At 71.2% G+C, this 56,809-nt stretch carries 54 protein-coding genes (2 of these 54 running past the window's edge); 33 read left to right on the top strand and 21 right to left on the bottom strand.

The features are described 5' to 3' along the window. The 4 genes from lspA to AB0E78_RS01765 form a co-directional block, all read left to right on the top strand. Positions 1-106, top strand: the final stretch of a protein-coding gene (lspA, locus tag AB0E78_RS01780; protein WP_361826856.1) for a signal peptidase II. The gene continues 542 nt to the left of window position 1, outside the view; only the last 106 of its 648 coding nucleotides appear in the window; its start codon lies off the left edge, out of view; it ends in the stop codon at positions 104-106. 60 nt (positions 107-166) lie between these two features. Continuing rightward, a complete protein-coding gene (locus tag AB0E78_RS01775; protein ID WP_361826854.1) occupies positions 167-1,108 on the top strand; it encodes an RluA family pseudouridine synthase in 942 nt (313 codons plus the stop codon). Beyond that, a complete protein-coding gene (locus tag AB0E78_RS01770) occupies positions 1,105-1,575 on the top strand; it encodes a GNAT family N-acetyltransferase (protein WP_361826851.1) in 471 nt (156 codons plus the stop codon). Before AB0E78_RS01775 ends, AB0E78_RS01770 begins: the two co-directional genes overlap by 4 nt. 92 nt (positions 1,576-1,667) lie before the next feature. Further along, a complete protein-coding gene (locus AB0E78_RS01765) occupies positions 1,668-3,257 on the top strand; it encodes a Na+/H+ antiporter (protein ID WP_361826849.1) in 1,590 nt (529 codons plus the stop codon). Positions 3,258-3,287: 30 nt separating this feature from the next. Here AB0E78_RS01765 and AB0E78_RS01760 read toward each other — a convergent pair whose 3' ends face one another. Beyond that, on the bottom strand, positions 3,288-4,376 hold the full coding sequence (locus tag AB0E78_RS01760) for a mechanosensitive ion channel domain-containing protein (protein ID WP_361826847.1): 1,089 nt from the start codon (positions 4,374-4,376) through the stop codon (positions 3,288-3,290). 30 nt (positions 4,377-4,406) lie between these two features. On the opposite strand from AB0E78_RS01760, the gene AB0E78_RS01755 reads away from it, so the two are divergent. Then, a complete protein-coding gene (locus AB0E78_RS01755) occupies positions 4,407-4,976 on the top strand; it encodes a dienelactone hydrolase family protein (protein ID WP_361826845.1) in 570 nt (189 codons plus the stop codon). A gap of 60 nt (positions 4,977-5,036) precedes the next feature. On the opposite strand, the gene AB0E78_RS01750 is transcribed toward AB0E78_RS01755, so the two are convergent. The 5 genes from AB0E78_RS01750 to AB0E78_RS01730 all read right to left on the bottom strand — a co-directional run bounded on the left by AB0E78_RS01750 (position 5,037) and on the right by AB0E78_RS01730 (position 11,325). Further along, complete coding sequence (locus tag AB0E78_RS01750) at positions 5,037-6,548, bottom strand: serine/threonine-protein kinase (protein WP_361826842.1); 1,512 nt, start codon at positions 6,546-6,548, stop codon at positions 5,037-5,039. Between the two features lie 45 nt (positions 6,549-6,593). Then, positions 6,594-8,273, bottom strand: a complete 1,680-nt coding sequence (locus tag AB0E78_RS01745; protein WP_361826839.1) for an alkaline phosphatase D family protein — start codon at positions 8,271-8,273, stop codon at positions 6,594-6,596. Positions 8,274-8,377: 104 nt separating this feature from the next. Beyond that, the gene (locus tag AB0E78_RS01740; protein WP_361826837.1) at positions 8,378-9,196 is read right to left on the bottom strand and encodes a thioredoxin domain-containing protein; all 819 of its coding nucleotides are present in this window, start codon (positions 9,194-9,196) and stop codon (positions 8,378-8,380) included. 44 nt (positions 9,197-9,240) lie between these two features. Continuing rightward, positions 9,241-9,927, bottom strand: coding sequence for a hypothetical protein (locus AB0E78_RS01735; protein WP_361826835.1), 687 nt, complete (start codon positions 9,925-9,927; stop codon positions 9,241-9,243). 57 nt (positions 9,928-9,984) lie between these two features. After that, the gene (locus AB0E78_RS01730) at positions 9,985-11,325 is read right to left on the bottom strand and encodes a DUF2252 domain-containing protein (RefSeq protein ID WP_361826833.1); all 1,341 of its coding nucleotides are present in this window, start codon (positions 11,323-11,325) and stop codon (positions 9,985-9,987) included. 179 nt (positions 11,326-11,504) lie between these two features. On the opposite strand from AB0E78_RS01730, the gene dnaE reads away from it, so the two are divergent. Then, entirely contained in the window at positions 11,505-15,041 is a 3,537-nt protein-coding gene (gene dnaE, locus AB0E78_RS01725; RefSeq protein ID WP_361826830.1) for a DNA polymerase III subunit alpha, read from the top strand. A gap of 79 nt (positions 15,042-15,120) precedes the next feature. Here dnaE and AB0E78_RS01720 read toward each other — a convergent pair whose 3' ends face one another. Further along, positions 15,121-15,306 (bottom strand): hypothetical protein, encoded by a 186-nt coding sequence (locus AB0E78_RS01720; protein WP_361826828.1) that lies wholly within the window; start codon positions 15,304-15,306, stop codon positions 15,121-15,123. A gap of 236 nt (positions 15,307-15,542) precedes the next feature. On the opposite strand from AB0E78_RS01720, the gene AB0E78_RS01715 reads away from it, so the two are divergent. The 4 genes from AB0E78_RS01715 to AB0E78_RS01700 all read left to right on the top strand — a co-directional run bounded on the left by AB0E78_RS01715 (position 15,543) and on the right by AB0E78_RS01700 (position 19,519). Next, positions 15,543-16,805 (top strand): NYN domain-containing protein, encoded by a 1,263-nt coding sequence (locus tag AB0E78_RS01715; RefSeq protein WP_361826825.1) that lies wholly within the window; start codon positions 15,543-15,545, stop codon positions 16,803-16,805. A gap of 183 nt (positions 16,806-16,988) precedes the next feature. After that, complete coding sequence (locus AB0E78_RS01710; RefSeq protein WP_361826823.1) at positions 16,989-17,951, top strand: ABC transporter ATP-binding protein; 963 nt, start codon at positions 16,989-16,991, stop codon at positions 17,949-17,951. A 55-nt stretch (positions 17,952-18,006) separates the two neighbouring features. After that, complete coding sequence (locus AB0E78_RS01705) at positions 18,007-18,810, top strand: ABC transporter permease (protein WP_361828459.1); 804 nt, start codon at positions 18,007-18,009, stop codon at positions 18,808-18,810. 34 nt (positions 18,811-18,844) lie between these two features. Then, a complete protein-coding gene (locus tag AB0E78_RS01700; RefSeq protein WP_361826821.1) occupies positions 18,845-19,519 on the top strand; it encodes a DUF2567 domain-containing protein in 675 nt (224 codons plus the stop codon). A 205-nt stretch (positions 19,520-19,724) separates the two neighbouring features. Here the strand turns inward: AB0E78_RS01700 and ybaK are convergent, their stop codons facing one another. From ybaK to AB0E78_RS01680, 4 genes are all read right to left on the bottom strand, one after another. Continuing rightward, complete coding sequence (gene ybaK / locus AB0E78_RS01695) at positions 19,725-20,231, bottom strand: Cys-tRNA(Pro) deacylase (protein WP_361826819.1); 507 nt, start codon at positions 20,229-20,231, stop codon at positions 19,725-19,727. 17 nt (positions 20,232-20,248) lie between these two features. Then, positions 20,249-20,989 (bottom strand): LON peptidase substrate-binding domain-containing protein, encoded by a 741-nt coding sequence (locus tag AB0E78_RS01690; RefSeq protein ID WP_361826816.1) that lies wholly within the window; start codon positions 20,987-20,989, stop codon positions 20,249-20,251. A gap of 11 nt (positions 20,990-21,000) precedes the next feature. Further along, positions 21,001-22,008 carry a hypothetical protein gene (locus AB0E78_RS01685; protein WP_361826814.1) on the bottom strand — a complete coding sequence of 336 codons (1,008 nt, stop codon included), beginning with the start codon at positions 22,006-22,008 and terminating at the stop codon, positions 21,001-21,003. Between the two features lie 184 nt (positions 22,009-22,192). Continuing rightward, positions 22,193-23,767 (bottom strand): oxidoreductase, encoded by a 1,575-nt coding sequence (locus tag AB0E78_RS01680; RefSeq protein ID WP_361826811.1) that lies wholly within the window; start codon positions 23,765-23,767, stop codon positions 22,193-22,195. Positions 23,768-23,970: 203 nt separating this feature from the next. Here AB0E78_RS01680 and hisD point away from each other — a divergent pair, with 203 nt between their 5' ends. The 10 genes from hisD (at position 23,971) to AB0E78_RS01630 (ending at position 31,738) form a co-directional block, all read left to right on the top strand. Continuing rightward, positions 23,971-25,293 (top strand): histidinol dehydrogenase, encoded by a 1,323-nt coding sequence (gene hisD, locus AB0E78_RS01675; protein WP_361826808.1) that lies wholly within the window; start codon positions 23,971-23,973, stop codon positions 25,291-25,293. After that, a complete protein-coding gene (locus AB0E78_RS01670; protein ID WP_361826805.1) occupies positions 25,290-26,399 on the top strand; it encodes a histidinol-phosphate transaminase in 1,110 nt (369 codons plus the stop codon). Before hisD ends, AB0E78_RS01670 begins: the two co-directional genes overlap by 4 nt. Beyond that, positions 26,396-26,989 (top strand): imidazoleglycerol-phosphate dehydratase HisB, encoded by a 594-nt coding sequence (gene hisB, locus AB0E78_RS01665; RefSeq protein ID WP_361826803.1) that lies wholly within the window; start codon positions 26,396-26,398, stop codon positions 26,987-26,989. The genes AB0E78_RS01670 and hisB overlap by 4 nt, the downstream gene beginning before the upstream one ends. A gap of 4 nt (positions 26,990-26,993) precedes the next feature. Next, on the top strand, positions 26,994-27,158 hold the full coding sequence (locus AB0E78_RS01660) for a hypothetical protein (protein WP_361826800.1): 165 nt from the start codon (positions 26,994-26,996) through the stop codon (positions 27,156-27,158). Positions 27,159-27,172: 14 nt separating this feature from the next. Beyond that, positions 27,173-27,826 (top strand): imidazole glycerol phosphate synthase subunit HisH, encoded by a 654-nt coding sequence (gene hisH / locus AB0E78_RS01655; protein ID WP_361826797.1) that lies wholly within the window; start codon positions 27,173-27,175, stop codon positions 27,824-27,826. Between the two features lie 17 nt (positions 27,827-27,843). Beyond that, positions 27,844-28,572, top strand: a complete 729-nt coding sequence (gene priA / locus AB0E78_RS01650) for a bifunctional 1-(5-phosphoribosyl)-5-((5-phosphoribosylamino)methylideneamino)imidazole-4-carboxamide isomerase/phosphoribosylanthranilate isomerase PriA (protein WP_361828456.1) — start codon at positions 27,844-27,846, stop codon at positions 28,570-28,572. After that, entirely contained in the window at positions 28,569-28,979 is a 411-nt protein-coding gene (locus AB0E78_RS01645) for a RidA family protein (RefSeq protein ID WP_361826795.1), read from the top strand. Before priA ends, AB0E78_RS01645 begins: the two co-directional genes overlap by 4 nt. Beyond that, the gene (gene hisF / locus AB0E78_RS01640; protein WP_361826792.1) at positions 28,976-29,731 is read left to right on the top strand and encodes an imidazole glycerol phosphate synthase subunit HisF; all 756 of its coding nucleotides are present in this window, start codon (positions 28,976-28,978) and stop codon (positions 29,729-29,731) included. Before AB0E78_RS01645 ends, hisF begins: the two co-directional genes overlap by 4 nt. 119 nt (positions 29,732-29,850) lie before the next feature. Continuing rightward, positions 29,851-30,453: a helix-turn-helix domain-containing protein gene (locus AB0E78_RS01635; protein ID WP_361826790.1), complete on the top strand. Its 603-nt coding sequence runs from the start codon at positions 29,851-29,853 to the stop codon at positions 30,451-30,453. A 13-nt stretch (positions 30,454-30,466) separates the two neighbouring features. Further along, positions 30,467-31,738 carry an MFS transporter gene (locus AB0E78_RS01630; RefSeq protein WP_361826788.1) on the top strand — a complete coding sequence of 424 codons (1,272 nt, stop codon included), beginning with the start codon at positions 30,467-30,469 and terminating at the stop codon, positions 31,736-31,738. Positions 31,739-31,743: 5 nt separating this feature from the next. Here the strand turns inward: AB0E78_RS01630 and AB0E78_RS01625 are convergent, their stop codons facing one another. Together AB0E78_RS01625 and AB0E78_RS01620 are read right to left on the bottom strand one after the other, a co-directional pair. After that, entirely contained in the window at positions 31,744-32,145 is a 402-nt protein-coding gene (locus tag AB0E78_RS01625) for a VOC family protein (RefSeq protein WP_361826786.1), read from the bottom strand. Beyond that, positions 32,145-32,780 carry a TIGR03085 family metal-binding protein gene (locus tag AB0E78_RS01620; RefSeq protein ID WP_361826783.1) on the bottom strand — a complete coding sequence of 212 codons (636 nt, stop codon included), beginning with the start codon at positions 32,778-32,780 and terminating at the stop codon, positions 32,145-32,147. Before AB0E78_RS01620 ends, AB0E78_RS01625 begins: the two co-directional genes overlap by 1 nt. Before the next feature lie 82 nt (positions 32,781-32,862). Between AB0E78_RS01620 and hisI the strand changes: the two genes are divergently transcribed. After that, positions 32,863-33,243 carry a phosphoribosyl-AMP cyclohydrolase gene (gene hisI / locus AB0E78_RS01615; protein ID WP_361826780.1) on the top strand — a complete coding sequence of 127 codons (381 nt, stop codon included), beginning with the start codon at positions 32,863-32,865 and terminating at the stop codon, positions 33,241-33,243. Here hisI and AB0E78_RS01610 read toward each other — a convergent pair. Next, complete coding sequence (locus AB0E78_RS01610) at positions 33,224-33,691, bottom strand: hypothetical protein (protein WP_361826778.1); 468 nt, start codon at positions 33,689-33,691, stop codon at positions 33,224-33,226. The genes hisI and AB0E78_RS01610 overlap by 20 nt on opposite strands. Before the next feature lie 78 nt (positions 33,692-33,769). On the opposite strand from AB0E78_RS01610, the gene AB0E78_RS01605 reads away from it, so the two are divergent. From AB0E78_RS01605 to lgt, 9 genes are all read left to right on the top strand, one after another. Then, on the top strand, positions 33,770-35,272 hold the full coding sequence (locus tag AB0E78_RS01605; protein ID WP_361826776.1) for an anthranilate synthase component I: 1,503 nt from the start codon (positions 33,770-33,772) through the stop codon (positions 35,270-35,272). Between the two features lie 7 nt (positions 35,273-35,279). Next, positions 35,280-35,960: a TIGR02234 family membrane protein gene (locus AB0E78_RS01600; RefSeq protein WP_361826774.1), complete on the top strand. Its 681-nt coding sequence runs from the start codon at positions 35,280-35,282 to the stop codon at positions 35,958-35,960. A 103-nt stretch (positions 35,961-36,063) separates the two neighbouring features. Then, entirely contained in the window at positions 36,064-36,303 is a 240-nt protein-coding gene (locus AB0E78_RS01595) for an HGxxPAAW family protein (RefSeq protein ID WP_361826772.1), read from the top strand. A 114-nt stretch (positions 36,304-36,417) separates the two neighbouring features. After that, on the top strand, positions 36,418-36,852 hold the full coding sequence (locus AB0E78_RS01590) for a DUF2752 domain-containing protein (RefSeq protein ID WP_361826770.1): 435 nt from the start codon (positions 36,418-36,420) through the stop codon (positions 36,850-36,852). 185 nt (positions 36,853-37,037) lie between these two features. Next, positions 37,038-37,847, top strand: coding sequence for an indole-3-glycerol phosphate synthase TrpC (trpC, locus tag AB0E78_RS01585; RefSeq protein ID WP_361826768.1), 810 nt, complete (start codon positions 37,038-37,040; stop codon positions 37,845-37,847). 331 nt (positions 37,848-38,178) lie between these two features. Beyond that, on the top strand, positions 38,179-39,465 hold the full coding sequence (trpB, locus tag AB0E78_RS01580; protein ID WP_361826765.1) for a tryptophan synthase subunit beta: 1,287 nt from the start codon (positions 38,179-38,181) through the stop codon (positions 39,463-39,465). Next, positions 39,462-40,277 (top strand): tryptophan synthase subunit alpha, encoded by an 816-nt coding sequence (trpA, locus tag AB0E78_RS01575; RefSeq protein ID WP_361826762.1) that lies wholly within the window; start codon positions 39,462-39,464, stop codon positions 40,275-40,277. The genes trpB and trpA overlap by 4 nt, the downstream gene beginning before the upstream one ends. A gap of 63 nt (positions 40,278-40,340) precedes the next feature. Next, positions 40,341-41,117, top strand: a complete 777-nt coding sequence (locus tag AB0E78_RS01570; RefSeq protein ID WP_361826759.1) for a thioredoxin domain-containing protein — start codon at positions 40,341-40,343, stop codon at positions 41,115-41,117. 134 nt (positions 41,118-41,251) lie between these two features. Next, positions 41,252-42,175 carry a prolipoprotein diacylglyceryl transferase gene (lgt, locus tag AB0E78_RS01565; protein WP_361826756.1) on the top strand — a complete coding sequence of 308 codons (924 nt, stop codon included), beginning with the start codon at positions 41,252-41,254 and terminating at the stop codon, positions 42,173-42,175. A gap of 78 nt (positions 42,176-42,253) precedes the next feature. Here lgt and AB0E78_RS01560 read toward each other — a convergent pair whose 3' ends face one another. The 7 genes from AB0E78_RS01560 to AB0E78_RS01530 form a co-directional block, all read right to left on the bottom strand. Next, positions 42,254-43,087 carry a CoA ester lyase gene (locus tag AB0E78_RS01560; RefSeq protein ID WP_361826753.1) on the bottom strand — a complete coding sequence of 278 codons (834 nt, stop codon included), beginning with the start codon at positions 43,085-43,087 and terminating at the stop codon, positions 42,254-42,256. Then, positions 43,084-44,271: a CoA transferase gene (locus tag AB0E78_RS01555; RefSeq protein ID WP_361826751.1), complete on the bottom strand. Its 1,188-nt coding sequence runs from the start codon at positions 44,269-44,271 to the stop codon at positions 43,084-43,086. Before AB0E78_RS01555 ends, AB0E78_RS01560 begins: the two co-directional genes overlap by 4 nt. Further along, complete coding sequence (rbsK, locus tag AB0E78_RS01550; RefSeq protein WP_361826749.1) at positions 44,268-45,176, bottom strand: ribokinase; 909 nt, start codon at positions 45,174-45,176, stop codon at positions 44,268-44,270. The genes AB0E78_RS01555 and rbsK overlap by 4 nt, the downstream gene beginning before the upstream one ends. After that, positions 45,173-46,552: an ADP-ribosylglycohydrolase family protein gene (locus AB0E78_RS01545; protein WP_361826746.1), complete on the bottom strand. Its 1,380-nt coding sequence runs from the start codon at positions 46,550-46,552 to the stop codon at positions 45,173-45,175. Before AB0E78_RS01545 ends, rbsK begins: the two co-directional genes overlap by 4 nt. Next, on the bottom strand, positions 46,549-47,736 hold the full coding sequence (locus AB0E78_RS01540; protein ID WP_361826744.1) for an ADP-ribosylglycohydrolase family protein: 1,188 nt from the start codon (positions 47,734-47,736) through the stop codon (positions 46,549-46,551). Before AB0E78_RS01540 ends, AB0E78_RS01545 begins: the two co-directional genes overlap by 4 nt. Beyond that, positions 47,702-48,907 (bottom strand): ADP-ribosylglycohydrolase family protein, encoded by a 1,206-nt coding sequence (locus AB0E78_RS01535; protein WP_361826742.1) that lies wholly within the window; start codon positions 48,905-48,907, stop codon positions 47,702-47,704. Before AB0E78_RS01535 ends, AB0E78_RS01540 begins: the two co-directional genes overlap by 35 nt. Positions 48,908-49,023: 116 nt before the next feature. Next, positions 49,024-50,022, bottom strand: a complete 999-nt coding sequence (locus tag AB0E78_RS01530) for an ADP-ribosylglycohydrolase family protein (RefSeq protein WP_361826740.1) — start codon at positions 50,020-50,022, stop codon at positions 49,024-49,026. Positions 50,023-50,248: 226 nt separating this feature from the next. On the opposite strand from AB0E78_RS01530, the gene AB0E78_RS01525 reads away from it, so the two are divergent. The 3 genes from AB0E78_RS01525 to AB0E78_RS01515 all read left to right on the top strand — a co-directional run. After that, positions 50,249-50,980 carry a VIT1/CCC1 transporter family protein gene (locus tag AB0E78_RS01525; RefSeq protein ID WP_361826737.1) on the top strand — a complete coding sequence of 244 codons (732 nt, stop codon included), beginning with the start codon at positions 50,249-50,251 and terminating at the stop codon, positions 50,978-50,980. A gap of 333 nt (positions 50,981-51,313) precedes the next feature. Then, complete coding sequence (gene gltB, locus AB0E78_RS01520) at positions 51,314-55,885, top strand: glutamate synthase large subunit (RefSeq protein WP_361828453.1); 4,572 nt, start codon at positions 51,314-51,316, stop codon at positions 55,883-55,885. Beyond that, on the top strand, positions 55,878-56,809 hold the 5' portion of the coding sequence (locus tag AB0E78_RS01515) for a glutamate synthase subunit beta (protein WP_361826735.1). 529 nt of this gene lie beyond the right edge of the window; the window shows 932 of its 1,461 coding nt (coding positions 1-932); the start codon lies at positions 55,878-55,880; the stop codon falls past the right edge of the window. Before gltB ends, AB0E78_RS01515 begins: the two co-directional genes overlap by 8 nt.

The raw sequence follows: 56,809 nt of genomic DNA, 5'->3' as shown, positions 1-56,809 counted from the left end.
CGCGGTGTTCAACCTCGCGGACTCGGCGATCGTGTGCGGCGGCTTCCTGATCGTGATCCTTTCCTTCCGAGGCCTGGACCCGGACGGCACCGTCCACAAGGACTGACAAGCCTCTCGCAGGGGCTCGCGGTGCGGGAGTGCCGGTGCGCTCCTGCATACTCAATGGGTGAGCACGATTCCCGAGATCCGCACCCTGCCCGTGCCGGACGGTCTGGAGGGCGAGCGCGTCGACGCCGCCATCTCCCGCATGTTCGGTTTTTCCCGCACGAAGGCCGCCGAGCTGGCGGCGGCAGGCAAGGTGATGGTCGACGGCAGTGTGGTCGGCAAGTCCGAGCGTGTGCACGGCGGCGCCTGGCTGGAGGTGGAGATGCCGCAGGCGCCCGCTCCGGTGCAGGTCGTCGCCGAGCCCGTCGAGGGCATGGAGATCATCCATGACGACGACGACATCCTCGTGATCGTCAAGCCGGTCGGCGTGGCCGCGCATCCCAGCCCCGGCTGGACCGGCACCACGGTCATCGGCGGCCTCGCGGCCGCCGGGTACCGCATCTCGACCTCCGGTGCCGCCGAGCGCCAGGGCATCGTGCACCGCCTCGACGTGGGCACCTCCGGGCTGATGGCGGTCGCCAAGTCGGAGCGCGCGTACACCTCCCTGAAGCGGCAGTTCAAGGAGCGCACGGTCGACAAGCGCTACAACGCGCTCGTGCAGGGCCACCCCGACCCGATGAGCGGCACGATCGACGCCCCCATCGGACGCCACCCGAACCACGACTACAAGTGGGCGGTCACGGCCGAGGGCAAGCCCTCCGTCACGCACTACGACCTCATCGAGGCGTTCCGGGCGGCCTCGCTGCTCGACATCAAGCTGGAGACGGGGCGCACGCACCAGATCCGCGTGCACATGGCGGCCCACCGGCACCCGTGCGTGGGCGACCTGACGTACGGCGCGGACCCGACGTTCGCCAAGCGGCTCGGCCTCACGCGCCAGTGGCTGCACGCGGTGCGGCTCGGCTTCGAGCACCCCGGTGACGGGCAGTGGGTGGAGTTCGAGAGCACCTACCCCGACGACCTCCAGCAGGCTCTCGACCGGGTGCGGGCAGAGAGCGAATGAGCGCCGGGGTCAGTTGCCGGGTAGCGGTCGAGACCGACGACCTGGAGGCCTGCTTCGCGGTCCGCAAGGAAGTCTTCGTCGTGGAGCAGCAGGTCCCCGAGGACCTTGAGTACGACGCGTACGACGCCGACGCGGTGCACGTCATCGCGGTCCGCGACGACGGTCTTCCGCTGGGCACGGGCCGGCTGCTCACCGGCGCGGCGGCAGCGGCCAAGAACGGCGGCGACGCCGAGGTGGGCGCGCTCGGCCGCCTCGCGGTGACGCGGGCGGCGCGCGGACTCGGTGTGGGCGCGGCCCTGGTGCGGGCCATCGAGGACACGGCACGCGCGCGTGGCCTCACCGCCGTCGATCTGCACGCGCAGACACACGCGCTGGGCTTCTACGAACGGCTGGGGTACGAGGTGTACGGCCCCGAGTTCCCGGACGCCGGTATCCCGCACCGGGCGATGCGCAAGGCCCTGGCCTAGCGGGGTTCACGGGCGAGGCGTGGCAGGGTTGAGGTCTTGATCGTCTGAACCCCGATCTCCCTCGACCGCCTCGAACCGCCGGAGGGCGCCCCGTGGACCAACTGGCGTTGCTGCTCATTCTGCTGCTCGGTGCCGTGGTGACGGTGCCGCTGGGGGAGCGGCTCGGGCTGCCCGCGCCCGTCCTGATGACGCTGGCCGGGATCGTCCTCGCCTTCGTGAGCTGGGTCCCCAACGTCGAGGTCCCGCCGGACTTCATCCTTCCGCTGGTGCTGCCGCCCTTGCTGTACGCGGCCGTCCAGCGCACCTCCTGGCGGCAGTTCGCGGCCAACAGGCGCCCCATCTTCCTGCTCGCCGTGGCCCTCGTCTTCGTGACGACCGCCGCGGTCGCCGCGATCGCGGGCTCAGTCGTCCCCGGTCTTCCGATCGCCGCCGCCGTGGCGCTCGGGGCGCTCGTGGCACCGCCCGACCCGGTCGCCGCGACCGCCGTGGCGGGGTCGCTCGGGCTGCCGCGGCGGCTCGTGTCGATCCTGGAGGGCGAGGGACTCTTCAACGACGTCACGGCGATCGTGCTCTACCACGTGGCGATCGCGGCGGCGGTCAGCGGAACGTTCTCCTGGCCTTCGGCGGTGCGGCAGCTCGTGCTCTCCGCGGTGGTCGCCGTCGCCGTGGGGTTCGCCCTCGGCTGGCTCACCAACAAGCTCATGGGGCTGCTCGGCGAAGCCACCCTGCAGACCGGCCTGACGCTGCTCGTGCCCTTCGTGAGCTATGTGCTGGCGGAGGAACTCCTCGGCTCGGGCGTGCTCGCCGTACTGACCACCGCGCTCTACCTCGCGGAGCACGCGGCCGACGCGGACGACGTGCTGGGCCGGATCACCGGGCAGACGTTCTGGCAGATCGTCGACACTCTGGTCACGGGCGTCGCCTTCGGGCTCATCGGGCTGGAACTGCACAACGTCTTCGGCACGGCGAGCGGCCGTGAGATGCAGATGCTCGGCTGGGGCGCGGCCGTCGTCGCTGTCGTCGTCGGCGTACGCCTGATGTGGCTGCTGCCGGCGACCTGGCTCGCCAAGCGCCTGCACAAGCTGCGGGACGTCGACGAGGAGATCCCGACGACCTGGCGTGAGACCGTCGTCATGTGGTGGTCGGGGATGCGCGGCGTGGCCTCGGTGGCCCTCGCCCTCGCCATTCCGCTGAAGACGGACAGCGGGGACCCCTTCCCGGCCCGGGACGAGATCATCTTCATCGCCTTCTGCGTCATCATGGCCACGCTCGTCGTCCAGGGGCTCACCCTGCCCTGGCTGGTGAAGAAGCTCGGGGTGCGGGCGGACACCGACGCCGAGCGGGTCGCCGAGCGCGATCTCGCCATCCGGGCGGCCAAGGCGGCCAAGCGCCGCCTCAAGGAGATCGAGGAGGTCGAGGAGCTGCCGGAGGACCTCTCGGAGCGGCTGCTGCGGGGGGCCTTCGACATCGGGGCCAGGATCAGCCCCGACATCGTCGACGACGAGCGGCGCGAGCGGTACACGAAGCGTGCCGACCGTCTCAAGGCGGTCCAGCGCATCCAGCGCGACATGATGTCGGCCGCCCGCCACGAGATCCTCGCCGCACGCAGCGAACCCGGCGCCGATCCGGAGATCGTCGACCGGGTCCTGCACCAGCTCGACGTGCGCAGCCTGCGCTCCTGAGGGCTCCCGAGGGCTTGAGGCTCCTGAGGCTCAGCCTCGGCCCGTGCGGGGCACGATCGGCGGCGGCGGATGCGGATGGTCCGCCGGCGGCAGTTCGGCCCAGGCCGTGTTGACCCGCGGCAGCGCGTACGCGTGGTGCTCGCTCAGCCAGCGGACCAGGTGCTCGCGCACCGTGACCCGCACCGTCCAGATGTCGTCCGCGTCCTTGGCGGTGACCAGGGCGCGGACCTGGATCGTGTTCGGCGTCGTGTCCGTGACCGCGAGACCCCAGTCCCTGCCGTCCCAGGCGGCGCACTCGCGCAGGATGTCCTGGAGCTTCTCGCGCATCTCGGTGACGGGCGCGGTGTGGTCCAGCTGGAAGAAGACGGTGCCGGTCATCTGGGAGCCGCCGCGCGACCAGTTCTCGAAGGGCTTCGACACGAAGTAGGACACCGGCATCGTGATCCGGCGCTCGTCCCAGGTGCGCACGGCCAGGAAGGTCAGCGTGATCTCGTCGACCGTGCCCCACTCGCCGTCCACGACGACCGTGTCGCCGATCCGCACCATGTCGCCGAAGGCGATCTGCAGCCCCGCGAAGATGTTCGACAGCGTGGACTGGGCGGCGACGCCCGCGACGATGCCCAGGACGCCCGCCGACGCGAGCAGGGACGTCCCGGCCGCCTGCATGGCGGGGAAGGTCAGCAGCATCGCGCCGACGGCCACCACGCCGACGACCGCGGTGACCACCCGCTGGATGAGCGTGACCTGCGTACGCACCCTGCGGATCCGGGCGGGATCGCGGTGGGCGTTGGCATAACGGGCGTAGGTGGACTCCACGATCGCGGTCGCGATGCGGACGAGGAGCCAGGCGACCGACCCGATGAGCACCAGGGTCAGTGTCTGGCCGATGCCCGCCGAATGGTCCTCGGCGATCTTGGCCTGTTCGAAGAAGCCGCGCAACAAGGTGGCGCACATCACGAGTTGGAGCGGCAGCCTGCAGCGGCGGAGCAGGCCCCACAGTGGGTTGTCGGGGTGACGGTCGTCGGCCCGGCGCAGCAGCACATCGGCCAGCCATCCCACGGCCAGCGTGAGCACGACCGAGCCGCCGACCACGATCAACGGACGCAGTACGTTCTCCATGCCCCCGAGGGTAAGTGGCACGATGGCCCCATGAACATCATGCTTTTCCACTCGACGTACGGCCTTGTGCCCGCAGTGCACGCGGCGGCCGACCGGTTGCGCGCCGAGGGGTACGAGGTGTGGACGCCCGACCTGTTCGAAGGGCGCACCTTCGGTTCCGTCGAGGAAGGCATGGCCTTCAAGGACGAGCTCGGCAAGGACGAGCTCCTGAAGCGGGCGATCCTGGCCGCCGCGCCCTACTCCGAGCGGGGTCTCGTCTACGCCGGGTTCTCGTTCGGCGCCGCCACCGCGCAGACCCTCGCCCTCGGCGACGACAAGGCACGCGGCCTTCTGCTCCTGCACGGGACGTCCGACATCGCGGAGAACACGACGGTGGACGAGCTGCCGGTGCAGCTGCACGTCGCCGAACCGGATCCGTTCGAGACGGACGACTGGCTGAGCGCGTGGTACCTCCAGATGGGCCGCGCCGGAGCCGACGTCGAGGTCTACCGCTACGCGGGCGCGGGCCACATCTACACCGACCCCGACCTCGACGACTACGACGCCGAGGCGGCGGAGGCGACGTGGCGGACGGCGATCGGTTTCCTGGAGACCCTCTAGCAACCGGCTCCCCGGAGACCCTCTAGCGGTCCTCCGGCCGCGAGAGCGCAATGGCTCAGCTCAGGTGCGCGTGCAGCGTCCCACCGGGGCGCTCGCGGGCGGCTTGCACAGCAGGCCGAGGTCGGAGCCGCTGGAGCTGAGGTACCGCCCGGCGCACTCCTTGTCGGTGGTCCTGCCGCGTTCCTCGCAGAACCGCAGGGCGGCCCGGCCGTCCGCGAAGGGGCCGGGGGAGTAGATCACCCAGTAGCCGGGCCGCAGTGAGGCGTAGTCGTCGCTGCGCAGGTACTGCGCCTCCGGCACGTCCTCGCGTACGGCCGCGAGCCGGCGGTCGCGGGCTGCCGTGCCGGAGCCGACGGGCTCGGAGAAGAGCTGGGCGATCCAGCCTCCCGAGGCGGGCGGGGCGCCGGGGGAGGACGCACGCGGCGAGGTCGGGCTCTTGCTCCCGTCCGGGCCCTCGGACGTCTTCGTGGGCCCCGGAGAGGCCTTGGACGAAGCTCCCGCGGAGGCCGTTCCGCCGCCCTTGCCCTCATCCCCGTCGTTCCCGGACCCGCCGCGCAGGGCGACCACCAGTGCGGCACCGGCCACCAGGGCGAGCGCCACGGCAACCGCCGCGACGATGACGGGCATTCGTCCACGGGGGGCGGCGGGCGGCGGCCCCACGGCGACCACCGGCCGGTCTGAAATCCCCGGCCTGTCCGGGACCCCCGGCCGGTCGGAGATCTCCGTGGGCTGGCGGGCGATGCCGTTCGCCACCGCGGCGAGCATCGCGTCGAGGCGCTCGGCGTCGGGGCGCAGCGCCGGGTCCCGCACCAGGAGGGCGGTCAGGACCGGAGTGAGCGCCCCCGAGCGCACCGGAGGCGGCACCGCGTCGTCGAGCACGGCGGCGAGCGTGGCGAGCGTCGTGGCGCGGCGCAGCGGGCTGACGCCCTCCACGGCGACGTAGAGGACCACGCCGAGCGACCAGAGGTCGGCCGCCGGGCCCTGGTCCGTGCCGCGGATGCGCTCGGGCGCGATGTACTCCGGCGAGCCGATCAGGTCGCCGGTGGCGGTGAGCTGCGTGGAGCCCAGGAGCGAGGCGATGCCGAAGTCGGTGAGGACCACGGAGAGGTCCGTGCCGGGGGCTGCCTCCCGCAGCAGGATGTTCGCGGGCTTCACGTCCCGGTGCAGGATGCCCGCCGCGTGGGCGACGCGCAGCGCCGAGAGGAGCTGGCGGCCGATGCGCGCCGCCTCGTGCGGCGGCAACGTGCCCTGCTCCAGGAGATCCTGGAGCGTGCGCCCCGGCAGCAGCTCCATCACCAGCCAGGGGTGCGGGCCCATGTCCACGATGTGATGGATCGTCACCACATGCGGGTGGTTGAGCCGGGCCAGCGCCCTGGCCTCGCGCAGCACCCGCTCCCGCAGGACACGCGACTGCTCGTCCGTCAGCTCGTGCCCCGCGGGACGCACCTCCTTGACGGCCACCTCTCGGTGCAGCACGGTGTCGCGCGCCCGCCACACCGTGCCCATGCCTCCACTGCCGAGCCGCTCGACGAGCTCGAAACGGCCGTCCACCACGTCCCCCGGGTCACTCATGCCGTCAGAGTAGAGGGCGGCACCGGCATCAGTGCAGGTGACCTGTCAGCGCACCGGCGAGGACGCCCGCTCGACCCGCTGGGTGCCGCTGAGGGTGCGGTACGAACGGGCCCACGTGGAGGTCGCCTTCGGGTCCTTGCGGTCGGACAGGACGTAGTAGTCCATCTGCGAGCGCTCGGCGGTGACGTCGAGGACGCCGTAGCCGTGCGAGTCCATGTCCAGCCACTTCACGTGGCGGTTGGCGGCCTTCACCGCGCCCACCGCGACCAGCGAGAGGGTGTGCGGGGCGACGTGCAGCATGTCGTCCACGTTGTCGGAGGTCACGGACGTGACCACGAACTCCGTGGCCGCCGAGGGCGATCCGGGGTACGTGGCGGCCCTGACGGGTACGTCGTTCGCCCACGCCATGTGGATGTCCCCGGTGAGGAAGACCGTGTTGCGGATGGCCTTGTCGACCAGGTGGGAGATGAGCTCCTTGCGGTCGTCGGTGTAGCCGTCCCACTGGTCGGCGTTGATGGCCAGGCCTTCCTTGGGCAGCCCGAGCAGCTCCGCGATGGGTTCGAGGAGATGGGCCGGCACGGAACCGAAGGCGACCGGGGAGATCATCACCGAGGTGCCGACCAGCTTCCAGGAGGCGTCGGACGAGGCGAGGCCCGCCTTCAGCCAGTCGAGCTGGGCGCGGCCCGTGATCGTACGGTCCGGGTCGTCCACGTCACCGCTGCCGAATCCCGCCTGCTCGGAGCGGAAGGAGCGCAGGTCGAGCAGGTGCAGATCGGCCAGCTTGCCGAAGCGGATACGGCGGTAGACGGTGCCTTCGGTAGAAGGGCGCACGGGCATCCACTCGAAGTACGCCTGCTTGGCTGCCGCCATGCGCTGCGCCCAGCCGCCCTCGGTCTCCGGGGAGTGGTTCACGGCGCCGCCCGACCAGGTGTTGTCGGCGAACTCGTGGTCGTCCCAGATCGCGATCAGGGGGTGCGTGGCGTGCATCGCCTGCGCGTCCGGGTCGGTCTTGTGGATGCCGTGCCGGGTGCGGTAGTCGGCGAGGCTGACGATCTCGTGCCGCGGTTCGTGCTGACGCACGCCGTACTCGGCGGCCGGGTATTCGCCGCTCTTGTACTCGTAGATGTAGTCGCCGATGTGGAGCACCGCGTCGAGCTCGGTGCGGGCCGCGAGGTGGCGGTACGCGGAGAAGTAGCCGGCCTCCCAGTTGGCGCAGGACACCACGCCGAACCGGACGCCGGGAGCGGCCGCTTCATGCGCCGGGGTGGTGCGGGTGCGGCCCACGGGGGAGTGCACCGGGGTGCCGTCGCTCCCGGAGCCGCCCGCGGAGAAGCGGAAGTAATAGGTGGTGGCAGGGCTCAAGCCCCTTACGTCGGCCTTGACCGTGTGGTCGGCCGTGGCCCGCGCGGTCGTGCTGCCGTGGCCGACGACCTGGGTGAAGCCCTTGTCCTTGGCTATCTCCCAGCTCACGGTGGTGTCCGGCCCCTTGCCGGAGCCCGGCGTGGCCTCCGGTACCGGCGTCACGCGGGTCCACAGCAGGACGCCGTCGGGGAGCGGGTCGCCCGAGGCGACGCCGTGGTGGAACGCGGGTCCTTCGGCGGCGTGGGCGAGGGGAGCCGCGGCGAGCGGGGCGAGGGCCGCGGTGGCGGCGGCGGCCTTGACGACCGTACGGCGGCGCGGGGCCGCGGAGTTGAGCGATCTCTGAGCGCTGATTCGACTGGTCACGGGCGATCACCTTACTGATCAGTAATCGCCAAGAGCGGGCGAACCGTGAAACGTTCGCCCGCTCTTTCGTCATACGCCGTTCAGAGAGCGGCTTTTCCGTCTGTTCAGCCCTTGAGCGCCGCGTCGATGGCCTTCTTGTAGTCCTCGACCGTCGAGGGCGCGTTCTTCTTGTCGGGGCCGGTCAGCTTCTTGCCGTCCATGACGAAGGAGGGCGTGCCGTCGACGCCGTCCTTGTTGTCGTCGAACTTCTTGGCCATCTCCAGGGCCCAGCGGTCGTACGTGCCGCCCTTGACGTCCTTCGCGAAGGTCTTGCTCTTCTTGAGCTCAGGAACCTCGTTCGCGATCTTGGTCAGGTACGCGTCGTCCTTGAACTTGTCCTCGGTCTCGGAGGGGTGGTTCTCCTTGGAGAACATCGCCTTCTTGTAGTCGAGGAAGGCCTGGTCGCTCACGTTCAGGGCGGCACCCAGCGCGCTGAGCGCGTTCTTGGAGCCCTCGCCGGTGAGGTTGCGGTCCAGGAACGTCGCGCCGACGAACTGGATCTTGTACTTGCCGTCCTTCAGGTCCTTCTCGACCGTCGGGCCGACCGTCTGCTCGAAGCTGGCACAGACCGGGCAGCGCGGGTCCTCGTAGACCTTGAGGGTCTTCTTGGCGCTGTCCTTGCCGAGGACGACGGTCGTGCCGTCGGCGCCCGTGGAGTTCGCCGGCTTGACGAGCTTCTCGTCCTTGGCGGCTTCCCAGTGGCCGGGCTTGTTGGACTGCATGACGGCATAGCCGACGCCGCCCGCGATCGCCAGGACCGCGACGACGGAGACGCCGACGATGATCGACCGCTTCCGCTTCTCCCGCTTGCGCTCGGCTTCCTGCTGGGCGCGGATCCGCTCGCGGGCCGCCGACTTGGCCGCCTGGCTGTTGCGCTTGCTCATGATGGTGTTCTCCGTAGGGGTGACATGCGTGGGGACGGTGGTGCTCAGGCGAAGACGGCCGAGCACGGCGGTCCACGCCGTCCCACGAAATGCACGAGAAGCCGCGAACGCGCGGTCCCTACCCGGCGCGCGGGGCGCGGCAGGCGGCGCAGGGGCCTCGGGCGGGTGCTCACCGCGGCGACGGCGATGAGCAGCGGCCGGAACGTGGCGGCGGCCATCGCGCGCAGGACCTGGGCCAGGGCGCGTTCGCCGCGCCGCAGCCAGGCCGCCGCGAGCAGGCCGACCGTGATGTGCGCGCCGAGCAGCAGCCAGGCGGCCCCCGGATCGGCGTCGGCGAGCAGCGCCGTGGCGCCGTGCGCCTCGCCGCCCGTCATCCGGGCCAGCGGGGTGCCGACGCTCGCGCCGCCGCACAGCACGTCGAAGCCGACGGAGCGCAGCGGGCCCGCGACGGGCCCGCCCGCCTGGCCGTAACAGACGTGCTGTCCCGTGGTGAACACCGTGTCGGCGGCCAGTTCCAGCGGGATCAGCAGGGCGGCGATGCGGCCGTAGCCGCGCTCGCGCCCCGCCAGTGCGTACGCGATGACGAAGACCGCGGCGGCGATCATGCCGACGGTGGTCAGCGGCAGCGGGGCGCGGGACAGCAACACGTGCGACGCGGCGGAGAGCGTCACGACGAGCGCCGTGAAGAGCGCCGCGCGCACGGTTCTGAGCTGGGTCCCGGTGATGTCCATCGCGCAAGCGAGTGTGCCATGCGCGCCCATAAGGCAGCCCTAAAGGGTGCCTATGAGTTACCCGGCGGCCCGCAGCCCCGGAATCCGGCCGTTGCGGAACAGGTCGACGAAGATCTGGTGGTCCTTGCGGGCGCGCGCGCCGTACTCGTGCGCGAAGTCCACGAGGAGGTCCCCGAAGCCCTCCTCGTCCGCCGCGATGGCGGCATCGATCGCACGCTCCGTGGAGAACGGCACCAGGTCCGAGTGACCGCTCTCGTCGTCCGCGGCGGAGTGCATCGTGGCGGTGGCACGGCCCAGGTCGGCGATGACCGCGGCGATCTCGTCCAGGTCGTCGATGTCAGACCAGTCCAGGTCCACGGCGTACGGAGAGACCTCGGCGACCAGCTGCCCGGAGCCGTCCAGCTCGGTCCAGCCCAGCCACGGGTCGGCGTGCGCCTGGAGCGCGCGCTGCGAGATGACCGTGCGGTGGCCCTCGTGCTGGAAGTAGTCACGGACCGCGCCGTCGGTGATGTGCCGCGAGACGGCCGGGGTCTGCGCCTGCTTGAGGTAGATCACGACGTCGTTCTCCAGCGCGTCGCTGTTGCCCTCCAGAAGGATGTTGTACGAGGGCAGTCCCGCCGAGCCGATGCCGATGCCGCGGCGTCCGACGACGTCCTTCACGCGGTACGAGTCGGGGCGGGTCAGCGAGGACTCGGGGAGGGTCTCCAGATAGCCGTCGAAGGCCGCGAGCACCTTGTACCGGGTGGCCGCGTCGAGCTCGATGGAGCCGCCGCCGGAGGCGAAGCGGCGCTCGAAGTCGCGGATCTCCGTCATGGAGTCAAGCAGGCCGAAGCGGGTCAGCGAGCGCGCGTCGCGCAGCGCGTCCAGGAGCGGGCCCTGGGCGGTGTCCAGAGTGAAGGGCGGCACCTCGTCGCTCTTGGCGCCGGTCGCCAGGTCGTGGATCCGCTCGCGGTACGCCGCGGCGTAGACCCGCACCAGGTCGGTGATCTGCTCGTCGCTGAGCGCCTTCGTGTACCCGATCAGGGCCACGGAGGCAGCGAAGCGCTTCAGGTCCCAGGTGAAGGGGCCGACGTACGCCTCGTCGAAGTCGTTCACGTTGAAGATCAGACGACCCTGGGCGTCCATGTACGTGCCGAAGTTCTCCGCGTGCAGGTCGCCGTGGATCCACACCCGGCCCGTGCGCTCGTCCAGGTACGGACCGCCGTGCTGCTCGCGCTCCAGGTCCCCGTAGAAGAGGCAGGCCGTGCCGCGGTAGAACGCGAAGGCGGAGGCGGCCATCTTCCGGAACTTCACCCGGAACGCGGCGGGGTCCGCTGCGAGCAGCTCACCGAACGCGGTGTCGAAGACGGAGAGGATCTGCTCGCCGCGCTGCTCAGCGGTGGGCTGCGGGTCCGACATCGCGGGGTGCCTCCAGGTAACGGGTGGTGCCAGGTGGTGCATGACATTTGGGACAGGCGTTCCGACCTGTCCAACGCACGACGGTACCCCCGAGTGCCCGTCGGTTGTCAGTGTCGCGGATTAGACTTCCACGCTGTCCCCCCAGACTGTTGCCGACTGTTCCCCGGAGGCCTCCCGCCGTGACCAAGCCGCCCTTTACGCACCTCCACGTCCACACCCAGTACTCGCTGCTGGACGGTGCCGCGCGGCTCAAGGACATGTTCGACGCGTGTAATGAGATGGGCATGACGCATGTCGCCATGTCCGACCACGGCAACCTCCACGGGGCGTACGACTTCTTCCACTCGGCGCAGAAGGCGGGTGTGACGCCGATCATCGGGATCGAGGCGTATGTGGCGCCGGAGTCCCGCCGCAACAAGCGGAAGATCAAGTGGGGCCAGCCGCATCAGAAGCGTGACGACGTGTCCGGTTCGGGTGGTTACACGCACAAGACGATCTGGGCGTCGAACAGCACGGGCCTGCACAACCTCTTCCGGCTGTCCTCGGACGCGTATGCCGAGGGCTGGCTGCAGAAGTGGCCGCGCATGGACAAGGAGACGATCTCCCAGTGGTCGGAGGGCCTGATCGCCTCCACCGGGTGCCCGTCCGGGGAGCTGCAGACCCGGCTGCGGCTCGGGCAGTTCGACGAGGCGGTGAAGGCGGCCGCCGAGTACCAGGACATCTTCGGCAAGGACCGGTACTTCCTGGAGCTGATGGACCACGGCATCGACATCGAGCGCCGGGTCCGTGACGACCTGCTCCGGGTCGGCAAGAAGCTGGGCATCCCGCCGCTGGTCACGAACGACTCGCACTACACGTACGCGCACGAGTCCGTCGCGCACGACGCCCTGCTCTGCATCCAGACCGGCAAGAACCTCTCGGACCCCGACCGTTTCCGCTTCGACGGCACCGGCTACTACCTGAAGTCCACGGACGAGATGTACGCCATCGACTCCTCGGACGCCTGGCAGGAAGGCTGCGCCAACACGCTCCTGGTCGCCGAGCAGATCGACACCACCGGGATGTTCGAGAAGCGCGACCTCATGCCCAAGTTTGAGATCCCGGACGGCTTCACCGAAGTCACCTGGTTCCAGGAGGAGGTCCGGGTCGGCATGGCCCGCCGCTACCCGGGCGGTGTCCCCGAAGACCGGCAGAAGCAGGCCGAGTACGAGATGGACATCATCATCCAGATGGGGTTCCCGGGGTACTTCCTCGTGGTCGCCGACTTCATCATGTGGGCCAAGAACAACGGCATCGCGGTGGGCCCGGGCCGTGGCTCCGCGGCCGGCTCGATCGTCGCGTACGCCATGGGCATCACCGACCTCGACCCCATCACGCACGGTCTGATCTTCGAGCGGTTCCTCAACCCCGAGCGCGTCTCCATGCCCGATGTCGACATCGACTTCGACGAGCGCAGGCGCGTCGAAGTGATCCGGTACGTGACCGAGAAGTACGGCGCCGACAAGGTCGCCATGATCGGCACGTACGGAAAGATCAAGGCGAAGAACGCCATCAAGGACTCCGCGCGCGTGCTCGGATATCCGTACGCGATGGGCGACCGCCTCACCAAGGCGATGCCCGCCGACGTCCTCGGCAAGGGCATCGACCTCTCCGGCATCACGGACCCCAAGCACCCGCGCTACAGCGAGGCGGGCGAGATCCGGGGGATGTACGAGAACGAACCGGACGTCAAGAAGGTCATCGACACCGCCAAGGGCGTCGAGGGCCTGGTCCGGCAGATGGGCGTGCACGCGGCCGGCGTCATCATGTCCAGCGAGCCGATCGTGGACCACGCCCCGCTCTGGACCCGGCACACGGACGGCGTGACGATCACGCAGTGGGACTACCCCCAGTGCGAGTCGCTCGGCCTGCTCAAGATGGACTTCCTGGGCCTTCGAAACCTCACCATCATGGACGACGCCGTCAAGATGGTGCGGAACGACAAGGGCATCGACCTGGAGATGCTCTCCCTCCCGCTGGACGACAAGAAGACCTTCGAACTGCTCTGCCGCGGTGACACGCTCGGCGTCTTCCAGTTCGACGGCGGTCCGATGCGCTCCCTGCTCCGCCAGATGCAGCCCGACAACTTCGAGGACATTTCCGCCGTCTCGGCCCTCTACCGGCCGGGCCCGATGGGCATGAACTCGCACATCAACTACGCGGAGCGCAAGAACGGCCGCCAGGAGATCACGCCGATCCACCCGGAGCTCGAAGAGCCCCTGAAGGAGACGCTCGGCCTGACCTACGGCCTCATCGTGTACCAGGAGCAGGTGCAGAAGGCCGCGCAGATCATCGCCGGCTACTCGCTGGGCGAAGCCGACATCCTGCGCCGCGTGATGGGCAAGAAGAAGCCCGACGAGCTGGCGAAGAACTTCGTCCTCTTCCAGGAGGGAGCGAAGAAGAACGGCTACTCGGACGCCGCGATCCAGGCCCTGTGGGACGTCCTGGTCCCCTTCGCCGGATACGCGTTCAACAAGGCGCACTCCTCCGCGTACGGCCTCGTCACGTACTGGACCGCCTACCTCAAGGCGAACTACCCCGCCGAGTACATGGCCGCGCTGCTCACCTCGGTGAAGGACGACAAGGACAAGTCGGCCATCTACCTGAACGAGTGCCGGCGCATGGGCATCAAGGTACTGCCGCCCAACGTGAACGAGTCCGTGCACAACTTCGCCGCCCAGGGCGACGACGTGATCCTCTTTGGCCTGGAGGCGGTCCGTAACGTCGGCACGAACGTCGTCGAGTCGATCGTCCGCTCGCGCAAGGCCAAGGGGAAGTTCGCCTCCTTCCCCGACTACCTCGACAAGGTCGAGGCCGCCGCCTGCAACAAGCGGACCACGGAGTCGCTCATCAAGGCGGGCGCCTTCGACACCATGGGGCACACCCGCAAGGGCCTGACCGCCCAGTACGAGCCCATGATCGACAACGTGGTGCAGGTCAAGCGCAAGGAAGCGGAAGGGCAGTTCGACCTCTTCGGAGGCGGCGAGGAGACCGGCGGCGAGCCGGGCTTCGGCCTCGACGTGGAGTTCTCCACCGACGAGTGGGAGAAGACGTATCTGCTCGCCCAGGAGCGGGAGATGCTCGGCCTGTACGTCTCCGACCACCCGCTGTTCGGCCTGGAGCACGTCCTGTCCGACAAGGCCGACGCGGGCATCGGGCAACTCACCGGCGGTGACTACTCGGACGGCTCGATCGTCACCATCGGCGGCATCATCTCCGGCCTCCAGCGCAAGATGACCAAGCAGGGCAACGCCTGGGCGATCGCGACCGTCGAGGACCTCGCGGGCTCCATCGAGTGCATGTTCTTCCCGGCGACGTATCAGCTCGTCTCGACCCAACTCGTCGAGGACGCCGTGGTGTTCGTCAAGGGCCGCCTCGACAAGCGCGAGGACGTGCCGCGTCTGGTCGCGATGGAGCTCCAGGTCCCCGACCTGTCGAACGCGGGCACCAACGCGCCCGTCCTGATCACCATCCCGACGGTGAAGGTGACCCCGCCGATGGTCAGCCGCCTCGGAGAGATCCTCAGCCACCACCGCGGCAACAGCGAGGTGCGGATCAAGCTCCAGGGGGCCCAGAAGACGACGGTGCTGCGGCTCGACCGCCACCGCGTACAACCGGATCCCGCCCTTTTCGGTGACCTGAAGGTGCTGCTCGGCCCGTCCTGTCTGGCCGGGTAGAAACACCGCCATAACCCAGTGAAGGGGCGCACCCGGAAGTCCGGGTGCGCCCCTTCACGCATATACGCCTGTGTGGGCGTCAGTTGTGGCCGAATCGACGCTGATGCTTGCGCGCGACCTCGGCCGGGCTGCCCTGCGACTGAACGGCGGACTGCACCCGCTGCTCGGCCTGCTCCGCGGACGACTTGGCCTGCTCCTGGGCCTGCTCCGCGGCCGATGCGCGGTTGTGGTCGTCGCCCTGCTTGCGGTTCTTGTTCTTGGCCATGGTGATCTTCCTCCTGAAGGGGATCTGGGGGCCAGGATGCGACCAGATTCACATATGGCGACAAGCTGCGCATTTCAGAGAATTACCGTGCGTAATAAGCCCTGTCGGAGAGTGAAGACGGGATACGCCACGCCGAAGATCGAGTTCCGGCCGTTAACCTCCGCCGGGTCGGGCAGACTCGAAGGAAACCCGAACCATTACTTCCAGGGAATCTCCAGGGAAAGAGGGTGGATCGCGTGGACCGCTGCATCGTCCTGGTGGACGCCGGGTATCTGCTGGGTGCCGCCGCGAGTCTCCTCGCGGGCGAGCCCTCGCGGTCCCGGATCACCGTCGATCACACCGCCCTGATCCAGGGCATCCGTGAGCGCGCGGAATCCGACACCGAGCGCCCCCTGCTCCGGATCTACTGGTTCGACGGAGCCCCCGACCGCGTACCGCAGCCCGAGCACCGCAGGCTGCGCGTCATGCCGCGCGTGACGGTCCGGCTCGGCGCGCTGACCCGGAGCGACGGCCGGTGGGCCCAGAAGGGCGTCGACGCCGCCATGCACGCCGAGCTGACGGAGCTGGCCCGTAACCGCGCCTGCTCGGACATCGTGCTCATCACCGGCGACGGGGACCTGCTGCCCGGCATGATGGCCGCCAAGGAGCACGGCGTCGCCGTCCACCTGTGGGCCGTCCAGGCCGCCGACGGGGACTACAACCAGTCCGAGGACCTCGTGGCCGAGGCCGACGAGCGCCGCGTCCTGGACCGCGCCTGGATCACCAAGGCCGTACGCCCCAAGGAGCTCACCGGCGTCTGCGCGCCCTCTCCGATCCCGCGCCCCGAGATCGCCGCGATCCTCTCCGCGCCCCTGCCGGAGTCCGCCCTCGCGGCCAGCGCCCAGCGGGCCGCCGACGAGGCCGCGGGGGTCCAGCACGGGCAGCACGTACAGCACGCCGAGGCCGGGACCAACGGCGACAGCGGCGGCGCCCACCACATGCCCCCGGGCAAGGGCGTGCCCACCCCCAAGGACCTGGCCGCCCTGCGCGGCCCCGGCACCACCCAGGCCGCCCAGCACCCCACGAACGCCACGCTGCGCTGGTCCTCCGACAAGGGCTGGGTCGAGCGCCCCGGTGGCGCCGCGGAGAGCCCGGAGGCCGCCGCCCTGCCCACGCTCGCCCAGCTCACGACGGCCGAGCAGCGCTGGGCGGACCGCGAGGAGGACATCACCACCGTCGGCGGTGACCCCTTCGAGGTCGGGCAGGTGTTCGCGCGCCGCTGGATGGCCCGCCTGCCGGAACAGCACAACCTGCAGAAGCTCTCGACGATGTACCCGCGCATCCCGCACCGCGTCGACGGCGAGCTCCTGCGGTACGCGGCCCGCTTCGGCCTGCTCGCCCACAAGGACGACCAGATCGACGAACACGACCGGTACGCGATCCGGGCGGGCTTCTGGCGCGAGATCGACGTCCACACGGCCGTGGAGCACGCACCGGTGGGCGACCGCTCCGGCGAGTGACAGGACAGGCGCGCGAACGAGTGACGGAACACGACCACGGATGACCGATACGGGGCGTACGGGGCGCCCCGGGCGTCGTACCGGGTGCGGGACCCCGTACCCTCGTCCTTCGTGAGTACGCGCTCGGCACAGGCAGTCCGACAGGGGCTCCGACAGGGTCACGGCAGTGATGCCGTCTGCGCGGTGCGCGACCTCGTCAAGACCTATCCCGCCGCCCGCGGCAGGCGCGGCACGCCCGCGACGCCCGAGGTGCGCGCGACCGACGGCATCAGCCTGGAGGTCAGGCGCGGCGAGATCTTCGGTCTCCTCGGACCCAACGGCGCCGGCAAGTCCACCCTCGTACGCCAGCTGACCGGCCTGATGCGGCCCGACAGCGGGAGCGTCGAGATCCTCGGCCACGACATCCTGCGCCACCCCGAGCGGGCCGCGCGGATCCTCGCGTACCTGGGGCAGGAGTCCACCGCGCTCGACGAGCTGACCGTCTCGCTCGCCGTCGAGACGACCGCGCGCCTGCGCGGCCTCGACGTGCGGGCCGCGCGGGCCGAGCGGGACGGCGTACTGGAAGAGCTCGCGCTCACCAAGCTCGCCTCGCGGCCGCTGAAGAAGCTCTCCGGCGGACAGCGCAGGCTCGCCTGCTTCGCCACCGCCCTGGTGGGGGAGCGGCCGCTGCTCGTCCTCGACGAGCCGACGACCGGCATGGACCCCATCGCGCGGCGGGCCGTCTGGGGCGCCGTCGACCGGCGCAGGGCCGAGCAGGGCACCACGGTGCTGCTTGTCACCCACAACGTCATCGAGGCGGAGACGGTCCTGGACCGCGTCGCCGTGCTCGACCACGGCAAGGTCATCGCCTGCGACAGTCCCCTGGGGCTGAAGGAGCAGGTCGCGGGCGAGGTGCGCGTCGAGCTCGTCTGGCGGGAGCGGGCGCCGCTGGACGTCCCCGAGGTCGCCGCGCTGCGCTCCTCCGCCGTGGAGTCCGGCCGCAAGTGGTCCCTGCGGCTCGCACCGGACGAGGCACGGGCCGCCGTCGCGGCGGTCACCGGCGGAGCCGCGTTCTCCGCCCTCGACGACTTCACCCTGGCCACACCGAGCTTGGAGGACGTGTATCTCGCCCTGGGCGGGAACGGGGAAGGGCTGGTGAAGGCGTGACCTTCGCCGGGCGCAAGAACAGCAAGAGGAGGGCCGTTCGGTGAGTGCCGTTCCCCTGGAAGCGGCCGTACGGGCCGACGACCGTGAGTGGCAGGCCGACGCCGCCGAGCCCCTGGGGCCCCGTGCGCGGCTGTTTCCCGCGCTCGCGGCGGTCTACCGGGCGCAGCTGTCCCGGGCGCGGGTCGCGCGCATTCCGCTGCTCTTCGTGGCGACCTTCCAGTCCGTCGGGATCATGATCCTGATGCGGGGCGTCGTGGACGGGGGCGGTGAGGCGCGTGCCGTCGTCGCCGGGTCCTCCGTGCTCGTCGTCGCGTTCGTCGCGCTCAACCTGCTCGCGCAGTACTTCGGGCAGCTCCGCGCCGACGGAGGCCTCGACCACTACGCCACGCTGCCCGTGCCGCCCGCGTCGGTGGTCCTCGGCGCCGCGGCGGCCTACGCCTCGTTCACCGTGCCGGGCACGCTGGTCACGGCGGTCGTCGGATGCGGCCTCTTCGGGCTCCCGATGGCGAACCTGTGGGTGCTCGCCGCGGTGATCCCACTGGCCGGTGCCGCCCTCGCCGGCCTTGGCGCCGCCCTCGGGCTGCTCGCCCCGCGGCCCGAACTGGCCACGCTGCTCGGGCAGTTGGGCATGTCGGCGGCGCTGCTCCTCGGGGTGCTCCCGGCCGAGCGGATGCCGGAGTTCTTGCAGTACGCGCGTGATCTGCTGCCCTCGACGTACGGGGTCGAGGCGTTCGCCCGTACCTTCGGGCCGCATCCGGACTGGGCGACCGTGGCCCTCGACCTCGCCGTCTGCGCGGGGGTCGGCGTCGCCTCGCTCGCCATCGCCACCTGGGCCTACCGCCGTGCGGCTGTGCGGTGAAGCGGTACTCAGGTAGTACTGGCACCATGTGTGGGTGACTGCACCGCTGACGCCCTCCCAGCCGCCCCGCGACCAGCCCCCGCACGACCCCTGGCAGCAAGCCGCTCAGTCGTCCGGAGCCGTTCCCATGCCGGCGCACGAGGAGGACGGTCCCGGGATGAAGACCGAAGTGCGACAGGCCGCGGTGATCGCGGTCGTGGTGGCCGTCTGTGGCGTCCTGCTCGGCCTGCTGTGGCTGTGGCTCGCGCCGCGCGTGCCGTTGATCGCGGACAACGAGGCGGTGTACCTCAAGGACACCGAGGGGGAACAGGCGATCGGGGTCGACGGAACGTTCGCCCTGCTCTCGCTCGCGTTCGGCGCGGTGACCGGCGCCGTGGTGTTCCTGCTGCGCAGGCGGGGCGGTATTCCGCTGGTCGTCGGGCTGACGGCCGGGAGTCTGCTGGGGGCCGTGCTCGCCTGGCGTCTTGGGATCTTCCTCGGGCCCGAGACGGACGTCGCCGCCCATGCGGAGTCCGTGGGCAAGGGCGTCGCCTTCGACGCCCCCATGGAGCTCAAGGCCAAGGGCGCGCTGCTGGCCTGGCCCGTGGCCGCGCTGCTCCTGCACCTGGGCCTCACCGGGCTCTTCGGACCGAGGGACCCCGAGCCCTACCCCCTGCCCTACGGGGACCCCGGGCGGGCAGAGGGCAGCTCGGACGCCGCAGGGGCCTGAGAACGCCCCTGGCGGGCGTCAGGGGGCGTCCCGGCGGGCGTGCGAGCGCACCCCGTCGGGCGTGAGGACGCCCCCCCCGTCCTGCCGGCGTCAGGCGGGGCGCCTCCCGTGGTTCGCCTTGCCCTTGCGCACCCGCCACTTCCTCTTGCGCGTCTTCTTCGACATGAGGGTGGTACTAGTCGAGCCCGCGACCGCCGTCGAGGGCCTATTCACGCCCGATCGGGGCCAGTACGGCGGCCGTGAGGCGGGCCAGGTCATCGGGTGCCAGTTCCACTTCCAGGCCCCGGCGGCCCGCCGAGACGCAGATCGTGGCGTGCGACGACGCCGAGTCGTCCACGACGGTACGGAGCTTCTTGCGCTGGCCCAGGGGCGAGATGCCGCCCCGTACGTACCCCGTGGTGCGCTCGGCGGCCACCGGGTCCGCCATCACCGCGCGCTTGCCGGAGACGGCCGTGGCCAGGGCCTTGAGGTTCAGGTTGCCCGCCACCGGGACCACGGCCACCGTCAGCTCGCCGTCGACCTCCGCGACCAGGGTCTTGAAGACCCGGTCGGGGGAGACGCCCATGGCCTGGGCCGCCTCTTCGCCGTACGAGGGGTGCGCGGGGTCGTGTTCGTAGGCGTGGACCGTGTAGTCGGCGCCCGCCGCGGTGAGGGCCACCGTCGCCGGGGTGCCGCCGGCGCCCGCCTGCTGCTTCTTCTGCTTCTTCGCCAAAGCGCTCGCGCCTTACGTCAGTTGAGGCTCGTGGTGCCGCGCGTGAGGTCCGTCGCGGGCAACGACGGCAGATTACGGATGATGGCGGTCTCGGCGCGAAGGACTTTCAGCTCCTCGTGCAGGCGCGACGCGGTGTCCGGCGCCTCCAGGAGCCGCTGCTTCGTGGGGGTGTCGAGGACGGCGGCCGCCGCCACCAGATACGACACCACGGACGGGTCGTCCGGCAGTTCGGCGCCCGTGGACAGGGACCGCTCACGCGCCCCGGCCAGCCGCTTCTGGTAGGCGCGGAAGGCCCGCAGGACGCCCTCGGCCAGCGCGCCCGCCTCCTCGCCGGGTTCCTCGGGCAGCTCCTCGACCTCCGCGGTCAGGAAGGCGCCCGACGCGTCCACGGAGTGCAGCCGCACGCGGGAGGTGCCCGTGGCGAGCACCTCGAAGCCGCCGTCGGCGCGCTCCCTGATCGTCGCCGCGTCGGCGATGCAGCCCACCGCGTGGAAGGCCTTGAGCGGGTCGTCGCCGAAGCCGGCCGTCGGGCCCTGCTCGGGCTGCGCGGTGGGATCAGGGAGGCCCGGAGCGCTCGGCGCGACCTCCAGGCCGTCGCGGATGGCGACGACCGCGAAGAGGCGCTGCTCCTCGTCGGGAGTCTTGAGCAGATCGCGCATCATGGCGCGATAACGCTCCTCGAACACGTTCAGCGGGAGCACGAGCCCCGGGAACAGCACCGAGTTGAGCGGGAAGAGCGGAAGCCGGACGGTGGTCACGAGCCTCAAGCCTAATGGTCGCCGGAGCCCGGACGTCCGCCACCGGTGCGCAGCGGGGTCCCGGCGGCCACTTCGATGCGTATGCCGTCCCGCAGTTCCAGGAACTGACCGAGCGGATCGTCTGCCATGCGGTCCCAGGGGAAGGACGTCGCATAGGGCCCGATGAGGCGCAGTTGTTCGAGGGCGTCGCTCCATCGCTCCAGGCGTACGAGGACGAAGGTGAGGACGTTGCGGACCTCCGCGGGCCAGGGATCCCCGGCCTCGTACTCCTGGGACACGGCGATCCCGAGGTCGGCGGCGGCGTCCAGGCGCTCGCGCGGCACGCTCCCCGAGGCGCTGGTGAGATACGCGAACGCGGCCCGCGCGGGCAGCGCCTGGATCAGCGATCCCGGCAGCGCGTCCCGGGCGGCGCGCTCGGCGAAGTCGAAGCACTGGCGGTGCGAGCCGTACCAGGCCGCCGACAGGTACTGGAGCGCCGAGGCGTGGCAGCCGTAGTGGTGCGAGGAGCGGTGCACCGCCTCGGCCCGGATCGCGTCGAAGACCGAGTGCGGGGCATGGGTGCCGCGCGCGTGGTCCAGGGCGATCCGCCATGGCACGGGGTCGCGCGGGTCGGCCTCGGCCGCCGCGGTGATCAGGGGCGCCGTCTCGCGGAGCAGCTCGGCGCGGGCCGGCGACTCCCAGCCGCGGACGACCGCGAGCTCGGCCTTGACGAGCAGCGCGTCGGGGTCGTGCGGAGCGGCGGCGAGCCAGTCGTCGAACCACTCGGAGCGGGAGCGGGCGAAGGTGGCCAGACGCGTCGTGTAGCGGTCGCGGTTCTCCCACTCGTTGCCCTCGCGGGTCATGGCGAGCAGTTTCGCGGCGGGGCCGTGGTCGCCCCGGCCCGCGGCGACGAGCGCGGGGCCGAGCCGGTCGTCGGGTGCGTCGAGGAGCACCTCGTCGTCGGGGGTCAGACCGGCGGAGAGGAGGGGGGTGTTCCTGACCATGCGTGCGGTGCGGATCAGGGCGCGCAGGAATGCCATCGTGCGGTTATTGAAAGCCGCAGGTCGGGGCAGTGCCAGGGGATGGCGGGTGAAGCTTTCGCATCGATCGTCCGGTTGCCTGACACATGGTCAAGTAAAGGTAAAATCTCTGCTCCCGGCGGGCTCCGAGGCTCTTCTCGGTCACTCCTCCCGATCCTCTCCCCGGCTCTCCTCCGGCTCCTCCTCAGTTCCTCCGCAGCAGCCTCGTCGCCCCCGCCGCGACCGTCGTCGCGAGGACCCAGCCGAGCAGGATGAGGATCGCCGCGAACCACTGCCAGCCGCCGCGCAACTGCCAGTAGCTGTCCTGGCCCAGGTCGATGACCGGGAGCAGCAGGTCGAGGGAGAACAGGGCCGGGTTCCAGTTCGGGTGCTCGCCCGGTTTGATCGCCGGGTGGTCGGCGCGCGCGAAGGCCACCGCGCTCACCGCCCAGAGCACCGCCATCCACAGGGCGGCCCGGCCCGGACGGTAGCCGTAGGCCACTGTCCAGTCCTGGGCGAAGCCCCAGAGCTTCGCCGCGATCGGCAGGGTCTCGCGGCGTCGGCGCTGCTTGGCGAGCAGCACCTCGCGGGCGTCGGCGTCCTCGCCGCCGTTGCGCAGGACGGCGGCCAGCTTCTCGTAGGGCTCGGGGTTGTACTCGGCGGTCGCGGCCGCCACCCACGCCAGCCGCCGGGCGAGCGGGAAGGGGCCCTGCGGGACGAGGTTCTCGTAACTGAAGCCGCCCATCTGGAGGCCGCCGGGGCCCGGCCAGCTGGTCGACTTGTCGATGAGGGTGACGACCTTGGCGCCGGACAGGATGATCTTGCCGCGCTGCGGGGCCTCACCGAGGAAGCGCAGCTCGGGGGTCTGCACGCGGCGCAGCGACACCTCCTGGTCGTTCTCCAGGGTGAAGCGCGCCTGGGCCAGGTCGACGGCGTCCCCGAAGCGCCCGTCGTCCAGCCGGACGCCGCCCTGGCACTCGAAGCGCTGGACGCGGGTGCCGCGCGGGGGTGTCATGCCGCTGGTCATGGGGGGATCGCCGAGCGCGGCGGGCGTCATGTAGAGCGTGCGTTCCACGGTCATCTGCGGGGCGTTGAGCGCCCGCTGGCCATACGGATTGGCGAGCTTGCTGCCGCGCAGGCTGAAGGAGACGCCGACCTTCGCGCCGCGCAGGCTGAGCTGGCCGTGCGACTCCATCATCTCGGCCTGCAGGTCCTGCCCGACCGAGAGCCCGTCGCCCATGATCGAGTTGCCGCGCCGGTCGCGGTAGATCACCGCCTGGTTGATCAGCAGGTCGGTGCCGATCTGGGCGTCCGTGAGCCGCATGCCGTTGTGGATCCGGCAGCGCGGCAGATGCAGGTCGCCCTCCGTGTGGACGCGGGCCGCCTCCACGCGCGGGATCGAGCAGTTGACGAGGCGCAGGGTGGTGAACTTGGCCTCGGGGACGAGTACTTCCTTCTCGAAGCGGCAGTGCTTCAGTTCGGCGTAGGGAACGACCTCGCCGCCCGCCAGATCCAGTACGTCCGTGATCTGGAGGCCCGAGAGCTTCAGTGACGAGACCCGGCCCGAGAGCGCGGGCGGACCCTCCAGGAGCAGCCAGCACACGATGCGCGCGCGCACGCTGCGTTCCGGGCCCCAGGGGTGGCCGCCGTGGGGATCGTCCTCCATCGCGTCCCCCGACCGGAGGTCATAGACGCTGCCGTTGCGGAAGGCCTGCCACATCCCGATCTCGGCGGCGGTCAGTCCGTCCGGCGGGTCCCCGATGCCGGTGTCGTCGACCACTGCTGTTGTCCTCCCCGTACTGCCGTCCCGCACCGCGATCCGGTGCCGCGTTGCCGTGCCGCTGTGCGCTTGTGTCTCGCACACCTGTTTCATGCCCGCTCAGTGACGGGCTGAACGCTAGTGGTGAACGTGGTCTTCCGTGATTCATATCAGCCAGTGATACGGCGTCCGGCGCGGAATCAGGGTCTGAGAGAATTGGCCACGTGATCTCCCGAATCGATCTGCGCGGCGACGCCCTCCCCGAGGGCCCCGCCCTGCGCGCCCTGCTGCCCCGTGCCGACTTCGACGTCGCGGCCGCCCTGGAGAGGGTGCGGCCCATCTGCGAGGACGTGCATCATCGTGGCGACGCGGCGCTGATCGAATACGCGGAGAAGTTCGATGGAGTACGGCTGACGCAGGTCCGCGTCCCCGCGACCGCCATCGCCGACGCCCTGACCGGCCTCGACCCGCTCGTGCGCGAGGCCCTGGAGGAGTCGATCCGCCGCGCCCGCATCGTCCACCGCGAGCAGCGCCGCGCCCCGCACACCACCCAGGTCGTGCCCGGCGGCACGGTCACCGAGAAGTGGGTGCCGGTCGAGCGCGTCGGCCTCTACGCACCGGGCGGACGCTCGGTCTACCCGTCCTCCGTGATCATGAACGCGGTCCCCGCGCAGGAGGCGGGCGTCGCGTCGATGGCGCTCGCGTCCCCGCCGCAGGCCGACTTCGACGGTCTTCCGCACCCCACGATCCTCGCTGCCTGCGCGCTCCTCGGCATCGACGAGGTGTACGCGGTGGGCGGCGCCCAGGCCGTCGCGATGTTCGCGTACGGCACCGAGACGTGCGCCCCGGCGAACATGGTCACCGGACCCGGCAACATCTGGGTCGCCGCCGCCAAGCGGTACTTCACGGGACGCATCGGCATCGACACCGAAGCCGGGCCGACCGAGATCGCGGTCCTCGCCGACGACACCGCCGACGCGGTGCACGTCGCCTCCGACCTGATCAGCCAGGCCGAGCACGACCCGCTGGCCGCCGCCGTCCTCGTCACCGACTCCATCGCCCTTGCCGACGCCGTCGCCAAGGAGCTGGAGCCGCAGGTCGCCGCGACCAAGCACGTCGAGGACCGGATCGTCCCCGCGCTCAGCGGCCGCCAGTCCGCGATCGTCCTGGTCGACGGCCTGGACGAGGGCCTGCGGGTCGTCGACGCGTACGGCGCCGAGCACCTGGAGATCCAGACCGCCGACGCCGCCGCCGTCGCCGACCGCGTCAAGAACGCGGGCGCGATCTTCGTCGGCCCCTGGGCGCCCGTCTCCCTCGGCGACTACTGCGCCGGCTCGAACCACGTGCTGCCGACCGGCGGCTGCGCCTGCCACTCCTCGGGCCTCTCCGTCCAGTCCTTCCTGCGCGGCATCCACATCGTCGACTACACCCGCGACGCGCTCGCCGATGTCGCCCACCACGTGGTGACGCTCGCCGAGGCCGAGGACCTGCCCGCGCACGGCGCGGCGGTCAAGGCGAGGTTCGGATGGAAGGTGCCGAACCAGTGAGCGTTCGCATCGACGACCTCCCCGTACGCGACGAACTGCGCGGCAAGTCCCCCTACGGCGCGCCCCAGCTCGACGTCCCCGTACGCCTGAACACGAACGAGAACCCTTACCCGCTCCCCGAGCCGCTCGTCGAGCGCATCGCCGAGCGTGTCCGCGAGGCGGCCCGCGACCTCAACCGCTACCCCGACCGCGACGCGGTCGAGCTGCGCACCGAGCTCGCCCGGTACCTCACGAACACCGGCGGCCACGAGGTCACCCTCGCCAACGTCTGGGCGGCCAACGGCTCGAACGAAGTCATCCAGCAGCTCCTGCAGACCTTTGGCGGGCCCGGCCGCACCGCCATCGGCTTCGAGCCCTCGTACTCGATGCACGGGCTCATCGCGCGCGGCACCGGCACCGGCTGGATCTCGGGCCCGCGCGGCGACGACTTCACGATCGACGTCGAAGCGGCGACGAAGACCATCGCCGAGAACCGGCCCGACGTCGTCTTCATCACCACCCCCAACAACCCCACGGGCAACGCCGTCTCCGGCGACACGGTCCTCGCGCTCTACGAAGCCGCGCAGGCCGCGAAGCCCTCGATGGTGGTGGTCGACGAGGCATACGTGGAGTTCAGCCACGGCGACTCGCTGCTCCCGCTGCTCGCGGGCCGCCCGAACCTCGTCATCTCCCGCACCATGTCGAAGGCCTTCGGAGCGGCCGGGCTGCGCCTCGGCTACCTCGCCGCCGACCCCGCGGTCGTCGACGCCGTACAGCTCGTACGCCTGCCGTATCACCTGTCGGCCGTCACCCAGGCCACCGCGCTGGCCGCCCTGGAGCACACCGACACGCTCCTGAAGTACGTCGAGCAGTTGAAGCGGGAGCGCGACCGGCTGGTGAGCGAGCTGCGTGCGATCGGCTACGAAGTCACCGACTCCGACGCCAACTTCGTGCAGTTCGGGCGATTCGAAGATGCCCACGCGGTCTGGCAGCGGATCCTCGACCGGGGCGTCCTGGTCCGGGACAACGGCGTACCGGGCTGGCTGCGCGTCAGCGCGGGAACCCCCGAAGAGAACGACGCGTTCCTCGATGCGGTACGCGAACTGAAGAAGGAGCAGCAGGCATGAGCCGCGTTGGACGGGTCGAACGGACCACCAAGGAGACGTCGGTCCTCGTCGAGATCGATCTCGACGGCAAGGGCGAGGTGGCGGTATCCACAGGGGTCGGCTTCTACGACCACATGCTCGACCAGCTCGGCCGCCACGGCCTCTTCGACCTCAGGGTCAAGACCGAGGGCGACCTGCACATCGACACCCACCACACCATCGAGGACACCGCCCTCGCCCTGGGCGCCGCCTTCAAGCAGGCGCTCGGCGACAAGGTCGGCATCTACCGCTTCGGCAACTGCACGGTTCCGCTCGACGAGTCGCTCGCCCAGGTGACCGTCGACCTGAGCGGCCGCCCGTACCTCGTGCACACCGAGCCCGAGACGATGGCGCCGATGATCGGCACGTACGACACGACGATGACCCGGCACATCCTGGAGTCCTTCGTCGCGCAGGCCCAGATCGCCCTGCACGTGCACGTGCCCTACGGCCGCAACGCCCACCACATCGTGGAGTGCCAGTTCAAGGCCCTCGCCCGCGCGCTGCGTTACGCATCGGAGCGCGACCCGCGCGCCGCCGGGATCCTCCCCTCCACGAAGGGCGCGCTGTAAAGCCATGACCGGTCTCAACACCATCCTCATCGTCGTCGGGCTCTTCCTGATCGGCGGCATCATCTCCTTCGTCAAGCAGGGGATGCCCAAGGGCCTGATCACGCTGCTCTCCATCGGCGCGGCCATGTGCCTCGTCGCGGGGATCATGCGGCTCGACTACTGGAACTGAGGGGCGTACGCGCAATGAGCACTCCCCGGAATCCACGCAAGAAGGTCGTCGTCTTCGACTACGGCTTCGGGAACGTCCGTTCCGCCGAGCGCGCCCTCGCGCGCGCGGGCGCGGACGTCGAGATCACCCGTGACTACGACACGGCCATGAACGCCGACGGCCTCCTCGTCCCCGGCGTCGGCGCCTTCGCCGCCTGCATGCAGGGGCTCAAGGAGGCGCGCGGCGACTGGATCGTGGGCCGCAGGCTCGCGGGCGGCCGTCCCGTGATGGGTATCTGCGTCGGCATGCAGATCCTCTTCGCGCGCGGCATCGAGCACGACGTGGAGGCCGAGGGCCTCGACGAGTGGCCCGGCACCGTCGAGCCGCTGAAGGCCGACATCGTCCCGCACATGGGCTGGAACACGGTCGAGGCGCCCGAGGGCTCCGAGCTGTTCGCGGGCCTCGACGCCGAAGCCCGCTACTACTTCGTGCACTCGTACGCCGTGCACCACTGGGACTTCGAGGCCGGCAACCCCGCCTTCCGCGCGCCCAAGGTCGCCTGGACCACGCACGGCGAGCCCTTCGTGGCGGCGGTCGAGAACGGCGCCCTGTGGGCCACGCAGTTCCACCCCGAGAAGTCCGGCGACGCCGGCGCCCAGCTCCTCACCAACTGGATCGGAACCCTCTAGGAATGTCAGGGACCTCTGTGAGCAAGCTCGAACTCCTTCCCGCCGTCGACGTCCGCGACGGCCAGGCCGTACGTCTCGTCCATGGCGAGTCCGGATCGGAGACCTCCTACGGCTCCCCGCTGGAGGCCGCCCTCTCCTGGCAGCGGTCGGGCGCCGAGTGGCTGCACCTGGTCGACCTGGACGCCGCGTTCGGCACCGGCGACAACCGCGCGCTGATCCGCGAGGTCACCGAGGCCATGGACATCAAGGTGGAGCTGTCCGGCGGCATCCGCGACGACGACACGCTCGCCGCGGCCCTGGCCACCGGCTGCACCCGCGTGAACCTCGGCACCGCCGCCCTGGAGACCCCGGAGTGGGTCGCCAAGGTCATCGCCGAGCACGGCGACAAGATCGCGGTCGGCCTCGACGTGCGCGGCACGACGCTGCGCGGCCGCGGCTGGACCCGCGACGGCGGCGACCTCTACGAGACCCTGGAGCGCCTCAACTCCGAGGGCTGCGCCCGCTATGTCGTCACCGACATCGCCAAGGACGGCACGCTGCAGGGGCCGAACCTGGAGCTCCTGAAGAACGTCTGCGCGGCCACGGACCGCCCGGTCGTCGCCTCCGGCGGCGTCTCGTCCCTGGACGACCTGCGCGCCATCGCCGAGCTCGTCCCGCAGGGCGTCGAGGGCGCCATCGTCGGCAAGGCGCTGTACGCGAAGGCCTTCACGCTCGAAGAGGCCCTCGCCGCGGTGGCCTCGTCATGAGCGACCTCGTCCGCAGGGTGAGCTCGGGCGGACCGTGGGAGGAGGCCATCGGCTACTCCCGCGCCGTCGAGCTGCCCAACGGCCTTGTCCTGGTGTCCGGTTGTACGTCGGTGGTGAACGGCGTCATAGACGCCGGAACCCCCTACGAGCAGGCGGCCAACGCCTTCCACGTCGCCGTCGAGGCCCTGAAGAAGCTGGGCCTTGGCCGGGAGCACGTCGTACGCACCCGCATGTACCTGACCCACGCGCGCGACGTGGAGGAGGTCGGCCGGGCCCACAAGGAGCTCTTCGACGACGTCCGCCCCGCCGCGTCGATGCTCATCGTCTCCGGCTTCGTCGACCCGAGCCTGGTCGTCGAGGTCGAGGTCGAGGCGTACCGGGACACCAGGGGAGCTGAGACGTCATGACCCTCGCGGTACGCGTGATCCCCTGCCTGGACGTGGACAACGGCCGGGTCGTCAAGGGCGTCAACTTCCAGAACCTGCGCGACGCGGGCGACCCCGTCGAGATGGCCAAGGTGTACGACGCCGAGGGCGCCGACGAGCTCACCTTCCTGGACATCACCGCCTCCTCCGGCAACCGCGAGACCACGTACGACGTGGTCCGCCGCACCGCCGAGCAGGTCTTCATCCCGCTCACGGTGGGCGGCGGGGTCCGCACGGCGGAGGACGTCGACAAGCTGCTGCGCGCGGGCGCGGACAAGGTCGGGGTCAACACGGCCGCGATCGCGCGCCCGGAGCTGATCCGCGAGATCGCGGAGCGGTTCGGCCGCCAGGTGCTGGTGCTCTCGGTCGACGCCCGGCGTACGTCTGCCGGTTCCTTCGAGGTGACGACCCACGGCGGCCGCAAGTCCGCCGGGATCGACGCCGTCGAATGGGCCCACCAGGCCGCCGAGTTGGGCGCGGGGGAGATCCTGCTCAACTCGATGGACGCGGACGGCACCAAGGACGGCTACGACATCGAGATGATCGCGGCGGTACGCCGGCACGTCACCGTCCCGGTCATCGCGTCCGGCGGCGCGGGCCGCCTGGACCACTTCCCGCCCGCGATCGCCGCGGGCGCGGACGCGGTGCTCGCCGCGTCGGTCTTCCACTTCGGGGATCTGCGGATCGGCGAGGTCAAGGACACGCTGCGGGAGGCGGGCCACCCCGTCCGCTGAGCTTGTTCTGCGCGTAAGCCCTGGTCACTGGGTGGCCGGGGCTTTTCGCCGCCCTGATGAGAAAGAAAACTTGCGCAATTTATATTGCGCAAGTTTTCTTTCGTATCTACGGTGAAGGCATGAACGACAAGCAGCCCGAGCCCGGCGAGCCCCGCCGCATCACCGATGTCGACACGCTCAAGGCCTTCGGGCACCCCCTGCGGCTGAAGATCTACAGCACGCTGCGGGTCGCGGGTCCGGCGACCGCCTCACAGATCGCCGCACAGGTCGACGAGGCGGTCTCGCTCGTCAGCTACCACCTGCGGAAGCTCGCCGAGCCCGGCCTCATCAGGGAGGCCGAGGTGCAGAGCGGGGACGCGCGGGAGCGGTGGTGGGAAGCCGCGCAGGAGACCGTGAGCTTCCGGCACGAGGACTTCAAGGACTCACCCGAGGGTGCCGCCGCGCACACGGCCGTCCTCCGCACGCTGATCGCACACCGCGAGGAGCAGTACCACACCTACCTCGCCCAGCAGTCGGCCTGGGGCGCCGAGTGGCGCAGGGCCGCGGACCAGTCGGACTTCCTCGCCCGCCTGAACCCCGCCGAACTCACACGGCTCAACGCAGAGATCTCCGCCCTGATCAAGGCGTACGAGGAGCGGGGCAAGGCCGCCGAGGCGGCGGGCGACACCGAGGGGCGCGAGAACGTCGCGCTGCACCTGGCCAGCTTTCCGTTCCGGATCTGAGAGGCCTGCCCTCATGACCACCACCGGCATACGTACGGCTCCCGTGACGGAGAGACCCGCGCACCGGGACGGCAATGTCCTTCGCTGGCTGGGTGCGTACAGCGCGTCCGCGATCGGCGACAACGTCTTCTACCTCGCCCTGTCCTGGGCCGCCATCAAGTCCGGCAGCCCCGCGCAGGCGGGCCTGGTCATGGCCGTCAGCGCAGTGCCGCGTGCGCTCCTGATGCTCGGCGGGGGAGTCGTGGCCGACCGGTTCGGGCCCCGCCGGGTCGTCATCGGCAGTGACGCGGTGCGGTGCGCCGCGGTGTTCGCGGTGGCGGCGCTGCTGGTCCTCGCGAGCCCCGGAGTGTGGCCGCTCGCCGCGCTCGGCTTCGTCTTCGGCACCGTCGACGCGCTGTTCATGCCCGCGGTGGGCGCCCTTCCGGCCCGCATCACGGCTCGGCACCAGCTCGCCCGGGTGCAGGGCATGCGCGGCCTGGTGATCCGCCTCGCCAATGTCGTGGGGGCGCCGCTGGGAGGGCTCGGCATCGCACTCGGCGGGTCGGCCGCGGCGTTCGGCATCGCCGGGCTGCTCTTCGCGGCGTCGCTGCCGCTGCTGATGTCCGTCCGCATCGCGAAGCTGCCCGCCGAAGAGAGAGCCGGGGAGAGCGCCGGAGAGGGGACGGGCAGCGGGCGGACCGCGTGGAGGGAACTCGGCGACGGGCTCCGGTACATCCGGCGGCACCGGGTCCTCGCCCCGCTGATGGTGGTCGTCGCCCTGGGAGACCTGGGCTTCGTAGGACCCCTGAACATCGGGCTCACCCTGCTGGCCGACGAGCGCGGCTGGGGAGCGTCGGGCGTGGGCCTCGTCCTCGCCGGGTTCGGGGCGGGAGCCGGCGGATCGGCGCTCCTGCTGACCGTGCGGGGGCGGCTACCGAGGGCCGGGCTCGTGCTGTCCGGGACGTGCGCCGTGGGAGCCGTGGGGATCGGCGCCGTGGCGTATGTGCCGAGCCTGCCCGCCGCCGCCGGAGCGGCGCTGCTCGTCGGCCTCCTGGTGGGACTCACCGGAGCCCTGGCCTCGGCGCTCGCGCAGACCGAGGCGGACCCCGCGTACGTCGGCCGGGTCACCGCCGTCGGCGGCCTGGTCAGCCTGGGCGTGGCACCGCTGACGTACCCGCTGACCGGGTGGGCCGTGGGGATCTGGGGGACGGCCCCCATCTTCACCGTCAGCGCGGCGACGTGCGCGCTCGCCGGTGTCTACGGGCTCAGCTCGCGGGGGCTGCGGGCGGCCGAACTGCCCCGCTGACACGACTACGCGCCCGGCGCCGCCTGCATCAGCTGGACCAGGTTGCCCACCGTGTCGTCGAGCACCGCGGTGATCACCGGGCCCTGTGCCTGAGGGCCGTGCGCGAACCGGACCCCCAGTCCCTTCAGCCGCTCGTGCTCGGCCCGCACATCGTCGACGCCGAGGACGATGCACGGAATCCCCGCCTCGTGCAGGGCCTTGTGATAGGGCTCCGCGATGGGCCCCTCGCCCGGTTCGAGCAGCAGCTCCACGTCACCGTGACCGCCCGCCGCCCCGACCGTGACGAAGGGCATGCCGCCGCCCGGCACCACGTGATGACGGGTCTCGAAGCCCAGGACGTCCGTGTAGAAGGCGTGGGCCCTGGCCACATCGTCCACGTACACCCCGGCCATCGCGACCCTGATCATCAGAGGCCCAGTTGCTTCGTCTCGTGCAGCCTGGCGATCGCGTCCTTGTCGCCGTCCAGCTCGACGTTGGCCGCGTCCTGGCGCCCGTGGGCGAACATCAGCAGCTCGGAGGGCTCACCGGTCACCGTCACCACGGGAGTACCGCGGTGCGCCACCACCGTCTGGCCGTCGGGGCGCCGCAGGACCACGCCCACCGGCGCCTTGCGGCCCACCAGGCGGGCCATCCGTTCGAGGCGCGACCACAGGGCGTCCGAGAACACCGGGTCCAGCTCGCGCGGCGTCCAGTCGGGCTGCGCGCGGCGCACGTCCTCGGTGTGGACGTAGAACTCGACGGCGTTCGATGCCTCGTCGATCTGCTTGAGGGAGAAGGGCGAGAAACGCGGCGGTCCCGTCCTGATCAGCTGGATCAGTTCCTCGTACGGTTTCGCGGCGAACTCGGCCTGCACCCGTTCGAGGCGCGAGGCGAGCTGTTTGATCAGCAGCCCGCCCGCGGCGTCCGCGCGGCGCTCGCGGACCACCACATGGGCCGCGAGATCGCGGGTGTTCCAGCCCTCGCAGAGGGTGGGGGCGTCGGGGCCCTCGGCCTCCAACAGATCGGCCAGGAGAAGTCGTTCACGCTTGGCATGGGTCGACATACGCCCCAGCGTACGACTCGCCCCCCGGTCCGCCCAGTGGACAGGGCCCGGCGGTGTCCACTGGGCGCGGCACAATGGGGCCATGACCGCCACGCCCCCGCCCAGCAGCCTCGACCCCGAGATCGCCGCCCGCCTCAAGCGCGGCGCGGACGGCCTCGTCCCCGCCGTCGCCCAGCAGTACGACACCGGCGAGGTGCTGATGCTGGGCTGGATGGACGACGAGGCGCTGCACCGCACGCTCACCACGGGGCGCTGCACGTACTGGTCGCGCAGCCGACGGGAGTACTGGGTCAAGGGCGACACGTCAGGCCACTTCCAGTACGTGAAGTCCGTGGCCCTCGACTGTGACGCGGACACCGTCCTGGTCCAGGTCGACCAGCTCGGCGCCGCCTGTCACACCGGCACCCGCACCTGCTTCGACGCCGACACCCTCCCGGTCACCTTCACCGGCACCGAAGCGTGATCGTCTCGCCGTCCCGCAGCACGATGCGGGACGGATCGCCGGCCCAGCGGCGCCCGGCGACGTCGGCGCCGCACTTCTCCCGTACGCCGCTCACGCCCCACTCGGTCATGAACTGACCCAGGGTGAAGTCCCGCCAGCGCTCCGACTCCACGTGCAGGGTGCCCGTGGTGTCGTGCGTGTGCAGCGGGCTGTAGCGGGGCTTCGGCCCCGAGCGGTCGATGCCGATGTCCGCGGGGACCGTGACGGGGCTGCCGCCCGAGTAGACCTTCAGGGTGGTGTGGATGTGCATGTCCATCGCCTCGGAGTCGAGCATCTCCAGACCCGCGGCGCGGACCCGCTCGGGCACGTCCTTGGGAGCGGGCCACACCACGGGGCCGGGAGCGGCGGCCGCGAACGCGGTCGAGGCGAGGAGGAGGGCAAAGGCGGTCAGCGTACGGCGGTTGGTCATCGTCCCGTTCTAGTGGCAGACGTTCCGCCTGTCGGCCCGCGACACCGTCCGCCACCCACACGGCCGTAAGCTCCTCCCATGGATCTCGAGACCTTCCGCAAGCTCGCGAGCGACCGCCGAGTGATCCCCGTCAGCCGCAGGCTCCTCGCGGACGGTGACACGCCCGTCGGCCTCTACCGCAAGCTCGCCGCAGAGCGGCCCGGCACGTTCCTCCTGGAGTCCGCGGAGAACGGCCGGTCGTGGTCTCGCTACTCCTTCGTCGGCGTCCGCAGCGCCGCCACCCTCACCACCCGGGACGGCGAGGCCCACTGGCTCGGCACCCCGCCGGTCGGCGTCCCCACGTCGGGCGACCCGCTCGACGCCCTGCGCGCCACCGTCGAGACCCTGCACACCCCGGGCGACCTGGCGTCCGGGATGCCGCCCTTCACCGGCGGGATGGTCGGCTACCTCGGCTACGACATCGTGCGCCGCCTGGAGAAGATCGGCCCCGGCGAGCGGGACGACCTCCAGCTGCCCGAGCTGACCATGCTGCTCACCAGCGACCTCGCCGTCCTCGACCACTGGGACGGCTCCGTCCTCCTGATCGCCAACGCGATCAACCACAACGACCTGGAGACGGGCGTCGACGAGGCGTACACCGACGCGGTCGCCCGGCTCGACGCCATGGAGGCCGACCTGTCGCGGGCCGTCTCGCAGCCCCCGGCCGCCCTGCCCCCGTCCGAGCTCCCCGAGTACACCGCGCTGTGGGGCGGCGAGCAGTACCAAGAGGCCGTCGAGGACATCAAGGAGCGCATCCGCGCGGGCGAGGCCTTCCAGGTCGTCCCCTCGCAGCGCTTCGAAACCCCTTGTGAAGCAAGCGCGTTGGACGTCTACCGCGTGCTGCGGGCCACCAACCCGTCGCCGTACATGTACCTCTTCCGCTTCGAGGGATTCGACGTCGTCGGGTCCTCGCCCGAAGCCCTCGTCAAGGTCGAGGACGGGCGCGCCATGGTGCACCCCATCGCGGGCACCCGGCCGCGCGGCGCGACCCCGCAGGAGGACCAGGCCCTCGCCGACGAGCTGCTCGCCGACCCCAAGGAGCGGGCCGAGCACCTGATGCTCGTCGACCTGGGCCGCAACGACCTGGGGCGCGTCTGCGAGCCCGGCTCGGTCGAGGTCGTCGACTTCATGTCCATCGAGCGGTACTCCCACGTCATGCACATCGTGTCGACGGTCACCGGCCAGGTCGCCGACGGCCGCACCGCCTACGACGTCCTCACCGCCTGCTTCCCCGCGGGCACCCTCTCCGGCGCCCCCAAGCCCCGCGCGATGCAGATCATCGACGAGCTGGAGCCCTCCCGGCGCGGCCTGTACGGCGGCTGTGTCGGATATCTCGACTTCGCGGGCGACTCCGACACCGCCATCGCCATCCGCACCGCGCTCCTGCGCGACGGCACCGCATACGTCCAGGCCGGAGCGGGGGTCGTCGCCGACTCCGACCCGGTGGCGGAGGACACCGAGTGCCGCAACAAGGCGGCCGCGGTGCTGCGGGCCATCCACACGGCGAACCGGCTGCGGCGTCCCGATGGACGTGAGGGATAGTGGAGGGGTGACTTCTGCCGTACCACCGCCCCGCACCCAGGCTGCTGATCCCGATGGTGCCGCCGAGGCCGGCGCCGAGCCCGAGACCCGGGCCCAGCGCAGCGGTCGGCGCAGCATCGGCGTCGCCCTGCTGTTCGGCGCTGTCGGCGCGGCCCTCGCGCTGCTGGCGTCCCGCCAGACCTGGGCGAAGGGCACCGCTTCGGTGGCGGGCGGCGACCTGCCGCTGAGCGCCACGGGCAGCGACGTCACGGGCGTGCCCGCGGCCCTCGCCATAGTGGGCCTCGCCGCGCTCGTCGCCGTCTTCGCCGTCCGCAGGGCCGGGCGGATGCTCGTCTCGCTGCTGCTCGCGCTGAGCGGCGCGGGCACCGTGGCCGCCGCCCTCCTCGCCGCGAACGACAGTGGCGCACTCGACGAGAAGGCCGCCGAGGCCTCCGGCGACACCGCCGCCACGATCGGTGATCTCAGCCACACGGCCTGGCCGTACGCCGCGGCCGCCGCCGGTGCGCTGATCCTGATCGCCGGGCTGCTCGCCCTGACGTACGGCAGGTCCTGGCCCGCGATGTCGGGACGCTACGAACGCGACGGCGCCCCGCGCCCGCGCAAGGCGCCGCCCAAGGTGGACCCGGACCGGCCCGAAGACCTGTGGAAGGCCCTCGACCGCGGTGAGGACCCGACGCGGGAGGCATGACCCCGCGCTCACTGCACACCCGTGAGTACGGGACAATGGAGCGGTGAGCGTTTCGGCTCACCCCACGCATCACCACCACGCATACAGCAACGAGGAGCAAGTCATGGCGGGCAGCAGCCACGGACACACCCCGGCCGCCTGGACCGGTGTCATCATCGCCTTCATCGGTTTCTGCGTATCGGGTGCCTTCATGGTGATGGCCAACCCGATGGGCTTCTGGGCCGGCATGGTCATCATCGCCGCCGGTGGCGTCGTGGGCCTGGTCATGCGCGCCGCGGGCCTCGGCCAGGCCAAGCGCCGGCCGCAGCAGAAGGCCGGACAGCTCGCGCACTCCGAGGGCTGAGCCCTCCAAGACGTACGAGGAGGCGGTACCGGCAGCGGCCGGGACCGCCTCTTTCGCGTTTCCCTGCCGGGCACGGGCCGCCGCCGAAGGGCACAATGCATCGGGTGAAGGCTGATGAACGCTGAACCCGGGAGCGCGGCACCACCCGTCGGCACCGCACTGCGGCGCCTCGCCGTGCCCGCCGGCGTGCTCGGCTCGGTGATCGTCGCCTTCGCCTACGTGGGGACGGTCGACCCGAACGAGCCGGGCCACTACCCCGCCTGCCCGCTGCTCCGGCTCACCGGCGTCTTCTGCCCCGGCTGCGGCGGACTGCGCAGCGCCCACGCGTTCGTCCACGGCGACCTCACCACGGCACTGGGCGCCAACGCGCTCGCCGTCGTCGGGTACGGCGTCTTCGCGGCCCTGTGGACCCTCTGGGCGGTCCGAGCGGCGCGCGGACAACGCGTGCGGATCGAGTTGGGGCCCGCGCACCTGTACGGGATCGGAGTGCTCGTCGCGGTCTTCACCCTCGTACGCAATCTGCCGTTCGGGGCATGGCTGCACCCTTGATAATTCGAGAAAGCCCAGGCAGCGGGGGTATCGGGTGTCCAGGACGTGGGACTGGCGTCAACCGGATGCGGGGCCTTCGCCCTCCTGCGGATACCATCGCAGTGACCATCGGAATGCCTGATGAGGCAGCCGAACAGCTTGAGGTGCAAACAGCAGCTTCACCGTCAGGGAAGGGGGCCGCTCGCGTGAGTGTGCTCGACGAGATCATCGACGGAGTCCGTGCCGACCTCGCGGAACGGCAGGCGCGCGTCAGCCTCGACGAGCTCAAGGAGCGCGCGGCGAAGGCTCCTGCGGCCAAGGACGGGGTCGCCGCGCTGCGCGGCGACGGCGTCAAGGTCATCTGCGAGGTCAAGCGCTCCAGCCCGTCCAAGGGCGCGCTCGCCGCGATCGCCGACCCGGCCGGACTCGCCGCCGACTACGAGGCGGGCGGCGCCGCCGTCATCTCCGTGCTCACCGAGCAGCGCCGCTTCGGCGGTTCGCTCGCCGACCTGGAGGCCGTCCGGGCCAAGGTCGACATCCCGGTGCTCCGCAAGGACTTCATCGTCACCTCGTACCAGCTGTGGGAGGCGCGGGCGTACGGCGCCGACCTCGCCCTGCTGATCGTCGCCGCCCTGGAGCAGCCCGCCCTGGAGTCGCTCATCGAGCGTGCCCATTCGATCGGCCTCACGCCGATCGTCGAGGTGCACGACGAGGACGAGGCCGAGCGGGCCGTGGACGCGGGCGCGCGGGTCATCGGCGTCAACAACCGTGACCTCAAGACCCTGAAGGTCGACCGCTCCACCTTCGAGCGCGTCGCGCCCGAGCTGCCGGACAGCGTCGTCAAGATCGCCGAGTCCGGTGTGCGCGGGCCGCACGACCTCATCGCCTTCGCCAACGCGGGCGCCGACGCGGTCCTGGTCGGGGAGTCCCTGGTGACCGGCCGTGACCCGAAGTCCGCGGTCTCCGACCTGGTCGCCGCGGGCGCACACCCGGCCCTGCGGCACGGACGGAGCTGACCCCTCCCGATGAGCGCCTTCGCCCGCCTCGCACCCGGCTGCCGCCCTCGCGGCTGCCGGGCGCCCGCGCGGCGCGTGCACGGCCGCAGGGTGCGGTACGTCATCGGCGACGAGCCGGGTCAGGTGAACGGGATGCGATGGCCGAGCGCCCCGTCAGGGGCGCGGGGAACTGCGCGACCAGCCACGGCGTCGCGTCGGCCGGACGAACCGTCTGCCCTTCACGGCGCGTAGCCGTCCTCACCTCGGTGGGGCCTGCTCGCGCAGTTCCCCGCGCCCCTGGCGGGGTCGATCGCATCGCAGATCACCCATTCACGTCACGTGAGGTAGAGGCATGTCCAGCGAGTACTTCCACCCAGACCCAGAGGGTCAAGTCCCCACCGCCGAGGGCTACTTCGGCGCATTCGGCGGCAAGTTCATCCCGGAGGCCCTCGTCGCCGCCGTGGACGAGGTCGCCGTCGAGTACGACAAGGCCAAGAACGACCCCGAGTTCGCCCGCGAGCTCGACGACCTCCTGGTCAACTACACCGGCCGCCCGAGCAGCCTCACCGAGGTGCCCCGGTTCGCCGAACACGCCGGTGGCGCCCGGGTCTTCCTCAAGCGCGAGGACCTGAACCACACCGGCTCGCACAAGATCAACAACGTGCTCGGCCAGGCCCTGCTCACCAAGCGCATGGGCAAGACCCGCGTCATCGCGGAGACCGGCGCCGGACAGCACGGCGTCGCCACCGCCACCGCCTGCGCGCTCTTCGGCCTCGAGTGCACCATCTACATGGGCGAGATCGACACCGAGCGGCAGGCCCTGAACGTGGCCCGCATGCGCATGCTCGGCGCCGAGGTCATCGCCGTGAAGTCCGGCAGCAGGACCCTGAAGGACGCCATCAACGAGGCGTTCCGCGACTGGGTGGCCAACGTGGACCGCACGCACTACCTCTTCGGGACCGTCGCGGGCCCGCACCCCTTCCCCGCCATGGTGCGCGACTTCCACCGCGTCATCGGCATGGAGGCCCGCCGCCAGATCCTGGAGCGCGCCGGGCGCCTGCCCGACGCCGCCGTGGCCTGTGTGGGCGGCGGCTCGAACGCCATCGGCCTCTTCCACGCCTTCATCCCGGACGCCGATGTCCGGCTCATCGGGTGCGAGCCCGCGGGCCACGGCATCGAGACCGGCGAGCACGCGGCCACGCTGAGCGCCGGCGAGCCCGGCATCCTGCACGGCTCGCGGTCGTACGTCCTCCAGGACGAGGAAGGGCAGATCACCGAGCCCTACTCGATCTCTGCCGGACTCGACTACCCGGGCATCGGCCCCGAGCACGCCTACCTCAAGGACAGCGGCCGGGGCGAGTACCGCGCGGTCACCGACGACGCGGCCATGCAGGCCCTGCGCCTCCTGTCGCGCACCGAGGGCATCATCCCGGCCATCGAGAGCGCCCACGCGCTCGCCGGGGCCCTGGAGATCGGCAAGGAGCTCGGCAAGGACGGGCTGCTGATCATCAACCTGTCCGGGCGCGGCGACAAGGACATGGACACGGCCGCGCGCTACTTCGGCCTGTACGACACGGACGCCGCCGTGGAGGCGGACGCGGCCGGCACCGGCGCGGAGATCGAGGGGGACGCGAAGTGAGCGGCAACATCAGGCTGTTGGACGACACCCTCGCGGCAGCGAAGTCCGAGGGCCGCTCCGCCCTCATCGCCTACCTCCCGGCCGGGTTCCCGACCGTGGACGGCGGCATCGCGGCGATCAAGACCGTCTTCGAGGGCGGCGCCGACATCGTGGAGGTCGGCCTCCCGCACAGCGACCCGGTCCTCGACGGCCCCGTCATCCAGACCGCCGACGACATCGCGCTCAAGGCGGGCCTCAAGATCGCCGACGTGATGCGCACGGTGCGCGAGGCGTACGAGGCGACCGGCAAGCCGGTGCTCGTCATGACGTACTGGAACCCGATCGACCGCTATGGCGTCGAGCGCTTCACCGCCGAGCTCGCCGAGGCGGGCGGCGCGGGCTGCATCCTGCCCGACCTGCCCGTGCAGGAGTCGGGCCTGTGGAGGGAGCACGCCGAGAAGCACGGCCTGGCGACGGTCTTCGTCGTCGCGCCGAGCAGCAAGGACGAGCGCCTCGCCACCATCACGGCGGCCGGTTCCGGCTTCGTGTACGCGGCGTCGCTGATGGGCGTCACGGGCACCCGCGCGTCCGTCGGCGAGCAGGCGCAGGAACTGGTGCGGCGCACCAAGGCCACCACCGACCTGCCGGTCTGTGTCGGCCTCGGGGTCTCCAACGCCCGCCAGGCCGCCGAGGTCGCGGGCTTCGCCGACGGCGTGATCGTCGGTTCGGCCTTCGTCCAGCGGATGCTGGACGCGCCGGACGAGGCCGCAGGCCTTGCCGCTGTCCGCGCGCTCGCGAGTGACCTCGCCCAGGGAGTTCGCGGCAACGCGTAACTCGTACGGGTGGACCTGGGACCGGGGAGGCACGCTCGTGCCTCCCCGGTTCGTTGGCGGGGTGTGAGTGAGAAGAACCGTGAGGGAAAGCGCGCGGCCCGCGACCGGCTGGCGGAAGAGCGAGAGCGGCAGAAGTCGCGGGACAAGCAGCGCAGGGTGTTGATCGTGAGCGCTGCCGTCGTCGGCGTGCTCGCGCTCGCCGCCGTGGCCGGTCTGGTCGCTGCCAACTCGGGTGACGACAAGGACACTTCGGGTCCCTTGTCGGCCCCCAAGGGGGCGACCGGCGAGGATCAGCTCGCGATCCCCGTCGGCAAGGACAGCGCCAAGTCCACCCTCACCATCTGGGAGGACTTCCGCTGCCCCGCCTGCAAGCAGTTCGAGGACATGTACCGCAAGACGATCCATGAGCTCACCGACAAGGGCCAGCTCAAGGTCGAGTACCACCTGGCGACGATCATCGACGGGAACATGGGCGGCAGCGGCTCCCTGCGCGCGGCCAACGCGGCCGCCTGCGCCCAGGACGCCGGGAAGTTCACCCCGTACCACGACGTGCTGTACATGAACCAGCCGCCGGAGACGGACGACGCGTTCAGCAAGAACAGCAAGCTGATCGAGCTCGCGGGCAAGGTGAACGGGCTCGTCGACGACACGTTCAAGAAGTGCGTGGACGACGGCAAGCACGACAGCTGGGCCACCAAGTCGAACAAGGCCTTCCAGGAATCGGGCCTGAAGGGCACGCCGAGCGTGCTGCTCGACGGCAAGGACATCTTCGGTGACCAGAAGAATCCGCTGACCCCGGCGAAGCTGAAGGCGAAGGTCGAGGAAGCCAACAAGGGCTAGCCGCGCCTGGTCGCGCCTCGCGCCTCGCGCCTCGTGGCGGGGTCCTCGCGGGCCCCGCCACGGGGTCCTGTTATGGAGACGTAGCCGGGCTGGTTGCCTCGGGCACCACCCGGCACGGTAGCGTCGGACCTGCCATGGACCTTGCCTTCATTCCCAGCCCGTCGCGCGGTGTGGTCGAACTCGGACCCATTCCGCTGCGCGGCTACGCGTTCTGCATCATCATCGGCGTCTTCGTCGCCGTCTGGCTCGGCAACAAGCGGTGGATCGCTCGCGGGGGCCGCCCAGGCACCGTGGCCGACATCTCCGTCTGGGCCGTGCCGTTCGGCCTCGTCGGCGGGCGTCTCTACCACGTGATCACGGACTACCAGCTGTACTTCAGCGAGGGCCGTGACTGGGTGGACGCCTTCAAGATCTGGGAGGGCGGCCTCGGTATCTGGGGCGCGATCGCGTTCGGCGCGGTCGGCGCCTGGATCGGCTGTCGCCGGCGCGGCATCCCGCTGCCCGCCTGGGCCGACGCCCTCGCCCCCGGCATCGCCTTCGCCCAGGCCATCGGCCGCTGGGGCAACTGGTTCAACCAGGAGCTGTACGGCAAGGCCACGGATCTGCCGTGGGCGCTGAAGATCACGTCGGCGGAGGACGGCCGGGTTCCTGGCACGTACCACCCGACGTTCCTCTACGAGTCGCTCTGGTGCATCGGCGTCGGCTTCCTCGTCATCTGGGCCGACCGCCGCTTCAAGCTGGGCCACGGCCGGGCGTTCGCGCTGTACGTCGCCTCGTACTGCGCCGGGCGCGGCTGGATCGAGTACATGCGCGTCGACGACGCGCACCACGTGCTCGGCCTGCGTCTGAACGTCTGGACCGCCATCGTGGTGTTCATCCTCGCCGTCGTGTACTTCGTGCTCTCCGCGAAGAAGCGCCCCGGACGCGAGGAGATCGTCGAGCCCGTGCCTGAGGGCGAGGGCCACCACGATGACAGCAAGGACGCGGCCAAGGCCGACCTGTCCAAGGACTCCAAGGACAAGGACGGCGCAGGAGCCGAGTCCGCCAAGAAGGGCTGACGCGCCTTCTCCCTCGTACGCCCGTACGTCGATGGGGCCGCCGGATCACTGATCCGGCGGCCCCATCGCCATGAACGGCTAGCGGCGCCGCCGCGCCAGGTCCAGGACCCGGCGCGCACCCTCCACCACGGCCTTGTCCACGAACGTGCCGTCCGGGAGCGCCAGGGCGCCCTCCTGTGTGGTGGACGCCTTGACGACCTGCTCGGCGTGGTCGACCTCCTCCGGCGTGGGGAGGTAGGCCCGCTCGATGGCGGGGAGCTGGCGGGGGTGGATCGCGGCGCGGCCCAGGAAGCCCAGGGAGCGGCCGTGCGCGCAGGACGCCGCCAGGCCCCGCAGGTCACGGATGTCGGTGTACACGGACTGCGCGGGCGGTGCCAGGCCCGCGGCCCGGGCGGCCACCACCACCCGCGCACGGGACCAGTCGAGGCCCGCGTCATCACGTACCCCCAGGTCCGCGCGGAGGTCCGCCTCGCCGAGGGAGAGCCCGTGCAGGGCCGGGTGCGCGGTGGCGATGGAGAAGGCGTGCTCCAGGCCGACCGCCGATTCGATGAGGGCGTGCAGGGCGGGGGCGCCGCCGTCCGCGGGCGCCGAACGCTCCGCGACGCGGACGACGTCGGCGGGGCAGGTCACTTTGGGGAGGCGAAGCCCGGAGAGCCCGGGCAGGTGCGCGATCGCCCCGAGGTCGGCATCGGCCAGGGGGCTGCCCAGGGCGTTCACGCGGACGTGGACCGGGACGGCGGGAGTCTCGGAGAGCAGCTCGGCCGTCGCCGCACGCGCGTACTCCTTGCGGTCGGGGCCGACCGCGTCCTCCAGGTCGACGATGACGGCGTCGGCGCCCGCCAGCAGCGCCTTCGCCACCACGGAAGGCCGGTCTCCGGGCGCGTACAGCCAGGTCAGAGGGGTGTCCTTCACAGTGCGCCCTCCTTGCGCAGGCCCGCGATCTCCCCTTCCGTCAGGCCCAGTTCGGTCAGGACCTCCGCCGTGTCCGCCCCATGCGGGCGGCCCGCCCAGCCGATCGAGCCCGGGGTCTCCGAGAGGCGGAAGAGGACGTTCTGCATGCGCAGCGGGCCGAGCTCCGGGTCGTCGACGGTGGTGACGGTGTCCAGGGCCGCGTACTGGGGATCGGTCATCACGTCCCGTACGTCCTGGATGGGGGCGACCGCCGCCTCCGCCTTCTCGAAGGCCTCGATCACCTCGGCGCGGGTGTGCAGGGCGATCCAGCCGCCGACGGCGCCGTCGAGCTCGTCCGCGTGGGCCGCCCGTTCGGCGCCCGTCGCGAACCAGGGCTCGGAGATCAGCTCCGGGCGGCCCACCAGGCGCATCACGCGCTCCGCGATCGACTGGGCCGACGTGGAGACGGCGACCCAACTGCCGTCCGCCGTGCGGTAGGTGTTGCGGGGCGCGTTGTTCGTGGAGCGGTTGCCCGTGCGGGGCTGGACGTGGCCGAGCTGGTCGTACCAGGTGGGCTGCGGGCCAAGGACCGTGAGGATCGGCTCGATGATCGCCATGTCCACCACCTGGCCCTTGCCCGTCCGGTCACGGGCCGCGAGCGCCGTCATCACCGCGTACGCCGTCGCCAGACCAGCGATCGAGTCGGCGAGGCCGAAGGGCGGCAGGGTCGGCGGCCCGTCCGGCTCGCCGGTGATCGCGGCGAAGCCGCTCATCGCCTCCGCGAGGGTGCCGAAGCCGGGGCGGCGGGAGTACGGGCCGAACTGGCCGAAGCCCGTGACGCGGGTCAGGACGAGACGGGGGTTGACCGCGCTCAGCTCCTCCCAGCCCAGGTCCCACTTCTCCAAGGTGCCCGGACGGAAGTTCTCGACGATCACGTCCGCCGTCGCGGCAAGGCGCAGGAGGGTCTCGCGACCGCCGGGTGTGGAGAGGTCGAGGGTCATCGTGCGCTTGTTGCGGCCCAGGAGCTTCCACCAGAGTCCGACGCCGTCCTTCGACGGGCCGTGCCCTCGGGACGGGTCGGGCTTGCGCGGGTGCTCGACCTTGATGACCTCCGCGCCGAAGTCGCCGAGCATCGTGGCGGCGAGCGGGCCCGCGAAGAGCGTCGCGAGGTCGAGGACGCGCAGGCCGCCGAGAGGTGATGTCATGACGCGCCGCCGTTCGTCTGGGTGTCGATCTCGGAGCGGAACGGCATGGACGCCGACGCCCCCGGACGCTGGACGGAGAGCGCGGCGGCGGACGACGCCCACGCGAGCGCGTCCGGCACGGGTCCGCCTTCGGCCAGCGCCACCGCGAGGGTGCCGACGAAGGTGTCGCCCGCGCCGGTCGTGTCCACGGCGGTGACGTGCGGGGCCGCCACCATGACCGGCTCGGCGTCCCGGGCCGCGTACAGGCTGCCGCGCGAGCCGAGCGTGACGACGACCTCGGGGACCTGGGAGAGGAGCGAGCGGGCGGCGGCGTGCGGGTCGGTCAGGCCGGTGAGGGTGGCCGCCTCGTGCTCGTTCGGCACCAACAGGTCGATGGCGTCGAGGAGTTCGGGAGGCAGTGGCTGGGCGGGAGCCGGGGTGAGGATGGTGCGCACGCCGTGCCTGCGGGCGGCTTGCGCGGCGGCGAGCACGCCCTCGACGGGGATCTCCAGTTGGAGCAGCAGGGTGTCGGCGGAGGCGATCAGGCCCTCGTCGCCGGGGGCGAGCGCGGTGAGCGTGGCGTTGGCGCCGGGGATGACGACGATGGCGTTGCCGCCCTCGTCGTCGACCACGATGTGCGCGGTGCCGGTGGTCGCGGTGTCGACGGTGCGCAGGAGGTCGGTGTCGACACCGGAGTGTTCGAGCGCGCTGCGCAGCTGGGAGCCGAACGCGTCGGCGCCGACCGCGCCGATCATCGACACGGCGTCGGCGCCCGCGCGGGCCGCGGCGACGGCCTGGTTGGCGCCCTTGCCGCCGGGGAGCGTACGGAACTCGCGCCCGGTGACGGTCTCCCCGCGCCGCGGTGCCTTGGCGACATACGCGACGAGGTCCATGTTGGTGCTGCCGAGCACGGCGATGTGGGTCATGGCTGGGGTCTCTCCTGGGCGAGTTCTGTGGCGAGTTCGGTGGCGAGTTCGGTGGTGAGGTCGGCGAGGGTGTCGAAGCCGGTGCCGTCGAAGCCCGGGACGGAGCTGGCGAGGCGGTTCTTGAGCGGGGAGGTCCAGCGGTCGGGCAGCGCGTCCGGGTGGCCCGCGAGCAGGCCCGCGATCGACCCCGCGGTCGCGCCGTTCGAGTCGGTGTCCCAGCCGCCGGAGACGGCGCGCGTGATGGAGCCGGTGAAGTCGCCGTCGGCGTGGGTGAGGGAGGCGGCCAGGAGGGCGGCGTTGGGGATGACGTGCACCCAGTGGTGGTGGCCGTAGGCGGCGTGCAGGGCGTCCACGACCCGGTCGAAGTCCCGCTCTCCCGCTGCGAGTTGGATGCCGTGGTGGACCGCGCGGGACAGGCGCGAGTCGGCCGGTACGACGGTGAGGCCCGTGCGCAGGCAGTGGTGGACGTCTCCGGTGCCTGCCGCCGCCTCGGCGATGGTGGCCGCCGCGAACATCGCGCCGTACACGCCGTTGGCGGTGTGGCTGAGGCACGCGTCGCGGTACGCGCTGTCGGCTGCCGCCGCGGGGGCGCCGGGGTGGGTCCAGCCGTGCACGTCGGCGCGGATCAGGGCACCGATCCATTCGCGGAAGGGGTTGTGGTGGGTGGCGGTGTGCGGGGGCTCGATGCCGGCCAGGAGGTTGCGGTAGGCGATGCGTTCGGCGGTGAAGGTGCGGGCGGCGGGCAGCTCGTCGAGCCAGAGCCTCGCCACATCCGCGGTGGTGAAGTCCCTGCCGTGGTGCTGGAGGAGACGGAGGTTGAGGAGGGGGTAGTTGAGGTCGTCGTCCTCGGGCATGCCGTCGATGTTCTCGGCGAGGGAGGTGGGCGCGGAGCGCTTGTTCCAGGGGTGGGCCGCCGCGAGCTCCGGGGGGAGGCCCTGTGCCGTGAACCAGGTGTTGAGGGGCCAGTTTCCGGTGGCCCTGGCCAGGCTCCTGATGCCTTCCAGCGGGAGCTTCTCCACCGGTTTGCCCAGGAGGCAGCCCGCCGCCCTGCCCAGCCAGGCGGCGTGCAGGCGGTGGCGCAGGGCCCTTCTTTCCCCCGTCCCGCCCCTTCCCGAAACCGCCTGCCGCGGGGCTCTGTTCTCCGGTGCGGCCCACAACGGGGGGAGCTGGGACAGCTCCGTCAGCAGCTCTTCCGCGAAGGCCCGTAGCTCTGGAGAAGGCGGGGCCGGGGACGCGCCCGCTCTGGCGGGGGCCAGGTGGCCGCCCGCCGCCAGCCAGCGGGACCGGATCGCCCGCGCGTCCTTGCCCTCCTCCTCCGCCTGGCGCAGCTCGTGGCCCACCAGGTCCTCCGGCTGGACCCAGGTGAGGCGGATCATGGGGTGGCCGTGAGGGCCGCGTACGCCGACTCGTGGGCGCGGCGGCGCCGCACGTCGCGGGTGAAGATCTCCCGGGTGACCTCCATGAGCGTCGCCGCGGGAGCGTGCAGGTCCAGGCGGCTCGCCTCCGCGACCGTCTTCGACCACTCGGGCGGGGCGCCCGACCCCAGGGCGCCGGCGATCGCACCGCTCATCGTCGCGATGGAGTCGCAGTCACGGCCGTAGTTGACCGAGCCGAGCACCGTATGGCGGTAGTCGCCGTCGCCCACCAGGAGCATGCCGAGCGCGATCGGGAGCTCCTCGATGGAGTGCAGGCGGGAGGGGCGGCGGGCGCCGAGGGACGGGGCACGGTAGTCCTGGCCGACCGTGTCGAAGGGGGTGACGGCGGTACGCAGGGGGACCAGCGCCGACTCGAAGTCCCTGTGGTGGGCGGCGACTTCGACCGCCGACTCGATCGCGGCGCGCGTTCCGTCCTTCGCGAGGGACAGGGCGGTGTCGATCACCGAGGTCGGTGTCGCGCCCGGCGCGCAGGCCGCCGCCACCGCCGCCGCGAAGACCGCGGCCGCCTCACGTCCGTACGACGACTGGTGCGCGCCCGCGATGTCCAGGGCCTCGGCGTACGCGGCCGCCGGGTTCGCCGCGTTGACCAGGCCGACCGGTGCCATGTACATCGCTGCACCGCAGTTGACGATGTTTCCGGTGCCCGCCTCGCGCGGGTCGACGTGGCCGTAGTGGATGCGGGCGACGATCCACTTCTCGGCGAGGAAGACACGGTGCAGCGGGATGGCCTCCGTCTCCAGTTCCGGGATCCAGCGGGGGTTCGTCATGAGGTCGGGGACCAGGTGGTCGGCGACCGCGTAGGCGTCCAAGTGGTCGCGGACGGTGGCGTACACGCGGATCAGCGCGTGCGTCATCAGGGTGTCGTCGGTGACGTGTCCGTCGCCCTTGTGGTACGGCGCGATCGGGCGGGCGGTGCGCCACTGGTCGCCGTTCCAGGGGCCGACGATGCCGTGTACGCGACCGCCGTGCCGTTCGACGATCTGCTCGGGGGAGTAGCCCTCGACGGGACCGCCGAGTGCGTCTCCGACGGCCGCTCCGACCAGGCAGGCGGTGATGCGCTCGGAGAGGGGCAGGTCGGTGGGGAGCAGCTCAGTGGCGAGCCCCCGGGGCGTTGGTGACGTCATGTCGGAATTGTCCTCCCGGAGCGCTCGGTTCCGTGGCTGCGAGATGCCCGGCGAGTTCCACCAGGTCGGTGCCCGCGAGACGGGGGAGCGCGCAGCCGGAGAGGGTGCGGCAGGCGTCGCGCCAGGCTTCGGGGATGGTGGTGGCCGTGCCGAGCGCCCCGGTCAGCGCGCCGGCCAGGGCGGGGGCGGAGTCGGCGACCCGGGAGAGGCAGGCGGCGGCGGGCACCGCGTCACGGATGCGGCCGCGAGCCGCGGTGGTCAGGGCGAGGGCGACCGGGACGGTCTCGGCGGCGGCGATGCCGTAGCTGTAGACGTGGTCGACGATCTGGTGTTCCAGGAGCGGGACGAGTCCGAAGGCGCCGTCCTCCGGCTGGGTGCGGGCGAGCTTGACGGCGTGCCAGGCGTTGCGGCCGATCTCGGTGTGCTCCGGCAGCTGGGCGAGAGCGGCGTCCACGGTCGCGTCGACGTCCGCGCCGCCGAGCGCCGCCGCGATCGCCGCGGCCATGGCACGGGCGCCGTGCACGCCGTCGCCGTCCTGGGTGTAGCGGGCGTCGAACTCGGCCAGGGCGGCGGCCTGTTCGGGGTCGCCCGGGTGCACCAGGGCAAGCACGCAGGCGCGTACGCAGGCGGCGTCGTCGAAGAAGTGGGGGTTGTCGTGGCCGGTGGCGGGCGGGCGCAGGCCGGTGGCGAGGTTGCCGAGGCCCGCGCGCACGGAGATGCGGGCGCGCAGGGGGAGTACCGCGGACTCGACCTCGGGGGCGCGGGCCGCCGCCGCGGCGATCTCGCTGGCGAGGGTGTTCCAGGCGAGGTCGAGGGCCGCGCGGACCCGGCGGTCCGGGGACAGCCGCGCGTCGAGGGTCCCGTCCGCCGCGCGGAGCAGCGACTCGGCGGTGAAGGCGGCCCATTCGGCGTCGTCGGAGGGGCCCAGGCGCAGGGGTTCCGGGGGCTGGTTCAGCGCGATGGGTACGGGGAGGGTGGTCGTGGCGTTCTGCTCGGCGAAGGTGTCCAGCTCGCGGGTCAGCCTGCGGGTCCACTCGGGCATGCGGGCGGCGCGGTGCCTTGCGGCGGGCCAGCCGGCGGCGTCGCCTGCCGCGAGGCCAAGGAGCAGGCCCTCGATGCGGCTTGCCGATGCCTCGCTTTGATGGACGCCTGGTTCATCGGCCCCCGGCATCAAGGGCTGTGCCCACCCGTTCCGCCCTGCGGAACGCCTGCCCACAGCCGGAGCTGCGGGGCAAACGGGTGGGTGGGCGGGAGAGACCCGCCCCGAAGCGGCGGGCTTGTTCTCCGTCATGAGACCCCCAGGTCAGAAACAAGCAGCTCCGCGATGTCCAGCACGTGGTGGCCCCGCATGGAAGGGAGACAGCTGCCCCGCGCGGGCCCGATCGCCGCCGCCCACGCCGGGGGAATCGCCGCGGCCCCCGAGGACGCCCCGGCCAGCGCCCCAGCCACCGCGGCAGTCGTATCCGCGTCCCGCCCCATGTTCACGGCGGTCAGCACCGCGTCCGGGAACCGGCCGGAGGCCGCCGCGTACGCCCCGAAGGCGAGCCCCACCGCCTCGGGGGCGAGGTCGGTCCAGGGGTAGCCGCCGATCACCACGGCGGAGCGCACCGCGCGCTCGCCCCGGTGGGCCACCGCCACCGCCCGCCGCAGCGAACGCGACGTCCAGCAGTCCTCCGGGATGACGGCCAGGGCGGCGGCCACCACGGAGTCCACCGGCGCCCCGCCCATCGCCGCCGAAACCCCCGCGGCCACCGCCTGCCCGCCGTAGATTCCCTCGCCGTCATGGCTGACCGAGCCGTCGATCGCGACGAGCCGCGCCGCTTCGGCGGGCCGCCCCGCGGCGAAGACCCCGAACGGCGCGGCCCGCATCGCGAGGCCGTCGCTCCACGCATGCCGGTGCTGGGCGGAGATGGGCGCCGCGAGGCCGCGGCGCAGGTTCTCCAGGGTGCCGCGTTCGCTGAAGCCCGCGCCCCGGAAGGGACCCTCGTCGAGGTCGGCGATCCACTCGTGCCAGGCCGCCTCGACATGCGCGACGGTCAGCGCCGAGCCGTGCCGTGCGAGCAGCAGCCCCGAGAAGATCGCGTACTCGGTGTCGTCCGTGCCCGAGGGATGCTCGGCGACGTAACCGGTGATGCGCCCCCAGCGGCGGCGGATCTCCGACGGCTTCATGTTCTCGGCGGGCGCGCCCAGCGCGTCGCCGACCGCGAGGCCGAGAAGGGCGCCGCGCGCCCGCTCCCTCAGACCGATCGCGCCGGTCACTCCTGTCACACCGGTCAAGCCCGTCATGCTGTGCCTCCCTGGTGCCGAGACGTGTGGCTGTATCCCTGCCACGCGGCGCCCCTGACGCGCGCATCCGCACGGCCGACGTCACCCCTCAGGACGCATGCGGTCACCGGTTCGAGGAACCCCCGTTCACTTGCGCGCAAGCGCAGGTAAGTACGGCCTTCCTTGCTGGCGAGAGCGATTTTTCGCGCGTACTTTCGAGATCGTCCAAGCACTGAGGGGGCCCATCATGGCGATCATCGAGACCGAAGCGGCACTGCACGAGGCACACCGCGACAACCACACCCACCGCGACGTCAACGGCGGCTGGCTGCGCCCCGCCGTCTTCGGCGCGATGGACGGCCTGGTGTCCAACCTGGCCCTGATGACCGGTGTCGCGGGCGGATCCGTGTCGCAGCAGACCATCGTCGTCACGGGTCTGGTCGGTCTCACCGCGGGCGCCTTCTCCATGGCCGCCGGCGAGTACACCTCCGTAGCCTCGCAGCGCGAGCTCGTCCAGGCCGAACTCGACGTGGAGCGGCGGGAGTTGCGCAAGCACCCGGCGGACGAGGAGCGGGAGCTCGCCGAGCTGTACGAGTCGCGTGGCGTCGAGCCCGGCCTCGCCCGCGAGGTCGCCAAGCAGCTGTCCAAGGACCCCGAGCAGGCCCTGGAGATCCACGCGCGCGAGGAGCTGGGCATCGATCCCGGCGATCTGCCCTCCCCGCTCGTCGCCGCGGTCTCCTCCTTCGGCGCCTTCGCGCTCGGCGCCCTGCTCCCCGTCCTGCCGTACCTGCTCGGCGCCGACACGTTCTGGCCCGCGCTGCTGCTCGCGCTGATCGGGCTCTTCGGCTGCGGTGCCGTAGTGGCGAAGGTGACCGCGCGGTCCTGGTGGTTCAGCGGACTCAGGCAGCTCGCGCTCGGCGGGGCGGCGGCGGGTGTGACGTACGCCCTGGGCAGCTTGTTCGGTACCGCCGTAGGATGACCGCTTGCAGTCCTATGCGGGACTCTGCATAAGTAGCCGTTACTCGGCGGTTTCGAATCCTTAACCACCGGGCATGAGCCGTAAGCGCTGCGGGCAATGAGGCCTGTGCCGCGCTCGGGCCTTCGGTCATTGATCTGTCCGCATGGGTCCCCTCCCTACCGCTCTCCACGGGTATGAGCGGTGTCCACATGGTGGAATGAGCTATCCGCTTTTCGAGAAGCGTTCCATCATGTAACCTGCACGAAATTTTGCCTGGGCCAACGTCGTCCCTCGCTTATTGCATATGCCACGACGACGACGGGAGAGCCAATGCGTACGCACGCCTGGTCGCCCATGGACGGTCGCCCCGCCCCCCAGGGCATGTACGACCCCCGTAACGAGCACGACGCCTGTGGTGTCGGGTTCGTGGCCACCCTCACCGGTGTAGCCAGCCATGAGCTGGTCGAACAGGCGCTGACCGTATTGCGCAATCTCGAACACCGCGGTGCCACCGGTTCCGAGCCGGACTCCGGTGACGGCGCCGGCATCCTGCTTCAGGTGCCGGACGCCTTCCTTCGCGAGGTCTCCGACTTCGCGCTTCCCGAGGCCGGCGCGTACGCCGTCGGCATCGCCTTCCTGCCGGTCGACACCGCGGGTACGACCGACGGAGCCGTCTCACAGATCGAGACGATCGCTTCCGAGGAGGGCCTGACGGTCCTCGGCTGGCGCGACGTCCCCGTCGCCCCCGAGCTGCTCGGCTCCACCGCACGCTCGACGATGCCGGTCTTCCGGCAGATCTTCGTGGCCGACGGCGAGAGCACGGGCGTCCAGCTCGACCGCAAGGCCTTCGTGCTGCGCAAGCGCGCCGAGCGCGAGGCCGGGACCTACTTCCCGTCGCTCTCCGCCCGGACCATCGTCTACAAGGGCATGCTGACCACCGGCCAGCTGGAGCCGTTCTTCCCCGACCTGTCGGACCGCCGTTTCGCCACGGCCGTCGCGCTCGTCCACTCGCGCTTCTCCACGAACACGTTCCCGAGCTGGCCGCTCGCACACCCGTACCGCTTCGTCGCGCACAACGGCGAGATCAACACGGTCAAGGGCAACCGGAACTGGATGCGGGCGCGTGAGTCGCAGCTCGCCTCCGACCTGTTCGCCTCCGCCGGTGAGAACAGCACCGACAAGCTCGACCGGGTGTTCCCGATCTGCACGCCGGACGCGTCCGACTCGGCGTCCTTCGACGAGGTGCTCGAACTCCTCCACCTCGGTGGGCGTTCGCTTCCGCACTCGGTCCTGATGATGATCCCCGAGGCGTGGGAGAACCACGGCTCGATGGACCCGGCCCGCCGCGCCTTCTACCAGTACCACTCCACGCTGATGGAGCCCTGGGACGGCCCGGCCTGTGTCACCTTCACCGACGGCACCCAGGTCGGCGCCGTTCTCGACCGCAACGGTCTGCGCCCCGGCCGCTACTGGGTCACCGACGACGGCCTCGTCGTCCTCGGCTCCGAGGTCGGCGTCCTGGACATCGACCCCGCGAAGGTCGTCCGCAAGGGCCGCCTGCAGCCCGGCCGGATGTTCCTCGTGGACACCGCCGAGCACCGCATCGTCGAGGACGACGAGATCAAGGCCGCCCTCGCCGCCGAGAACCCGTACCAGGAGTGGCTGGAAGCGGGCGAGATCGAGCTCTCGGACCTGCCCGAGCGCGAGCACATCGTGCACACGCACGCCTCCGTCACGCGCCGCCAGCAGACCTTCGGCTACACCGAGGAAGAGCTGCGCGTCATCCTCGCGCCGATGGCCAAGACCGGCGGTGAGCCGCTCGGCTCCATGGGCACGGACACCCCGATCGCGGCCCTCTCCGAGCGCCCGCGGCTGATCTTCGACTACTTCACGCAGCTGTTCGCGCAGGTCACCAACCCTCCGCTTGACGCCATCCGTGAAGAGCTCGTCACCTCGCTGCACTCCTCGCTGGGCCCGCAGGGCAACATCCTGGAGCCGACCGCCGCGACCTGTCGCAGCGTCACGCTGCCCTTCCCGGTGATCGACAACGACGAGCTCGCCAAGCTCATCCACATCAACGCCGACGGCGACATGCCCGGCATGACGGCCGCGACCCTCTCCGGTCTCTACCGCGTCAGCGGCGGCGGCGACGCGCTTGCCGCCCGCATCGAGGAGATCTGCGCCGAGGCCGACGCCGCCATAGAGGCCGGCGCCCGCCTGATCGTGCTCTCCGACCGGCACTCCGACGCCGAGCACGCGCCGATCCCCTCGCTGCTGCTCACCGCGGCCGTCCACCACCACCTCATCCGTACGAAGCAGCGCACCCAGGTGGGCCTGCTCGTCGAGGCGGGCGACGTCCGCGAGGTCCACCACGTGGCCCTCCTCATCGGCTACGGCGCCGCCGCGGTCAACCCGTACCTGGCGATGGAGTCCGTCGAGGACCTCGTCCGCGCCGGTACGTTCCTGCCCGCCGACGAGAACGGCGGGGCCGAGCAGGCCATCCGGAACCTGATCTACGCGCTCGGCAAGGGTGTCCTGAAGGTCATGTCCAAGATGGGCATCTCGACCGTCGCCTCCTACCGCGGCGCGCAGGTCTTCGAGGCCGTCGGCCTCCAGGAGGACTTCGTCGCGAAGTACTTCGTCGGCACGACGTCCAAGATCGGCGGAGTCGGCATCGACGTCGTCGCCCAGGAGGTCGCCGCCCGGCACGCCAAGGCGTACCCGGTCTCCGGCGTGGCCTCCGCGCACCGCGCGCTGGACATAGGCGGTGAGTACCAGTGGCGCCGCGAGGGCGAGCCGCACCTCTTCGACCCGGAGACGGTCTTCCGCCTGCAGCACTCCACGCGCAACCGCCGCTACGACATCTTCAAGAAGTACACGGACCGCGTGAACGAGCAGTCCGAGCGCCTCATGACGCTGCGCGGACTGTTCAACCTGAAGTCGGACCGCCCGTCGATCTCCATCGACGAGGTCGAGCCGGCCGCCGACATCGTCAGGCGGTTCTCGACCGGCGCCATGTCGTACGGCTCGATCTCGCAGGAAGCCCACGAGACCATGGCCATCGCCATGAACCAGCTGGGCGGCAAGTCCAACACCGGTGAGGGCGGCGAGGACGCCGACCGTCTGTACGACCCGGCACGCCGCTCGTCCATCAAGCAGGTCGCCTCCGGCCGCTTCGGTGTGACCTCGGAGTACCTGGTCAACGCGGACGACATCCAGATCAAGATGGCGCAGGGCGCCAAGCCCGGCGAGGGCGGCCAGCTGCCCGGCCACAAGGTCTACCCGTGGGTCGCCAAGACGCGTCACTCGACGCCGGGCGTGGGCCTGATCTCCCCGCCGCCGCACCACGACATCTACTCCATCGAGGACCTGGCCCAGCTGATCCACGACCTGAAGAACGCGAACCCGCAGGCGCGGATTCACGTGAAGCTGGTCTCCGAGGTCGGCGTCGGCACGGTCGCCGCGGGTGTCTCCAAGGCCCACGCCGACGTGGTCCTCATCTCCGGCCACGACGGCGGTACGGGCGCATCGCCGCTGACCTCGCTCAAGCACGCGGGCGGCCCCTGGGAGCTCGGCCTCGCCGAGACCCAGCAGACGCTGCTGCTCAACGGCCTGCGCGACCGCATCGTGGTCCAGACGGACGGTCAGCTCAAGACCGGCCGTGACGTCGTCATCGCCGCGCTGCTCGGCGCCGAGGAGTTCGGTTTCGCGACCGCGCCGCTCGTCGTCTCCGGCTGCGTCATGATGCGCGTCTGCCACCTGGACACCTGCCCGGTCGGCATCGCCACGCAGAACCCGGCGCTGCGCGAGCGGTTCTCCGGCAAGGCCGAGTACATCGTCAACTTCTTCGAGTTCATCGCCGAAGAGGTCCGCGAGATCCTCGCCGAGCTCGGCTTCCGCACCATCGAGGAGGCCGTCGGCCACGCCGAGCTCCTCGACACCGAGCGCGCCGTGAAGCACTGGAAGGCGCAGGGCCTCGACCTGGAGCCCCTCTTCCACGTGCCGTCGCTGCCCGGCGGCGCCGTGCGCCACCAGATCGCCGCCCAGGACCACGGTCTGGAGAAGGCGCTCGACAACGAGCTGATCAAGCTCGCCGCCGACGCGCTCTCCGCGTCCGGCGCGACCGACGCCCAGCCGGTCCGCGCACAGGTCGCGATCCGCAACATCAACCGCACGGTCGGCACCATGCTCGGCCACGAGGTGACGAAGAAGTTCGGCGGCGCGGGCCTGCCCGACGACACCATCGACATCACCTTCACCGGCTCGGCGGGCCAGTCGTTCGGCGCGTTCGTGCCGCGCGGCGTGACCCTGCGCCTGGAGGGCGACGCCAACGACTACGTCGGCAAGGGCCTCTCCGGCGGCCGGATCGTCGTCCGCCCGGACCGCGGCGCCGACCACCTCGCCGAGTACTCGACGATCGCGGGCAACACCATCGCGTACGGCGCCACGGGTGGCGAGCTGTTCCTCCGTGGCCGCACCGGCGAGCGCTTCTGCGTCCGCAACTCCGGTGCGACGGTCGTGTCCGAGGGCGTGGGCGACCACGGCTGCGAGTACATGACCGGTGGCCACGCGGTGGTCCTCGGCGAGACGGGCCGCAACTTCGCGGCCGGCATGTCGGGCGGCATCGCGTACGTCATCGACCTCGACCGGGACAACGTCAACTCCGGCAACGTGGGCGCCGTCGAGGCCCTGGACGACTCCGACAAGACGTGGCTGCGCGACGTCGTGCGCCGCCACCAGGAGGAGACCGGCTCGACCGTCGCCGAGAAGCTGCTCGCCGAGTGGGACACCGCCGTGGAGCGCTTCAGCAGGATCATCCCCAGCACGTACAAGGCAGTGCTCGCCGCCAAGGACGCCGCCGAGCGAGCCGGTCTCTCCGAGACCGAGATCACCGAGAAGATGATGGAGGCGGCGACCAATGGCTGATCCCAAGGGCTTTCTGAACCATGGCCGCGAGGTCGCGCAGACCCGCCCGGTCGGTGAGCGCGTCCAGGACTGGAACGAGGTCTACGTTCCCGGTTCGCTCCTCCCGATCATCTCCAAGCAGGCCTCGCGCTGCATGGACTGCGGTATCCCGTTCTGCCACCAGGGCTGTCCGCTGGGCAACCTGATCCCGGAGTGGAACGACTTCGCGTACCGCGAGGACTGGTCGGCCGCCTCCGAGCGGCTGCACGCCACGAACAACTTCCCGGAGTTCACCGGGCGCCTCTGCCCGGCCCCCTGTGAGTCGGCGTGCGTGCTCGGCATCAACCAGCCGGCCGTCACCATCAAGAACGTCGAAGTCTCGATCATCGACAAGGCGTGGGACGCCAACGACGTGCTGCCCCAGGCGCCCGACCGGCTCTCCGGCAAGACCGTCGCCGTCATCGGCTCGGGCCCGGCGGGTCTGGCCGCGGCCCAGCAGCTGACGCGGGCGGGTCACACGGTCGTCGTGTACGAGCGTGCCGACCGCATCGGCGGCCTCCTGCGCTACGGCATCCCCGAGTTCAAGATGGAGAAGCGCCACATCAACCGCCGCATCGAGCAGATGCGCGCGGAGGGCACCAAGTTCCGTACGGGTGTGGAGATCGGCCGCGACATCGACGCGGTGAAGCTGCGCAAGCGGCACGACGCGGTGGTCATCGCCGCGGGCGCCACCATCTCCCGCGACCTGCCGGTGCCGGGCCGTGAGCTGAACGGCATCCACTTCGCCATGGAGTACCTGCCGCTCGCCAACAAGGTCCAGGAGGGCGACTACGTGGCGCCCCCCATCACCGCCGAGGGCAAGCACGTCGTGGTCATCGGCGGCGGCGACACCGGCGCGGACTGCGTGGGCACCGCCCACCGCCAGGGCGCGGCCTCGGTCACGCA

Origin of the sequence: Streptomyces sp. NPDC032198 (genome assembly GCF_040636975.1) — a bacterium.
GTDB lineage: Bacteria > Actinomycetota > Actinomycetes > Streptomycetales > Streptomycetaceae > Streptomyces.
This window is presented reverse-complemented; position numbering and strand designations above follow the sequence as displayed.

Excerpts from the sequence above, each read along its gene's own strand:
- AB0E78_RS01770 (WP_361826851.1), top strand. The coding sequence starts at position 1,105 with ATGAGCGCCGGGGTCAGTTGCCGGGTAGCGGTCGAGACCGACGACCTG.
- AB0E78_RS01760 (WP_361826847.1), bottom strand. The coding sequence starts at position 4,376 with ATGGAGAACGTACTGCGTCCGTTGATCGTGGTCGGCGGCTCGGTCGTG.
- AB0E78_RS01755 (WP_361826845.1), top strand. The coding sequence starts at position 4,407 with ATGAACATCATGCTTTTCCACTCGACGTACGGCCTTGTGCCCGCAGTG.
- AB0E78_RS01750 (WP_361826842.1), bottom strand. The coding sequence starts at position 6,548 with ATGAGTGACCCGGGGGACGTGGTGGACGGCCGTTTCGAGCTCGTCGAG.
- AB0E78_RS01740 (WP_361826837.1), bottom strand. The coding sequence starts at position 9,196 with ATGAGCAAGCGCAACAGCCAGGCGGCCAAGTCGGCGGCCCGCGAGCGG.
- AB0E78_RS01735 (WP_361826835.1), bottom strand. The coding sequence starts at position 9,927 with ATGGACATCACCGGGACCCAGCTCAGAACCGTGCGCGCGGCGCTCTTC.
- AB0E78_RS01730 (WP_361826833.1), bottom strand. The coding sequence starts at position 11,325 with ATGTCGGACCCGCAGCCCACCGCTGAGCAGCGCGGCGAGCAGATCCTC.
- AB0E78_RS01720 (WP_361826828.1), bottom strand. The coding sequence starts at position 15,306 with ATGGCCAAGAACAAGAACCGCAAGCAGGGCGACGACCACAACCGCGCA.
- AB0E78_RS01685 (WP_361826814.1), bottom strand. The coding sequence starts at position 22,008 with ATGGCATTCCTGCGCGCCCTGATCCGCACCGCACGCATGGTCAGGAAC.
- hisB (WP_361826803.1), top strand. The coding sequence starts at position 26,396 with ATGAGCCGCGTTGGACGGGTCGAACGGACCACCAAGGAGACGTCGGTC.
- AB0E78_RS01660 (WP_361826800.1), top strand. The coding sequence starts at position 26,994 with ATGACCGGTCTCAACACCATCCTCATCGTCGTCGGGCTCTTCCTGATC.
- hisH (WP_361826797.1), top strand. The coding sequence starts at position 27,173 with ATGAGCACTCCCCGGAATCCACGCAAGAAGGTCGTCGTCTTCGACTAC.
- AB0E78_RS01645 (WP_361826795.1), top strand. The coding sequence starts at position 28,569 with ATGAGCGACCTCGTCCGCAGGGTGAGCTCGGGCGGACCGTGGGAGGAG.
- hisF (WP_361826792.1), top strand. The coding sequence starts at position 28,976 with ATGACCCTCGCGGTACGCGTGATCCCCTGCCTGGACGTGGACAACGGC.
- AB0E78_RS01635 (WP_361826790.1), top strand. The coding sequence starts at position 29,851 with ATGAACGACAAGCAGCCCGAGCCCGGCGAGCCCCGCCGCATCACCGAT.
- AB0E78_RS01630 (WP_361826788.1), top strand. The coding sequence starts at position 30,467 with ATGACCACCACCGGCATACGTACGGCTCCCGTGACGGAGAGACCCGCG.
- AB0E78_RS01625 (WP_361826786.1), bottom strand. The coding sequence starts at position 32,145 with ATGATCAGGGTCGCGATGGCCGGGGTGTACGTGGACGATGTGGCCAGG.
- AB0E78_RS01620 (WP_361826783.1), bottom strand. The coding sequence starts at position 32,780 with ATGTCGACCCATGCCAAGCGTGAACGACTTCTCCTGGCCGATCTGTTG.
- hisI (WP_361826780.1), top strand. The coding sequence starts at position 32,863 with ATGACCGCCACGCCCCCGCCCAGCAGCCTCGACCCCGAGATCGCCGCC.
- AB0E78_RS01610 (WP_361826778.1), bottom strand. The coding sequence starts at position 33,691 with ATGACCAACCGCCGTACGCTGACCGCCTTTGCCCTCCTCCTCGCCTCG.
- AB0E78_RS01605 (WP_361826776.1), top strand. The coding sequence starts at position 33,770 with ATGGATCTCGAGACCTTCCGCAAGCTCGCGAGCGACCGCCGAGTGATC.
- AB0E78_RS01595 (WP_361826772.1), top strand. The coding sequence starts at position 36,064 with ATGGCGGGCAGCAGCCACGGACACACCCCGGCCGCCTGGACCGGTGTC.
- AB0E78_RS01590 (WP_361826770.1), top strand. The coding sequence starts at position 36,418 with ATGAACGCTGAACCCGGGAGCGCGGCACCACCCGTCGGCACCGCACTG.
- trpB (WP_361826765.1), top strand. The coding sequence starts at position 38,179 with ATGTCCAGCGAGTACTTCCACCCAGACCCAGAGGGTCAAGTCCCCACC.
- lgt (WP_361826756.1), top strand. The coding sequence starts at position 41,252 with ATGGACCTTGCCTTCATTCCCAGCCCGTCGCGCGGTGTGGTCGAACTC.
- AB0E78_RS01555 (WP_361826751.1), bottom strand. The coding sequence starts at position 44,271 with ATGACATCACCTCTCGGCGGCCTGCGCGTCCTCGACCTCGCGACGCTC.
- rbsK (WP_361826749.1), bottom strand. The coding sequence starts at position 45,176 with ATGACCCACATCGCCGTGCTCGGCAGCACCAACATGGACCTCGTCGCG.
- AB0E78_RS01545 (WP_361826746.1), bottom strand. The coding sequence starts at position 46,552 with ATGATCCGCCTCACCTGGGTCCAGCCGGAGGACCTGGTGGGCCACGAG.
- AB0E78_RS01540 (WP_361826744.1), bottom strand. The coding sequence starts at position 47,736 with ATGACGTCACCAACGCCCCGGGGGCTCGCCACTGAGCTGCTCCCCACC.
- AB0E78_RS01535 (WP_361826742.1), bottom strand. The coding sequence starts at position 48,907 with ATGCCGGGGGCCGATGAACCAGGCGTCCATCAAAGCGAGGCATCGGCA.
- AB0E78_RS01530 (WP_361826740.1), bottom strand. The coding sequence starts at position 50,022 with ATGACGGGCTTGACCGGTGTGACAGGAGTGACCGGCGCGATCGGTCTG.
- AB0E78_RS01525 (WP_361826737.1), top strand. The coding sequence starts at position 50,249 with ATGGCGATCATCGAGACCGAAGCGGCACTGCACGAGGCACACCGCGAC.
- gltB (WP_361828453.1), top strand. The coding sequence starts at position 51,314 with ATGGACGGTCGCCCCGCCCCCCAGGGCATGTACGACCCCCGTAACGAG.